The 57,671-nt window shown below is 67.1% G+C and carries 43 protein-coding genes and 1 riboswitch (1 of these 44 running past the window's edge); of the genes, 15 read left to right on the top strand and 28 right to left on the bottom strand.

The features are described 5' to 3' along the window. The 4 genes from QRM60_RS11005 to QRM60_RS10990 form a co-directional block, all read left to right on the top strand. Window positions 1-959 carry the 3' portion of a TonB-dependent receptor gene (locus QRM60_RS11005; RefSeq protein WP_285446215.1) on the top strand. It extends 1,423 nt beyond the left edge of the window, so only the last 959 of its 2,382 coding nucleotides appear in the window; its start codon lies off the left edge, out of view; the stop codon is at window positions 957-959. A gap of 186 nt (window positions 960-1,145) precedes the next feature. Next, window positions 1,146-1,571 carry a VOC family protein gene (locus QRM60_RS11000; RefSeq protein WP_192886128.1) on the top strand — a complete coding sequence of 142 codons (426 nt, stop codon included), beginning with the start codon at window positions 1,146-1,148 and terminating at the stop codon, window positions 1,569-1,571. A 275-nt stretch (window positions 1,572-1,846) separates the two neighbouring features. Then, window positions 1,847-4,234 (top strand): TonB-dependent receptor, encoded by a 2,388-nt coding sequence (locus QRM60_RS10995; RefSeq protein ID WP_115577496.1) that lies wholly within the window; start codon window positions 1,847-1,849, stop codon window positions 4,232-4,234. A gap of 332 nt (window positions 4,235-4,566) precedes the next feature. Further along, on the top strand, window positions 4,567-6,966 hold the full coding sequence (locus QRM60_RS10990; protein ID WP_285446214.1) for a TonB-dependent receptor: 2,400 nt from the start codon (window positions 4,567-4,569) through the stop codon (window positions 6,964-6,966). A gap of 228 nt (window positions 6,967-7,194) precedes the next feature. Here the strand turns inward: QRM60_RS10990 and QRM60_RS10985 are convergent, their stop codons facing one another. After that, complete coding sequence (locus tag QRM60_RS10985; RefSeq protein WP_285446213.1) at window positions 7,195-8,388, bottom strand: cytochrome P450; 1,194 nt, start codon at window positions 8,386-8,388, stop codon at window positions 7,195-7,197. A 1,035-nt stretch (window positions 8,389-9,423) separates the two neighbouring features. Between QRM60_RS10985 and ybaL the strand changes: the two genes are divergently transcribed. The 8 genes from ybaL to QRM60_RS10945 all read left to right on the top strand — a co-directional run bounded on the left by ybaL (window position 9,424) and on the right by QRM60_RS10945 (window position 21,617). After that, complete coding sequence (ybaL, locus tag QRM60_RS10980; protein ID WP_014508649.1) at window positions 9,424-11,121, top strand: YbaL family putative K(+) efflux transporter; 1,698 nt, start codon at window positions 9,424-9,426, stop codon at window positions 11,119-11,121. A gap of 192 nt (window positions 11,122-11,313) precedes the next feature. Beyond that, a complete protein-coding gene (locus QRM60_RS10975) occupies window positions 11,314-12,075 on the top strand; it encodes an aldolase/citrate lyase family protein (RefSeq protein ID WP_228443323.1) in 762 nt (253 codons plus the stop codon). Next, window positions 12,076-14,205 (top strand): TonB-dependent siderophore receptor, encoded by a 2,130-nt coding sequence (locus QRM60_RS10970; protein ID WP_285446212.1) that lies wholly within the window; start codon window positions 12,076-12,078, stop codon window positions 14,203-14,205. It begins immediately after the preceding gene. 184 nt (window positions 14,206-14,389) lie between these two features. Next, a complete protein-coding gene (locus QRM60_RS10965; RefSeq protein ID WP_285446211.1) occupies window positions 14,390-15,616 on the top strand; it encodes a siderophore biosynthesis protein PvsA in 1,227 nt (408 codons plus the stop codon). Continuing rightward, window positions 15,613-17,415 (top strand): IucA/IucC family protein, encoded by a 1,803-nt coding sequence (locus QRM60_RS10960; RefSeq protein ID WP_285446210.1) that lies wholly within the window; start codon window positions 15,613-15,615, stop codon window positions 17,413-17,415. The genes QRM60_RS10965 and QRM60_RS10960 overlap by 4 nt, the downstream gene beginning before the upstream one ends. Beyond that, window positions 17,412-18,590, top strand: a complete 1,179-nt coding sequence (locus QRM60_RS10955; protein WP_285446209.1) for an MFS transporter — start codon at window positions 17,412-17,414, stop codon at window positions 18,588-18,590. Before QRM60_RS10960 ends, QRM60_RS10955 begins: the two co-directional genes overlap by 4 nt. Continuing rightward, window positions 18,568-20,337, top strand: a complete 1,770-nt coding sequence (locus tag QRM60_RS10950) for an IucA/IucC family protein (RefSeq protein ID WP_285446208.1) — start codon at window positions 18,568-18,570, stop codon at window positions 20,335-20,337. Before QRM60_RS10955 ends, QRM60_RS10950 begins: the two co-directional genes overlap by 23 nt. Next, window positions 20,334-21,617 (top strand): type III PLP-dependent enzyme, encoded by a 1,284-nt coding sequence (locus QRM60_RS10945; RefSeq protein ID WP_285446207.1) that lies wholly within the window; start codon window positions 20,334-20,336, stop codon window positions 21,615-21,617. The genes QRM60_RS10950 and QRM60_RS10945 overlap by 4 nt, the downstream gene beginning before the upstream one ends. Here QRM60_RS10945 and QRM60_RS10940 read toward each other — a convergent pair. The 22 genes from QRM60_RS10940 to QRM60_RS10835 all read right to left on the bottom strand — a co-directional run bounded on the left by QRM60_RS10940 (window position 21,539) and on the right by QRM60_RS10835 (window position 47,589). Beyond that, the gene (locus QRM60_RS10940; RefSeq protein ID WP_285446206.1) at window positions 21,539-22,426 is read right to left on the bottom strand and encodes an AraC family transcriptional regulator; all 888 of its coding nucleotides are present in this window, start codon (window positions 22,424-22,426) and stop codon (window positions 21,539-21,541) included. The two genes, QRM60_RS10945 and QRM60_RS10940, sit on opposite strands and share 79 nt — an antisense overlap. A 112-nt stretch (window positions 22,427-22,538) precedes the next feature. Beyond that, entirely contained in the window at window positions 22,539-23,273 is a 735-nt protein-coding gene (locus QRM60_RS10935) for an adenosylcobinamide-GDP ribazoletransferase (protein WP_285446205.1), read from the bottom strand. Continuing rightward, entirely contained in the window at window positions 23,270-23,839 is a 570-nt protein-coding gene (locus QRM60_RS10930) for a histidine phosphatase family protein (protein WP_228418300.1), read from the bottom strand. Before QRM60_RS10930 ends, QRM60_RS10935 begins: the two co-directional genes overlap by 4 nt. Then, window positions 23,836-24,882: a nicotinate-nucleotide--dimethylbenzimidazole phosphoribosyltransferase gene (gene cobT / locus QRM60_RS10925; RefSeq protein ID WP_014508664.1), complete on the bottom strand. Its 1,047-nt coding sequence runs from the start codon at window positions 24,880-24,882 to the stop codon at window positions 23,836-23,838. Before cobT ends, QRM60_RS10930 begins: the two co-directional genes overlap by 4 nt. Further along, complete coding sequence (gene cobU, locus QRM60_RS10920; RefSeq protein WP_014508665.1) at window positions 24,879-25,400, bottom strand: bifunctional adenosylcobinamide kinase/adenosylcobinamide-phosphate guanylyltransferase; 522 nt, start codon at window positions 25,398-25,400, stop codon at window positions 24,879-24,881. The genes cobT and cobU overlap by 4 nt, the downstream gene beginning before the upstream one ends. Continuing rightward, complete coding sequence (locus QRM60_RS10915) at window positions 25,388-26,863, bottom strand: cobyric acid synthase (RefSeq protein WP_285446204.1); 1,476 nt, start codon at window positions 26,861-26,863, stop codon at window positions 25,388-25,390. Before QRM60_RS10915 ends, cobU begins: the two co-directional genes overlap by 13 nt. After that, the gene (cobD, locus tag QRM60_RS10910) at window positions 26,860-27,843 is read right to left on the bottom strand and encodes a threonine-phosphate decarboxylase CobD (RefSeq protein ID WP_285446203.1); all 984 of its coding nucleotides are present in this window, start codon (window positions 27,841-27,843) and stop codon (window positions 26,860-26,862) included. Before cobD ends, QRM60_RS10915 begins: the two co-directional genes overlap by 4 nt. A gap of 138 nt (window positions 27,844-27,981) precedes the next feature. Then, window positions 27,982-28,893 carry an adenosylcobinamide-phosphate synthase CbiB gene (gene cbiB, locus QRM60_RS10905; RefSeq protein WP_285446202.1) on the bottom strand — a complete coding sequence of 304 codons (912 nt, stop codon included), beginning with the start codon at window positions 28,891-28,893 and terminating at the stop codon, window positions 27,982-27,984. A 22-nt stretch (window positions 28,894-28,915) separates the two neighbouring features. Further along, complete coding sequence (locus tag QRM60_RS10900) at window positions 28,916-30,214, bottom strand: cobyrinate a,c-diamide synthase (protein ID WP_285446201.1); 1,299 nt, start codon at window positions 30,212-30,214, stop codon at window positions 28,916-28,918. A gap of 2 nt (window positions 30,215-30,216) precedes the next feature. Next, window positions 30,217-30,828, bottom strand: coding sequence for a cob(I)yrinic acid a,c-diamide adenosyltransferase (cobO, locus tag QRM60_RS10895; RefSeq protein WP_012437634.1), 612 nt, complete (start codon window positions 30,826-30,828; stop codon window positions 30,217-30,219). Continuing rightward, the gene (locus tag QRM60_RS10890) at window positions 30,825-31,346 is read right to left on the bottom strand and encodes a hypothetical protein (RefSeq protein WP_285446266.1); all 522 of its coding nucleotides are present in this window, start codon (window positions 31,344-31,346) and stop codon (window positions 30,825-30,827) included. The genes cobO and QRM60_RS10890 overlap by 4 nt, the downstream gene beginning before the upstream one ends. A gap of 89 nt (window positions 31,347-31,435) precedes the next feature. Beyond that, entirely contained in the window at window positions 31,436-32,029 is a 594-nt protein-coding gene (locus QRM60_RS10885) for a hypothetical protein (RefSeq protein WP_119959201.1), read from the bottom strand. Window positions 32,030-32,151: 122 nt separating this feature from the next. After that, complete coding sequence (gene btuB / locus QRM60_RS10880) at window positions 32,152-34,029, bottom strand: TonB-dependent vitamin B12 receptor (protein WP_285446200.1); 1,878 nt, start codon at window positions 34,027-34,029, stop codon at window positions 32,152-32,154. Window positions 34,030-34,144: 115 nt separating this feature from the next. Further along, a riboswitch (cobalamin riboswitch) is annotated at window positions 34,145-34,368 on the bottom strand. Between the two features lie 629 nt (window positions 34,369-34,997). After that, entirely contained in the window at window positions 34,998-36,284 is a 1,287-nt protein-coding gene (locus QRM60_RS10875) for an aminotransferase class I/II-fold pyridoxal phosphate-dependent enzyme (protein ID WP_285446199.1), read from the bottom strand. A gap of 166 nt (window positions 36,285-36,450) precedes the next feature. After that, complete coding sequence (locus QRM60_RS10870; RefSeq protein WP_343237650.1) at window positions 36,451-37,362, bottom strand: DUF6624 domain-containing protein; 912 nt, start codon at window positions 37,360-37,362, stop codon at window positions 36,451-36,453. A 136-nt stretch (window positions 37,363-37,498) separates the two neighbouring features. Next, window positions 37,499-40,084: an ATP-dependent chaperone ClpB gene (clpB, locus tag QRM60_RS10865; RefSeq protein ID WP_285446197.1), complete on the bottom strand. Its 2,586-nt coding sequence runs from the start codon at window positions 40,082-40,084 to the stop codon at window positions 37,499-37,501. A gap of 154 nt (window positions 40,085-40,238) precedes the next feature. Then, entirely contained in the window at window positions 40,239-41,051 is an 813-nt protein-coding gene (locus QRM60_RS10860; RefSeq protein WP_285446196.1) for an ATP-binding cassette domain-containing protein, read from the bottom strand. After that, a complete protein-coding gene (gene ssuC / locus QRM60_RS10855; protein WP_285446195.1) occupies window positions 41,048-41,842 on the bottom strand; it encodes an aliphatic sulfonate ABC transporter permease SsuC in 795 nt (264 codons plus the stop codon). Before ssuC ends, QRM60_RS10860 begins: the two co-directional genes overlap by 4 nt. 43 nt (window positions 41,843-41,885) lie before the next feature. Beyond that, window positions 41,886-42,851, bottom strand: coding sequence for an aliphatic sulfonate ABC transporter substrate-binding protein (locus tag QRM60_RS10850; protein ID WP_285446194.1), 966 nt, complete (start codon window positions 42,849-42,851; stop codon window positions 41,886-41,888). 11 nt (window positions 42,852-42,862) lie between these two features. Next, window positions 42,863-43,903, bottom strand: coding sequence for an L-glyceraldehyde 3-phosphate reductase (gene mgrA / locus QRM60_RS10845; protein WP_285446193.1), 1,041 nt, complete (start codon window positions 43,901-43,903; stop codon window positions 42,863-42,865). 16 nt (window positions 43,904-43,919) lie between these two features. Beyond that, window positions 43,920-45,248, bottom strand: a complete 1,329-nt coding sequence (locus QRM60_RS10840; protein WP_225041441.1) for an LLM class flavin-dependent oxidoreductase — start codon at window positions 45,246-45,248, stop codon at window positions 43,920-43,922. Window positions 45,249-45,330: 82 nt separating this feature from the next. Further along, window positions 45,331-47,589 carry a TonB-dependent receptor gene (locus tag QRM60_RS10835; protein ID WP_285446192.1) on the bottom strand — a complete coding sequence of 753 codons (2,259 nt, stop codon included), beginning with the start codon at window positions 47,587-47,589 and terminating at the stop codon, window positions 45,331-45,333. A gap of 225 nt (window positions 47,590-47,814) precedes the next feature. Between QRM60_RS10835 and QRM60_RS10830 the strand changes: the two genes are divergently transcribed. Together QRM60_RS10830 and QRM60_RS10825 are read left to right on the top strand one after the other, a co-directional pair. Further along, a complete protein-coding gene (locus QRM60_RS10830) occupies window positions 47,815-48,123 on the top strand; it encodes a GIY-YIG nuclease family protein (RefSeq protein WP_043922197.1) in 309 nt (102 codons plus the stop codon). Window positions 48,124-48,166: 43 nt separating this feature from the next. After that, entirely contained in the window at window positions 48,167-48,874 is a 708-nt protein-coding gene (locus QRM60_RS10825; RefSeq protein ID WP_161960565.1) for a glutathione S-transferase, read from the top strand. A gap of 193 nt (window positions 48,875-49,067) precedes the next feature. On the opposite strand, the gene QRM60_RS10820 is transcribed toward QRM60_RS10825, so the two are convergent. From QRM60_RS10820 to QRM60_RS10800, 5 genes are all read right to left on the bottom strand, one after another. Then, complete coding sequence (locus tag QRM60_RS10820) at window positions 49,068-49,880, bottom strand: DUF3014 domain-containing protein (RefSeq protein ID WP_285446191.1); 813 nt, start codon at window positions 49,878-49,880, stop codon at window positions 49,068-49,070. Between the two features lie 389 nt (window positions 49,881-50,269). Continuing rightward, window positions 50,270-51,436: a lysozyme inhibitor LprI family protein gene (locus tag QRM60_RS10815; protein ID WP_285446190.1), complete on the bottom strand. Its 1,167-nt coding sequence runs from the start codon at window positions 51,434-51,436 to the stop codon at window positions 50,270-50,272. Then, entirely contained in the window at window positions 51,433-53,034 is a 1,602-nt protein-coding gene (locus QRM60_RS10810) for a hypothetical protein (protein WP_285446189.1), read from the bottom strand. The genes QRM60_RS10815 and QRM60_RS10810 overlap by 4 nt, the downstream gene beginning before the upstream one ends. A gap of 137 nt (window positions 53,035-53,171) precedes the next feature. Then, window positions 53,172-54,044: a hypothetical protein gene (locus tag QRM60_RS10805; protein WP_285446188.1), complete on the bottom strand. Its 873-nt coding sequence runs from the start codon at window positions 54,042-54,044 to the stop codon at window positions 53,172-53,174. A gap of 23 nt (window positions 54,045-54,067) precedes the next feature. Continuing rightward, a complete protein-coding gene (locus QRM60_RS10800; RefSeq protein ID WP_012437623.1) occupies window positions 54,068-54,541 on the bottom strand; it encodes a DUF3574 domain-containing protein in 474 nt (157 codons plus the stop codon). Between the two features lie 205 nt (window positions 54,542-54,746). Here QRM60_RS10800 and QRM60_RS10795 point away from each other — a divergent pair, with 205 nt between their 5' ends. After that, window positions 54,747-57,182: a TonB-dependent receptor gene (locus tag QRM60_RS10795; protein ID WP_285446187.1), complete on the top strand. Its 2,436-nt coding sequence runs from the start codon at window positions 54,747-54,749 to the stop codon at window positions 57,180-57,182. Window positions 57,183-57,671 lie beyond the last annotated feature (489 nt).

Genomic DNA, 57,671 nt, shown 5'->3' with positions numbered 1-57,671 from the left:
GCGATTTCGGCAGCCAGGCATCGGGCAAGTTGTCGGCGCGCTATGCGTTCACCGACAAGGTCGCCTTGCGCGGCACGGTGTCTTCGGGCTTCCGCGCACCGTCGCTGGCGCAGCAGTATTTCCAGTCCACCAGCACCACCTTCCTGGCCGGCAATCCGAACCCGTTCGAGATCCGCACCTTCCCGGCCGACAGCACGGTGGCACGCGCGCTCGGCGCCGAGCCGCTGGATGCGGAGACCTCGCTCTCGTACAGCCTGGGCCTGGTGTTGCAGCCGACCGACGCGCTGTACGTCACCGTGGATGCGTACCAGATCGATGTGGACGACCGCATCGTGCTGTCCTCCAACCTCACCGGTACCGGCGTGCGTTCGCTGCTGGAATCGCAAGGCATCTTCGGCATCAACGGCGGCCGTTACTTCACCAATGCGGTGGACACGCGCACCCGCGGCGTCGACGTGGTGGGCAGCTACCGCTGGCAGCTCGCCGCCAGCAGCATCGACCTGACCGCCGGCTACAACTATTCGGAAACCGAAGTGCGCAGCGTGGCCGCCAACCCGGCTGCACTGTCAGCCAACGGGTTGAGCCTGGAGCGTATCGACCGCACCGAACGTGGCCGCATCGAAGAAGGCTTCCCGCGCGACAAGTTCCTGATCAACGGCAGCTGGAATCTGGAGCACTGGACACTGGCGTTGGGTGCCACGCGTTACGGCGAATACACCACGCGCCCGGCCGCGGCGATCAACGATCAGACCTTCGGCGCCAAGTGGGTGGTGGATGCCTCGGCCAGCTACAAGATCGACCGCTGGACGCTCACCCTGGGTGCGGACAACCTGCTGGACGAGTACCCGGACGAGAACAACTTCGCCAACTCCACCAGCGGGCAATTCCCGTACAGCAATCTGTCGCCGTTCGGTTTCAACGGTGCCTACGTGTACGGCCGCATCAACTACCGCTGGTAAGCACTGTCACACTGCAAGTCCACACGCCCCGGCCTGCCCGGGGCGTGTGCGTTTTGGGCCGCTGGCGGCTACTCCCTGCGGCTTTGTTTGCGGCATGGCGTTGCTGCCGGAGGCCTCAACGCCGGGTGAAGGGTTTCCCGCCTCGGCAGTGCTATCACGTGCGCTCCTGTCATGTGGAGCGCTCCGATGGAAACAGCACAGTTGTCGCGTGGACGCTTGATCGATCACCTGCACCTGGTGGTGCAGGACCTGCAGGCAAGCCGGCGCTTTTACGGTGCGGTGCTCGATGTCCTGGGCGTGCCTTTGGGCGGCGAAGGCGAGGGATTCTTCTGGGCCGACGAGCTGTTCGTGTCCGATCGCCACACCGTTGCCCAGGGCGAACTCACCGGCCGCCATCACCTGGCCTTCCAGGCACACGATGTGGCGATGGTGCACGCCTTCCATGCCGCCGCACTCGCACACGGTGGCCGTGACAACGGCGCGCCGGGCGTGCGCCCGTATCACCCAAGTTATTACGCCGCGTTTGTGCTCGACCCGGATGGCAACAACATCGAAGCGGTCTTCCATGGTCCTGCGCGACGCAGTGCGGAGGCGGTGCAAATCACTTACTGATGCCGAAGTTTCATAACTGGTATTCATTTTCCAACATGGTGCAAACCAGGCCGCACCACTGCAGGCGTGGTGCAAGCAACGCATCACTTTGGTGCACGATGACAACGATGGCAGTAGCACGTCATTGATGACAGTTACTTGCGCAACGTAACCAAAATTTGACATGTGGTTACGCGTGGTTAATGGTTGGGAACGCACCGCAGCTGCCGCAACGGACGCGGCCCGGGAAGGGGGCCCCTGCGATGCATCCGTTCCCCACTCGGAGTTGTCACCGCATGAATTGCAAGACCAGTCCACTCGCTGTTGCCGTTGTTCTTGCACTCTCGTTTTCCGCTTCACCTGCCGTCGCACAGTCGCAGGCGCCTACCCAGAAGACCCTCGACACGCTGATCGTGACCGGTACGCGCGTGGCCGATCGCACCGTGGCCGAATCGGCCTCGCCGATCGACATCATTTCGCCGCAGGCACTGGAATCCACCGGCACCACCGAGCTGGCCACCGCGCTGTCGCGCGCGATCCCCTCGCTGAATTTCCCCCGCCCGGCCATCTCCGATGGTTCGGATGCAGTGCGCCCTGCGCAGCTGCGCGGCCTGTCGCCCGATCAGGTGCTGGTGCTGGTCAACGGCAAGCGCTATCACAGCACCGCGCTGATCAACCTCAATGACACCCAGGGGCGCGGCTCCTCGCCCGCCGACCTCAACACCATTCCGATCGCCGCCGTGGAGCGCATCGAAGTGCTGCGCGATGGCGCATCGGCGCAGTACGGCTCGGATGCGATTGCCGGCGTGATCAACATCGTGCTCAAGGGCAGCGGCGAAGGCGGCAGCGTCAATGGCCGCTACGGCAAGTACAGCGCCGGCGACGGCGAGCAGTATCAGTTGTCCGGCGATGCCGGCTTCAGCTTTGCCGGTACCGGCAAGGTGCACCTGGCCGCGCAGGCCGGGCATTCGGATCAGACCAACCGCGCGCTGCCGTTCCAGGGCCGCGTGGAGCAGCGCTACGGCGATCCCGAGATCGACCAGGGCGCGGTGTCGTTCAACGGCGAATACAGCCCCACCGATTACCTGACCTTCTACTCGTTCGGCATGGTCAGCCGGCGCGAAGTGCTCTCCAACGGCTACTTCCGCTTTGCCGGCGACAACCGCAACCGCCCGGAAATTTACCCGGACGGCTTCCTGCCGCAGATCTACAACGTCAGCAAGGACGTCTCGTGGGTGGGCGGTTTGAAGACCTCCACCGAAGGCGGCTTGAACATCGATCTGAGCTACAACTACGGCCAGAACAACCTCACCTTCGATGTGCGCAACAGCTTGAACAACAGCTTAGGGCTGACAAGCCCCACCGACTTCCATGCCGGTACGCTGGAAGTCACCCAGAACGTGCTCAACGCCGACTTCACCAAGACGCTCGACTGGGGTCTGGCCTACCCGGTCACGCTGGCCTTCGGTGCGGAATGGCGCGGCGAGAAGTTCAACCAGTCGCCCGGTGATGCGGCGTCTTCGGCCAATGGCGGCATTCCCTCGGCCAACGGCGCGCTGATTCCCGGTGCGCAGGTATTCCCCGGCTTCAAACTCTCCGATGCCGGCTACTACAACCGCAACAGCCACTCGGCCTATGTGGACCTAGAAGCGGATCTCACCGAGAAGCTGTCGGCCGGCCTGGCCGGGCGCTATGAGAAGTACAGCGACTTCGGCGACACCGCCACCGGCAAGCTGTCGCTGCGCTACGCGTTCACCGACAAGGTGGCGCTGCGTGCCACCGCCTCCACCGGCTTCCGCGCACCGTCGCTGCAGCAGCAGAATTTCCAGTCGATTGCCACGCAGTTCCTCAACGTGGCGCAGCCCAATGGCGGCGTGTCGGCGATTCCGTTCGAGATCGGCACCTTCCGTACCGACAACCCGGCCGCCATCGCGCTCGGTGCCGAACCGCTCAAGGCCGAAGAGTCCAAGAACTACGGCCTGGGCGTGGTGTTGCAGCCGGTGGAGAATCTCTACATCACCGTCGATGCGTACCGCATCGACATCGATGACCGCATCGTGCTGTCGGAGAACCTCACCTCCATCGCAGCGCGCAACTACCTGCAGGCCAATGGCTTCCCGGGGATCGGCGGCGGGCGCTACTTCACCAATGCGGTGGACACCAAGACACAGGGCGTGGACGCGGTCGGCACCTATCGCTGGAACCTGGACAGCGGCAGCTTGGAGCTGACCACCGGCTACAACTACAACAAGACCGAGGTCGAACAGATCGCGGCCAATCCGCCCGCGCTGGAAGCCATCGATCCGGGCGCGGTGCGCATCGGCCGTGCAGAGCTCGGCCGCATCACCGAAGGCACGCCGCGCGACAAGTTCTTCCTGGGCGGCACCTGGTCGCCGGGCAACTGGTCGTTCACCGGCACCGCCACGCGTTGGGGCGAATTCACCACCTTCGGCACCAACGCCGGCAGCGACCAGACCTATGCCGCGAAGTGGACGCTGGACCTGGCCGCCTCCTACAAGCTCGGCAGCTGGAACTTCACCGTCGGTGGCGACAACGTGCTCAACGAATATCCGGACCGTCAGGAAGCCGGCCTGGGCACGCGGACCTACCTGCCCTACAGCAGCGCCTCGCCGTTCGGTTTCAACGGCGCCTTGGTGTACGCCAACGTGAACTACAAGTGGTAAGTCACTAGGACAACCGGCAACGCCTCCTCGCGGTGGCGTTGCCGGTGCTCCATTGCGGTATCCGCCCCGGCGCCTCGGGCAACGACGCGCCGGGGTTATCCCTCATTCGGTGCATTGATCGGCCTGCAGCCGCGCCCTTTCCCGGCGCGGCCACTGCGGCAACCAGTACACCTGCATTGACTGCACCTGCCCCACGCAAGGACGAACGGCGCCATCGCTGCGGTTGCAGTGCAACTGCCCGCCGCTGTCGCGCTCCTGCATGCCGCATGGCCGTGCGTTTGCTGCTCCATCCATTTCCCCCTGCTTCCCTTTCCTCCTGAGCGCCTCATCCCATGCACACGTCCACGTCTCTTTCGATTGCGGTTTCCATCGCGCTGGCCGCCAGCGCGTTCGCCGGTACCGCGCAGGCACAGCAGCCGCCCCCACAGAAAACCCTCGACACCTTGATCGTCACCGGCACGCGCGTGAGCGACCGCACCGTGGCCGAATCCGAATCGCCGATCGACATCATCACCGAGCAGTCGTTGCAGGCCACCGGTGCGACCGATATCGCCACCGCGCTCGGCAAGCTGCTGCCGTCCTTGAACTTCCCGCGCCCGGCCATTTCCGACGGTAACGATGCCGCGCGCCCGGCCACGCTGCGCGGCCTGTCGCCGGATGCGGTGCTGGTGCTGGTGGATGGCAAGCGCTATCACACCTCTGCGCTGATCAACTACAACCCGTATGTCGGGCGCGGCTCGGCGCCGGCCGACCTCAACTCGCTGCCGATGTCGGCGGTGGCGCGCATCGAAGTGCTGCGTGATGGCGCCTCGGCGCAATACGGCTCCGATGCGATCGCCGGCGTGGTCAACATCGTGCTCAAGCACGGTGCCAGGACCGGCGACAACAGCGTGTCGGTCAACGGTGGTTTCATGGACAAGGGCGACGGCGAGCAGAACGGCATCGACGGCTCGGTCGGCATGGGCTTCGGCGGCACCGGCGGCGATACCACGCCGGGCTGGGTGCGGCTGTCGTGGAACTACCAGAACACCATGAGCACCAACCGCGGCGAAAACACCAACCGCGCCACCACCGTGCCCGGCACGCCCAACCCCGGTGGCGTGCCGTACCAGCGCCACGGCGACCCGAAGTCCACGTTCTACCAGGGCCTGGCCGCGTTCGGCTACGAGTTCTCGCCAAACCTGGAACTGTACGGCCACTTCAGTGCCAGCCGCCGCGAGGTGACCTCCAACGGCTATTACCGCGCCGCCGACAACCCCGCGCGCAATGTTCCTTCGATCTACCCGAACGGCTTCCTGCCGCAGATCTACAACCCGGTCAACGACCGCTCGGCAGTGCTCGGCATCAAGGGCAGCACCGAGAGCGAGTGGAACTGGGATCTGTCGGCGTCATACGGCAAGAACGACATGAGCTTCAACATCCTCAACAGCATCAACACCAACCTGTTCTATACCACCGGTGCATCGCCGACCAACTTCAACTCCGGCGGCTTTGAAACCCAGCAGGGCACGGTGAATCTGGACATCAGCCGCGCCTTCGACTGGGGCCTGGCGTACCCGGTCAATGTCGCTTTCGGCGCCGAGCATCGCCAGGACCGCTACCGCATCACCGCCGGCTCGCCGGACTCGTATTTCTTCGATCCAAACACCATCAATCCGGCCGATGGCGCGCCCTACCCCGGCGGCGCGCAGGTGTTCTCCGGGCTGGAGCCGTCGGTGGCGGGCAAGTTCGGCAGGCATAGCAACGCGGTCTACGCCAACCTGGAAGCCAACCTCACCGAGAAGCTCTCCGGCGGTATCGCCGGGCGCTATGAAAACTATAGCGATGCCGGCGCCACGCGTTCGGGCAAGCTGTCGGCGCGTTATGCCTTCACCGACACGTTCTCGCTGCGCGGCACGATCTCGAATGGCTTCCGCGCGCCGTCGCTGGCCCAGCAGAACTACGCCTCGGTGGTGACGCTGATCCAGAACGGCGAGCTGGTGCAGGTGGGCACCTACCGCACCTCCGACCCGGTGGCACTGGCGCTGGGCGCACGCCCGCTGAGCCCGGAAAAATCCAGCAACTACGGCCTGGGCGGTGTCTGGCAGCCAACTTCCAACTTCACCTCCAGCCTGGACGTGTACCAGATCCGCATCTGGGACCAGATTCTGTATTCGGACCAGTTGCAATTGGCGCAGCCGATCGGCCAGGTGGCCGCGGTGCAGTTCTTCGTCAACGGTGCCACCAGCCGCACGCGCGGCGTGGACTGGGTCAACAGCTACATCGCCGATCTGGGCGAGCTGGGCCAGCTGACCCTGGGTGCCAGCGCCAACTACAACAAGACCACCATCCTGGAGTTGTCCAACCCCAACTTCGGCCGCGCCAGCCAGGGCCTGCTCACCGATGCCACGCCGCGCACCAAGTACATGGCCTCGGCGGATTGGGCGATCGGTGGATTCACGCTCAACGGCAACGCGACGCGTTACGGCTCCATCAAACGCATCAGCGACCCGGTCGACGGCAGCCAGGACCAGACCTATGACGCACGCTGGATCCTGAACCTGTCCGCCAGCCAGACCTGGAACGCCTTCACCTTCACCGTGGGCGCGGACAACCTCACCAACCAGTACCCGACCAAGGCGCAGCTGACCACCGCCTACGACGACCGTGCCGGCGGCCTGCAGTATTCCTCGCTGTCCCCGTTCGGCTTCAACGGCCGTTACTGGTATGGCCGGGTGACTTACCGGTTCTGATCGAGCTCGCAGACCGAAAAGGGCCTGCGCGCGGTGTGCATGCGCAACGCGCGCTAGGTCTTAGCGACTCAAGACGCCTGCGTTGATCGCGATGGCGACCAACGCATGCATGCATGCAACAGGCATCACTGCTAACGCTGTGGTGCCTGTTTTATTTTCGAGCCTGCATGCACATGCATGCGCAGCAGGTGCTGCACGCCGCAGCGCAGGCCCTGCAGCAATGCTGCGTCACCAGGACGCCAGTAGCGCATCCACTCCGCGCAGGTTGGCGCGATCGTTCCAGTGCAGCGCATCGAGCTGCTCCAGGCGCAAGGCCGGCAGCTGCGTGAGCAACGCGGTAAGCGCAGCTTCCATCTCGATCAAGGCGAGCCGGTTGCCCAGGCAATGGTGGATGCCGCCACCGAATGACAGCGCACGCCCCTGCTGGCGCATCAGGTCCAGCGACTGCGGCGCACTGAACTGCCGCGTATCGTGGTTGGCCGCACCCAGCATCAGATACAGCATGGTGCCGGCGTGCAGCTGCACGCCATCGAGTTCAAAGTCCTGCAGCACCGTGCGCACCGCCATCTGCACCGAGCTGTCGTAGCGCATACATTCGAGCACCGCATTGGGCATCAATGCCGGAGTGTTGCGCAGCAACGCCAACTGCTCGGGATGTTGGTGCAAGGCAATCAGCGCATTGCAGATCATGTTGGAGGTGGTTTCGTGGCCGGCGAAGAACAGCAGGATCACGTTGAAGACGATCTCATCGGTACTCAGGCGGCGGCCGTTGTCTTCGGCATGGATGAAGCGCGAGATCAGGTCCTCGCCCTGGCTGCCGCGGCGATCCTCGATGACCGCACGAAAATAGACGTCCAGCTGGTTGTAAGCCGCAGCGGTGGTTTCCAGTTCTTCGGCGGTCATGATCGCGTCGAAGACCTTGCCCAGCGCGCTGGTCGCCTGGCCCACACCGGTGGCATCGGCAGGATCGATACCCAGCATGCGGCAGATGATCGCAACCGGGAGCGGAAAGGCGAAATCCTTGAGCAGATCACCGCGACCATTTGCACGAAATTGCGCGATCAACTCCGCTGCACTGTCGGTGGCCACCTCGCGCATGCGCTCCATCTGCCGCGCGGTGAAGGCCTGGGTCATCAGCCCACGCAACTGTGTATGTGCCGGTGGATTGAGCAGCAGGAACATGCGGCTCATGCCCTGGAACAACGGCAGCTCCACCGCCGCCTCGCCATAGCGCAGGCGGATGCTTTCCAGATAATCACGGCCCATGTGGCGGTCGCTGAGCAGGCGGTCGACCACCGCGTAGTGACCGGTCATCAGCCGGTGCGGAGCGACCTCCACCAGTGGCCCCGCAGCGCGCAAACGTGCGTAAGTGGGGTACGGGTCCTGCCGAAAAGCCGGTGTTGCAAAGTCGCTGAGCTGCATAGGGGTTCCGTGCAATGCCTGCCTTTCGCGGTTGCGAGGGCGGTATGGCGCGTGTGCGGCCAGGCGCCGCACACATCGACCGCGCCCAGTGTTGCGTGCTCATCGGCGCGTGCCCTGCCGCAGCGCGAAGCGGTGTCCGGAAAGTCGAGGAGATTGGAGCGTTGAGGTGCGCCACGTGCAGGAGGTGGCTACTCGGCGGTCACCTGCTATTGGGAGAGGTCGCCGGCGCAGCGGCTACTGCGTGGCGCGACGATGGGCGCTATGTCTGCTCCGCTGGCAACCAGCCCACGCGGTGTCGATCGCGGTCTTCGCCGGTGTTGCGGCGTGCAGGCAAGCAGGCTCTTGCGTTGCGCGATGTGCTGCCGCCGTGCGTGGCGCAGCTGTTGTTCGTGGAGCGGACAAGCCGGGAAGGCTACGTGGGCTCGCTAGCATCGCGGTGTGTGTGTTGACGCTGCGCCGCGGCAACGGTGCTCCACGTGCACTAAAGCGGAGCTGCGGGGCTCGCTGATGCGGAATCTCCCCCACAGGTAACGCGCCAACTGCAACTGTCCCGGACTGCGACTGCGCTGAACTACGAATGCAGCTACAACCGCAGAGCGAGGCCCAACGCGCCGAGCAAGCGATGCCCACGATTACTACTACCGGCCTACGCGATTCCCGCTTCGCCGCTGCCTCATCGCATCACGGTGGGTGAACAGCCCAGGCTGCGCCACACGCACGCAAGCAGTGCCGAGTGCCCGCGCCGGCATCTGCATCTGCGCGCATCAGCACGCCACGATGACCACGCGATGCGTGCACTAGCTGCTTGCCGCCGCACACGCCGCCAGCAGCCACGCAAAGACCTCCACGCGTGTCGCATCGCGTTAATCGAGCGCTGTGTACTATTGGCGTCCGGCCAACCGGACCGCCCCGCGGTCCTGTTCCCCTCGCGCCGGACTCCAGCAAACAGGTTGCATGCCCGCAGGCGATGCCCGGCGCAGTGCCGTTGGCTGGCTGCAACTCGCCGTCTCCCGGACACTCTCACAACGGATTGGAATGCATCACGACACCAGCCTCATCGACATCATTGCCGTCGGCCTCGCGGTCGCCTTCGTGCTGGGCACGCTCGCACAAAAGGTCAAGCTCTCGCCGCTGGTTGGCTATTTATTGGCCGGCGTGTGCGTCGGGCCATTTACGCCGGGCTTCGTGGCCGACCAGACCATGGCCAACCAGCTCTCCGAGCTGGGCGTGATGCTGCTGATGTTCGGTGTGGGCCTGCACTTCTCGCTCGACGACCTGATGGAAGTGAAGTGGATCGCGGTGCCCGGTGCGCTGGCGCAGATCGTGGTGGCCACACTGCTGGGTTGGGCGTTGGCATGGAGCATGGGCTGGCCGCTGATGCAGGGGCTGGTGTTCGGCCTGGCCTTGTCGGTGGCGAGCACCGTGGTCCTGCTGCGTGCGCTGGAAGAACGCCGCCTGCTGGAAACCCAGCGCGGCCGGATCGCAGTGGGCTGGTTGATTGTCGAAGACCTGGTGATGGTGATCGCGTTGGTGCTGCTGCCGGCGCTCGCCAATGTGCTCGGCGGCAGCGCCGGCGCTGCCGAACATGCCGGCGAGTCCACATCGCTACTGGCCGCACTGGGCTGGACGCTGCTGAAGATGGTGGCCTTCGTCGCGGTGATGCTGGTGGTTGGGCGCCGGGTGATCCCATGGTCGCTGGAAAAAGTTGCCGCCACCGGCTCGCGCGAATTATTCACCCTGGCCGTGCTCGGCATTGCGCTGGGCGTGGCGTTCGGGTCGGCGAAGTTGTTCGGCGTGTCGTTCGCGCTGGGGGCGTTCTTCGCCGGCATGTTGCTCAAGGAGTCCGAGCTCAGCCATAAGGCGGCCAGCGATTCGCTGCCGCTGCGCGATGCATTCGCGGTGCTGTTCTTCGTATCGGTGGGCATGTTGTTCGACCCGATGATCCTGATCGCCCATCCCTGGCAGGTGCTGGCCACCTTCCTGACCGTGACCGTTGGCAAGTCGCTGGCGGCGTTCGTGATCGTGCGCGCTTTCGGCCACCCCACCGGCACCGCGCTCACCATTTCCACCAGCCTGGCGCAGATCGGCGAATTTTCTTTCATCCTGGCCGGGCTCGGCGTGCAGTTGGCGATCCTGCCTGAAACCGGGCGCGACCTGATCCTGGCTGGCGCCTTGCTGTCGATCGTGGCCAACCCGTTCCTGTTCTCGTGGTTGGACCGTTGGCAGGCCAAGCAGGCCCAAGACGCCCCGGCGACGGTGGAGCCGGAACTGCCGCCCGGCCCGCCGCTGCAACTGGACGGCCACGCCATCGTGATCGGCTATGGCCGCGTAGGCAGCGCGCTGGCGCAACTGCTGCGCAGCCGCGGCGTGCCGGTACTGGTGATCGACGACAACGGCGACCACGTGGCCAAGGCGCACGCGGCCGGCATCCCGGGCATCCGTGGCAGCGCCGCGGCCGACCGCGTGCTGGCCGAAGCACGCCCGGAGCAGGCCAAGATTGCGATCCTGGCCATCCCGCAGCCGTTGGAAGCCGGCGAAGCGCTGGCCAAACTGCGCGCACTCAACCCGTCACTGACCTTGCTGGCCCGCGCGCACAGCGATGCAGAAGTGAAGCACCTGCTCGAACACGGCGCCGACGGCGCAGTATTGGCCGAACGCGAGCTGGCGTACTCGCTGGCCGAGATGGTGATGTCCACCCCGCCGTATCGCGCATTGCGTGTGCCCGCGTCGTAATTGGCGACAACACGTCGCCTTTCAAAAAGACGCCCGCCAACACGCACTGTAGGCGGGCGTTTTGCCGTGCGAGTTCCAATGCGCCGCCATGCGGAAATGCGACTCGCGACCCAGAAAAACGCCCTTCAACACACTTGATAATCATTCCCATCAAGCGCAGGATGAGCGCCCGTTCTCTTGGCGGACTCATCCATGTCACTGCATGTGGGCGTTCTGAATGCACTGCCGAGCGTGCAGCTATGCGAACTGCTGGGCCGCATCGGCTACGGGTTTGTGGTGCTGGACCTGGAACACGTGCTGCGCGCGCCAGACGAACTGGAACACGCCATCCGCGCCTGCGAGTTGTCCGGTTGTGAGGCCTGGGTGCGGGTGCCGGAGGTGGACGAGAAACTGATCGGCCGCGTGCTGGATGCAGGTGCACGTGGCATCGTGATTCCGCGCGCCGAATCGGCTGCGCAGATCGCTGAGGCGATTGCCGCGGCACGCTTTCCGCCGCTGGGCCGGCGCGGCATCACCGGCGGCCGCGTCACCGGCTTCGGCAACGTCGATCTGCCCACCTATATCGCGCAGGCCAACCGCGACATCCGCATCGTGCCGATGATCGAAAGCGCGGCCGGCATTGCGGCGTTGCCGCAGATTCTGGCCGTGCCCGGCGTGGCGCTGGTGATGGAAGGCGCGCTCGATCTTGCGCTGGATCTGGGCCTTGGGCCGCAGCCCACGCATCCACAGGTGTGGGCCTTGCTGCTGCAAATGGACGCGCAATGCCGCAGCGCTGCGGTGCCGTTCTGCCCCAACCCACGTACCGACGCGCAACGCACGCACTGGCTGCAGCAACCGGATCTGCGCTGGCTGCTTGCCGGCGAAGACCGTGCCCTGATCCAACGCGCATTTCGCGCCCAGTTGACCACCTTTGCCGCACCCCTTTCATCACCCGCCTGCAGGAGCACGCCGTAGATGCCGACGTTCCGTTTCCACGCCCTGGCCATTGCCATCGCCGCCACCACCTTGAGCGCTGCACCGCTGGCGCAGGCCGGCGAGACCGACGGCACTGCGGTTGAGACCGACACTTCGATTCGCGCGCTCGATGCGGTGCAGGTGCAAGGCAGCCTGCTGGGCCGCTCCAAGCCCGAAGACGTGCAGCGCTACGCCGGCAGCCGCCAGGTGATCGACCGCGAACAACTGCGCAACGGCGGCAATCGCTCATTGGACGATGCCCTGCAGCGCGTGCCCGGCATCAAGATCTTCGACGAAACCGGCACCGGCGCCCTGCCGCAAATCATGCTGCGCGGCCTGTACGAAAGCCGCAGCGGGCGCGTGCAGGTGCTGGAAGACGGCATTCCGCTCGCACTGGCGCCGTACGGGCAAACCAGCCTGTCGCTGTTCCCGGTGGGCTTGAACCAGATCGACCGCATCGACATCGTGCGCGGCGGCGCGGCCGTGCAATACGGGCCCAACAATGTGGGCGGCGTGATCAACCTGGTCAGCAAGGAGATTCCCAGCGACTGGACCACCACCCTGGCGCACAAGATCACCGCCGGTGGCCAGGGCCAGTTCCTGCAGGACAGCGCGCTGAGCAGCGGTGGCTACGTCACCGACAACGTTGGCCTGCAGGTGGATGCCAACCGCACCTACGGCGAGTACTGGCGCACGCACAGCGACACCGACATCAGCAACCTGCGCGTGCGTGCGGAGTGGTGGATCGACGACACCAAGCTACTCAAGGCCAGCGTGCAGCGGTATCTGGTGGACATGGATCTGGCCGGCGCGCTGAGCCCGGACGATTACCGCCGCGATCCACGCCAATCCACTCGGCCGCTGGACAGTTTCAACGGCCGCACTACGCGCGCGTCGTTGAGCTACGAGCAGGTGTTTGGCGACTGGGGCCCGCTGCAGGACGTGCGGCTGTCATGGACCAACTTCAGCGCGCGCAGCAGCCGCAACTTCATTGTCGGCATGCGCCAGGCTGCCACCGAAACCTGGCGTTCGGATCTGCCACCGCAACTGCGCCAGACGGCGCCGCGTGATTTTCGTGTGGTCGGCAGTGAGCCGCGCCTGACCTGGCGCATGGGCGATGCCGGCGGCGTGCAGCAACAATGGACCGCCGGCGTGCGCGCGGTGCATGAAGACATCGATTTTCTGGTCGGCAATCTGCGCCTGCGCGATGGCCTGTTCACCAGCGTGCGCGATTGGCAGTTCGAAGACCGTGCGTTGGCGGCCTATGTCAGCAACGCGATCACGCTGCCGGATGCACGCCTGACCATCACCCCGGGCCTGCGCTACGAGCGACTGGATTCGCGCTATTTCAACCGCACCACCGGCGTGAGTACGCTCAACCAGACCCGCGATGTGCTGCCGGGCCTGACGGTTGGCTTCCAGGCCAACGACCAGTGGTTCGTGTATGCGGACGGGCAACGCTCGATGCGTGCGCCGCAGGTGACCCAGATCATCTTCGGCAACAATCTGGACGCGGAGCTGGCCTGGAATTACGAGCTCGGTACACGCTATCAACCCAATGAGCGCACCCGCATCCAGGTGGGCGCCTACCTCATTGATTTCGATCAGCAGATCCAGTTGGACAACACCACGCGGGTGTTCCGCAACCTCGGCAAGACACGCCATCAAGGTGGCGAGCTGGAACTGCAATGGAGCCCGGAGCAACTGCGTGCGCTGACCCTCAACGCCGGCTACGCGTATCTGGATGCACGGCAGGAATCGGGTGCGTTCGATGGCCTGCGTGTGCCTTACACCTCGCGTAACCAGATCACGCTGGGCGGCACCTACGCGCTCGGTCATACCACTGTCGCGCTGTCGAGTTACTACTTCAGCAAGGCCTATAGCGATGCCGCCAACACGGTGCAGGAAAATGCCATTGCCTCGGTTGGCGAACTGCCGTCGTACTGGGTGTGGAATACGCAAGTGAGCCACACCTTGCTGGAACGCGGCGGGCAGAAGCTGAGTGCGTCGTTGGCGATCAACAACGTGTTCGACCGGCAGTACTGGTTCCGCGGCGTGGATACCAGCCCCTGGGGCCGCCAGGCTGCGCCCGGGCGCACCGTGACTGCAGGACTCGAATACACGTTCTGAGTTGCGCCACGCGGCAGCCGCATCACGCTGCCGCACTACCGAAGACAGTGCGCATGAAGCGCACTCCGCGCCGCGCTGCGGCGATGCGACCTGCTGCGTCGTAGGCCACCCCGTGTCGCGTGTGCGACGCCAGGCAGCCCGCTCTACACCGGTTGACCCACCGTCCTGTCGAACGAGAGCTGCCATGAACGCAACACCCGATGCACCGCTGGTGATCCTGACCCACGTTTGCCACCCGGCAATCACCGATGGCTTCCTGCCTGCAGCACACGCGCAGGGTCTGCCGGTGTGGCTGCTGACCGACCATCGCCTGGAGCATCTTGCGCACTTCAACGCGCACCCAGCGCACGCGCCGCAGCGGGTGATCGCCTGCGATGTGTTCAATCCGCTGGGCGTGCTGGACGTGCTGCACGACGCCGGCGTGCGCCCACGTGCGGTGTTCAGCAACAGCGATCACCTGCAGACCAGCACCGCGCTGGTGGCTGCCGGCCTGGGGCTGCCCGGCAAGGACTGGCAGGTGTGCTACGCCGCCAAGAACAAGGCGGCGATGCGCCAGCGCCTGCAGGCGCGTGGGCTGCCATCGCCCTGGTTTTGCACGCTGGCGCCGGGCGCGGCCTTGCCTGCGCAGATCCCGTGGCCGGTGGTGGCCAAACCGCGCGAGGGCGTGGCCAGCCTGGATGTGCGCCAGTGCGCCGATGCCGCGCAATTGCAGGCGTATCTGGACGATGTGTGGCAACGCCACCCGCAACGCACGGTGTTGCTGGAAGGCTTGCTGGAAGGTGACCTTTTCACGCTGGAAACGCTGGGCGACGGGCAGCACCTGCAGGCCATTGGCGGGTTCAAGGTGCGGCTGTCGCCGCCGCCGCATTTTGTCGAATGCGAGGCGCAGTGGGACGCGCAGGTGGACACGCCGGTGATCGCGCAGGCGTTGGCGCAATTGCGTGCATTCGGCGTGGGCTTCGGGCTATGCCATAGCGAATTCATCCTGACCCGCGACGGGCCAGTGCTGGTGGAGATCAACTACCGCAGCATCGGCGACCGGCGCGAATTCCTGCTCGATGCAATGTTCGGCCAGCAGTGGTTTGCCGCCGCGCTGGCACCGCATCTGGGCCAGCCGCTGCCACCGCTGCACAGCAAGCGCACGCACGCCTTGTTGCGCTATTACGTGGCCGAACATGCCGGCGAGCTGGTCAGTGCCAGCGACGACCGCCACCACCGCAGCGTACACAGCGATGTGCAGTACCGCCGCATGCGCGTGCCCGGCGAGCAGATCCGGCTCAGCCATTCCAACAAGGATTACCTCGGTGTGCTGAGCGCACTGGCGCGCGATGCCGATGCACTGCAGCAGGCCGTGCAACAGGCCGAAGCCGGCCTGCAGTGGCGGATCGACCCACCGGAGTTGCGCGCATGAGCAACGCGACTGATCAGCACTACATCACCACGCGCATCATCGATGCCTGCCTGCGCGAAGATCTGTGCGGCATCGCCAGCCGCGGCAACGCGGCCACGCCCGATGCCGCGCTGCTGGCGCACTGGGCCGCGCCGCAGCCGCCCACCCAGTGGTGGCGCATCACACACCTGCCCGATGGCACCGTATGGCTACCGATTCACCACGGGGGTTATCTGCAGCGGATCAGCGCGTGCACCGATCGCTGGCTGGTGCAGCGCGGCACGGCGGTGCAGCTGGAACACGGCGCGGCCGCCTGGCTGCAACGCCTCAGCCAGGGGCTGGATCCGGACACGCAACAGTTGCACCGTGCCTACGCCGATGAAGCCGCGTGCGCCGCCGCACATCGCGGCCTGGCACGCGACGCGTATGCCGCCCAGGCACCGGACCTGGCGCAGGCCCTGCACGCAGCGGATGCAGCCGAGCGCGCGTACCGCTGCGACCAGCTGGCCAGCTACCGCGACCACCCGTTCTATCCCACCGCACGCGCCAAGGCCGGCTTGGCGCCCGCCGAACTGCGCGCCTATGCACCGGAATTCGCACCAACCTTCGCGCTGCATTGGCTGGCCATTCCGCAGGCGGAGGTGAGTTGCACCAGCACGCAGCCTGCGGACCTATGGCCGGACCTTGCACGCGTGGGGTTGCCGGCCGAACTCGCGCAGACACACCAGCTCTGGCCAGTGCATCCGCTGGTGTGGGCGCGGCTGGAACAGGACGGGTTTGCACTTCCTGCCGGTAGCGTGCGTGCACCGCTGACGTACCTGCCGGTGCGCCCGACGCTGTCGGTGCGCACGCTGGTGCCGCTGCAGCATCCGCACCTGCATCTCAAACTGCCGATCCCGATGCGCACGCTCGGCGCATTGAACCTGCGCCTGATCAAGCCCTCCACGTTGTACGACGGCCATTGGCTGGAGCAGGCGCTGCGTCGCATCGATGCGCACGACGCCGCCCTGCGCGGGCGCTGCGTGTTCGTTGACGAATCCCACGGTGGGCACGTCGGGCAGACCCGGCATCTGGCCTACCTGTTGCGGCGCTACCCACCGCTGGACACCGCCACCCTGGTGCCCGTGGCTGCGCTGTGCGCCCTGATGCCCGATGGCCGGCCGATGGCGATCCATCTGGCTGAGACGTTCAGCGGTGGCGACCTGCTGGCCTGGTGGCGCGACTACACCGAACTGCTGCTTGCCGTGCATCTGCGGCTATGGCTGCGCTATGGCATCGCGCTGGAAGCCAACCAGCAAAACAGCGTGCTGGTGTATGCGCCCGGCCAGCCCACACGCCTGCTGATGAAGGACAACGATGCCGCACGCATCGCGCTGCCGCAGCTGCGCGCGCAGCTGCCCGAGATCGACACGCTCGGCCCGCTGCACGATGCACGCATTGCAGTGGACGATGCGCAGGCACTGGCGCAGATGTTCTGCACGATCGTGTTGCAGCTGGATCTGCAGGCCGTGCTCGAGGGCCTGGCCGAATGGCAACCCGCGTTGCGGGCACCGCTGTATGCGCAGCTGCAGGCGCAACTGGCGCAGACGCTGGCGCAGCTGGACGCCGAGCGCATCGACACCGCACCGGCGCGGCGCTTGCTCGCCGCACCGCAGCTACCGGTGAAGTACCTGCTCAGCGCCGGCAGCCTGCTGAGCAAACAGCACACCGGAGCACGCGATATCAACAAGTTCTACGGCGACAGCGCACCCAACCCGTTCGGCGCGGCCTTTGCCGATACCGAGGACGCGGCACTGCGCCAGCGGGTGGCGCAGCGATGACGCGCATCCTCGGCCCGGTGCTGGCTGCGCATTACCTGGCCGCCTTCACCGCACTGGGCATGCCGCTGTTTCTGCCGCAGGTGCTGGCCGAACTGGCACCGTCGGCGGCAATCGGTTGGAGCGGCGTGCTGTATGTGCTGCCAACCCTGTGCACCGCACTCACCGCGAGCACCTGGGGGCGGCTGGCCGATCGGTATGGACGCAAGCGTTCGCTGCTGCGTGCCCAACTCGGGCTGGCGCTGGGCTTTGCAATCGCCGGCTTCGCACCCACCCTGCCCTGGCTGGTGGTCGGGCTGATCGTGCAGGGCACCTGCGGCGGCTCATTGGCGGCGGCCAACGCGTACCTGGCCAGCCAGCCGCAGGCTGGGCCATTGGCGCGTGCACTGGACTGGACCCAGTACTCGGCACGGTTGGCGATGGTCAGTGCGCCGGCCTTGCTCGGGCTTGCGGTGGCGCTGGGGCCGGCGCAAGCCTTGTACCGCGCGTTGGCGCTACTGCCGCTGGTGGCCTTCGCGCTGACCTGGCGCTTGCCGGCCGACCAACCGGCTCCACCCGCCCACAGCCCGCGCACCGCATCGCCACGCGCCACCCAGGCACTGCCCTCCATGGCCAGCGCGAATTGGCCGGCATTGATGGTGGCGCAGTTCCTGTTCTGCTTCGCGATGGTTGTGACGTTTCCGTATTTCATTCCGTATGCGCTGGCGCGCGGTGCCGGGGACGACGCGTTGGCTGGCCTGCTCTACAGCCTGCCGCATCTGGTCTATCTGGTGGTGCTGCCGTGGTGGCGGCGCGGCGATGGCGCGGCCTGGCTGGTGCCTGGCTTGCTGCTGTTTGCACTGGCCTGCGCATGGCAGGCATTTCTCGACGGCACCGTGGCCATGGCGGGTGCGCGCCTGCTGTTCGGGCTGGGCATGTTGTTCGGCCTGCGTGGGCTCAACCGCAGCCTGGCTGCCGTGGCCACTGGCCAGGGCGCCGGGCGTCTGTTCGGCCGCTTCGATGCCTGCGGCAAATGGGCCGGCGTGCTGGCCGGCGTCGCCGCCGGTGCGCTGACCCAGCGCTGGGGCCCGACCACACCGTTCCTGGCCGCCGCCCTGGCGGCCGCCGCTGCTGCGCTCACCGTCCTGGTGCGCTTTCCGTCGAGGAGAACTGCCGATGTCGCCGCACACGATGCCTGACCCCTGGTTCGACAGCATGGCCGATGCACAGGCCTGCGCCTGCTGGTTGAATTGCTACCTGCGCGAGTTCGCCATCCCGCGTGGCACTGCCGACTTCGACTACACCGGCCCGGATCGTCCCGGCGCACGCAGCGCAGACGATCGCTGGCTGCGGATCGCATTGGGGGACGCGGGCGTGCTGTGCGTGCGCATTGCCCATGCCGACCGGCTGGGCCGCTGCCGGTTCGTGTCCACCCCGTTCCTCAAGGCCGCCGGGCAGCCCTGGCAAAGCCTGGACGCGCATGCATTGGCGCGCAGTCTGCTACAGGCGCTGGGCAGCACGCATGCGGTCAACCCGGAACTGTTGTCGCAAAGCGACAACAGCGTGGCAATCACCGCCGCGTTACTGCGCCAGGCACAGGCCGCCACGCCCAGCGGCGATGCGTTGATCGATGCCGAGCAGGCCTTGCTGTGGGGCCACGCACTGCACCCCACGCCCAAAAGCCGCGAAGGTGTGGCGCTGGCGCAGGTCCTGGCCTGCGCACCGGAAGCACGTGTGGCGTTTGCGTTGTACTGGTTCCGCATCGACCCGCGGCTGCTGCGCGTGCAAGGCCGCGATGTGCGTGCCACCTTGCAACAGCTCAGCGGCCACGCCGATCTATACCCCTGCCACCCGTGGGAAGTGCAACGCCTGCGCGATGATCCACTGCTGCAGGAATTGCAGGCACGCGGCGCGATCACACCTGTCGGCGTGTTGGGCGAGCCACTGCGGCCCACCTCGTCGGTGCGCACGCTGTACCACCCGGCGCTGGCGTATTTCCTCAAGTGTTCGGTGCATGTGCGCTTGACCAACTGCGTGCGCAAGAACGCCTGGTATGAGCTGGAAAGCGCGGTGGCGCTGACGCATCTGCTGGCACCGAGCTGGCAGGCCCTGGCCGCGCAGGTGCCCGGCTTCGACGTGATGCTGGAGCCGGCCGCCACTTCGCTGGATGTCACCCAGTTCGACCCGGCATTGGCCGCAGCAGATCCGCTGGCCACGCGTGCGTTGGCCGAGAGCTTCGGCATCCTGTATCGGCAGGCGCCCACCGCCGCACAACGTGCGCGCTGGCGCCCGCAAGTAGCCGCCGCGCTGTTCACCAGCGATGCGCAGGGCCACAGCGTGGCCGCCGCTGCGCTGCGTACGCACAGCGTCCACCGCCTGGACCGGCACACCGCCACCGTGCTGTGGTTTCGCGCATATGCCGGGCTGCTGCTGGATGGCGTGTGGAGTGCGCTGTTCCAGCACGGCATTGCATTGGAGCCGCATCTGCAGAACACCGTGATCGGCTTCAGCGATGGCTGGCCCACGCGCGTGTGGATCCGCGATCTGGAAGGCACCAAGCTGCTCGCGCAACGCTGGCCGGCGGCCCGCCTGCATGGCGTGGGCGAGCGCGCACGGCAGTCGCTGTACTACACACCCGAGCAGGCCTGGAACCGCGTGGCCTACTGCGCGCTGGTCAACAATCTGGCCGAAGCGATCTTCCACCTGAGCGATGGCGACGCGGTCCTGGAAGCACGCCTGTGGCAGTGCGTGGCCGAGATTGCCGCACGCTGGCAGCAGCGCAATGGCGCGCAGCCGGCGCTGCAAGGCCTGATCGACGGCGCAGCGCTGCCCGGCAAGAACAACCTGGGCACGCGGCTGCTGCAACGTGCAGATCGTCAATCGGACTACACCGCACTGCCCAACCCCATCGCGCCAATGCATGCAGTGCAACAGGTGGCCGCATGAGTCTGCAGATCGATGCCACGGCGGTGCGCGCAGCGGTGGCGCATTTACGTGCGCACAGCGACGCCCCGCTATGTGCGTACGTCTACGACCTGGCCGCACTGGATGCGCATGCAGCGTGGATGCGTGCGCAGCTACCGCCCGGCTGCACGCTGTTCTACGCCGCCAAGGCCAATGCCGAATCGCAGATCCTGCAGACGCTGGCGCCGTACGTGGATGGTTTCGAAGCCGCATCCGGTGGCGAGCTCGCCTGGCTGCACCAGCAGCAACCGGATGCGGCGTTGCTGTTCGGTGGGCCGGGGAAACTGGAGAGCGAACTGGCGCAGGCCGTGCGCCTGCCCGACTGCACCGTGCATGTGGAAAGCCTTGGCGAATTGCAGCGGCTGGCGGCCATTGCGCGACAGATCGCCCAGCCCGACCGCCGGCGCATTCCGGTGTTCCTGCGCATGAACATCGCCGTGCCCGGTGCACAGACCACGCGTTTGATGATGGGCGGCCAGCCATCGCCATTCGGGCTGGACCCGGACGACCTGGATGCTGCGCTGCTGCAGCTACGCGCCAGCCCGGCACTGGAGTTGCGCGGCTTCCATTTCCACCTGATGTCGCACCAACGCGATGCCGCCGCGCAGCTGCACCTGATCGCGGCGTATCTGCGCACCGTGCAGCACTGGCGGCAGCGCCATGGCCTGGGCCCGCTGCTGGTCAATGCCGGCGGCGGCTTCGGCGTGGACTATCTGACGCCAGAGGCCTCGTTCGACTGGGCAGGCTTCTGCGCCGGCCTGCCCGCCGTACTGCACGCGCACGGCGACGGCCTGCAACTGCGCCTGGAACCCGGCCGCTATGTCAGCGCCAGCTGCGGCTGGTACCTGATGGAAGTGCTGGACATCAAGCGCAGCCACGGCGCGTGGTTTGCGATTGCCCGTGGCGGCACCCATCACTTCCGCACGCCGGCCGCGCAAGGCCACGACCATCCGTTCGTGGTGGTGCGCGGCGCACACGCACCGGTGCTGCGCGATACCCCGGTCACCCTGGTCGGCCAGCTCTGCACGCCCAAGGATGTGCTGGCCCGCAATCAGCGCGTTGCAGCGCTCGCCCACGGCGACTGCCTGGCCTTCCCGCTGGCGGGTGCGTATGCGTGGAATATTTCGCATCAGCAGTTCCTGATGCACCCGCCACCGCAGAGGGTGTTTTTGCCGGTGCACGCTCAGGCAACCGCCACCACCGGCACGCGGATGTCGGCGCGCAAGTCGGCTTCGGCCACGGTTTCGGGGTCGTCGAGGTAGAGGTAGTGCAGCGGTGCGTCGCGCAGTGCGTGGCCGCTGCCGGGTAGCCATTGGGCGAGCAGATGGTCGAGCGCGTCTTCCAGACCGGCATAGCTGCCGGTGTGGCGCAGCACGGCATGTGCGCCCTCGCCGAGCACACGCACGTGCAGCGGCGCCGGCGGCGCAACAGCGGTGGCGAAGGCGATGCCGCACTCGAACAGATGCTGCTGCGCTGGCACGTCGCGGTGGTCGCTGAGTGGCACGCCGATCAGTGCATGCAGGTGCTCGATCACGCCTGCACGCTCGGCCCAGGCGGCGATGCGGCCAAAGCCACGGTCCAGGTCATCGAAGGCGCCGCGCTGGCGTAGCACCACCACTTCCAGCGGCTCCAGCCATTGCACGGTGACCTGCAGCGGCGCGGGCGCAGCGTGCGGTGCCAGCGCGGGCGTGGCGAGCTGCTGCAGGGTCTGGGCGCGTATCGCCGGCGCCTGCCGCAGGCTGCTCGGGCTCACCTGCAGCAGCGCGCGGAACGCACGCGCCAGCGCCTGCGGGGTCTGGTAGCCCACTGCCAGCGCTACGTCGGTAATGCTGCGGCCTGGCTCGCCGAGCAGATGCACGGCCTGGCTCAGGCGCAGGCGGGCGGTGGTTTGGCCCAGCGTTTCCCCCGCCAGCGCACGGTAGACCCGGTGGAAGTGATGCGGCGACTGGTGCGCCACCGCGGCCAGCGCGGCCAGATCCGGCAGCGGGCTGCCTGAGCGGATGCTGTCCTGCAAATGGGCCACGACACGTTCGACGTTGCGGTGGCGGTGCGCGGTGGCTGCGTCATGCATGGGCGGGTCCTCGTCTGTGCGCCCAGCATCGCCGAACACGCGGGCGTGTGCGGTCCCGATCTTGCGCAGCATGCCAACGGGCAGCGTGCTCAACCACGCCACATGGCACCGCCTAGCCGGCGTACACCGCCAGGCCTACCAGCACGGCGGTCTCGCTGAGTTCGATCAGTGCGCCACAGGTGTCGCCGGTCATGCCACCGAGCCGTTGCAGGCAGGCGCGCCGCCACAACGCAAACACCAGCGCAGCGATTCCGCAGGCCAGCGCCGCACGTGCAGGGCCCGCCACGCAGGCAACCCCCACTGCAGCGGCCACGGCCAGCACGCAGACCGTGCGGCTGGCGCCGGCCAGCGCGCTTCCCAGGCCGCCGGCGCGCACATACGGCGTGCTCGCAAATGCCGCCACCACCGCGGCGCGCGCCAACAGCGGCGCCAGCCACAGCGCCGCTGGCGCAACCGGCAACAACGTCGTCAGCGCGGCGCACTTGAGCAACAGCATCACCACCACCGCCGTCACCGCCATCGGGCCGCTGGTGGGGTCCTTCATGATGGCCAGCGTGCGTGCGCGGTCGCCCATGCCACCAACCCAGGCATCGGTGCTGTCGGCCAGCCCATCCACGTGCAGCGCGCCGGTCAGCCAGACCCAGCTGCTCAGCACGATGGCGGCGGCCAGCAGCGGAGCGGCGCCGCGCAGGCACCACGCCAACGCCAGCAGCAAGACGCCCAGCAGCAGCCCGACCAGCGGGTACCACGGCAACGAACGCGCCTGCGCGCCGGGGCGGGTAAATGCCCAGGCCGGCACCGGAATGCGGGTCAGGAAGCCCACCGCCGCAAGCAGCCCATCGATCATGCCTGCGCGGTGGCCGCAGTCATCGGCGGCCAGCGCAGCGGATGCAGCGAGGCATGCGGCACTGCCAGCTCGGTCATGTGGCCGAAGCCATCGCCCGCGACCAGGCAGCGCAACGCGCGGATCGCACCGCCATGGGTCACCACCAGCACGCGCTGCGCAGGGTAAGTGGCAACGATCGCATCCAGCGCCGCAGCCAGCCGCGCGCAGAACGCCTCGAAGGGCTCGGCCTCCGGTGGCGGATACTGCAACGGGTCCGACCAGAAGCGCCCCAGTGCCGCGCCTTCATCGCGATCGATCTCGGCCACCGGTACGCCCTGCCAGCGACCAAAATGGTATTCGCGCAGGCGGGGATCCAGCTGCAGCGGCAGGCCGCGCGCCGTTGCGAATTCAGCAGCAAACAAGGCGCAGCGCTGCAGCGTGGAGGCCACCACCACATCCCATTCGCCCGCGGCGGTGGCATCGCGCAGCTGCTGCCAGCCGGTGGCGGTGAGCGGGTCGTCGAGCTGTCCGCGATAGCTGCGCTGGCCAGTGTCGCCATGCCGCAGCAAGGTGATCTGCGCGCTCATGCGTCCGAGACCCCCGCCTCGGCAAAGGTCGCCATGCCGTTGTGCAGGGCGCAGGCGGTGCGCAGCAGCGGGATGGCCACCGCCGCGCCGCTGGCTTCGCCCAGGCGCAGGTCCAGTTGCAGCAGCGGCTCGGCCTCCAGTGCGCGGAGCAAGGCGGCGTGGCCGCGCTCCTGCGAGCGATGGCCGAACAACAGCCATTCGCGCACGCCGGGATTCAAATGCACCGCCACCAGCGCCGCGGCCGTGCTGATAAAGCCATCCACCAGCACCGGGATGCCGGCCTGAGCAGCCGCGATATACGCCCCAACCAGCGCGGCGATTTCAAAACCACCAAGCCGGCGCAGCCGCTCCAGCGGTGTGGCGGCGTCGGCATGCACGGCCAGCGCGCGGGTGATCACGGTGGCCTTGTGCGCAATGCCTTCGGCGTCCAGGCCGGTGCCGGCGCCGGCCATGGCCTGCGGAAATTGCGAGAGCAGCGCGCAGCTCAGCGCGGCAGCGGCGGTGCTGTTGCCGATGCCCATTTCGCCGCCAACAAACAGCTGCGTGCCGCAGGTGCGCGCCTGCGCGATGCTCTCTGCGCCGGCCGCCAATGCGTCGCGCAATTGCGCCGGCGTCATCGCCGCCTGCTCGCAGATATTGGCGCACGCCGGTGCGATCCAGGCGCGGCGGACGCGTGGCAACTCGCCGGGGTCGTTGACCACGCCCAGGTTCACCACTTCCAGCCGGGCGCCGAGTTCGCGCGCCAGCACCGCAATGGCCGCACCGCCGCGCGCGAAGTTGCGCACCATCTCGCCGGTCACCGCCTGCGGAAACATCGACACGCCTTCAGCGGCCACGCCGTGGTCGGCGGCATACACCGCAATCCAGATGCGTTGCACGGTGGGTTGTTCATTGCGTTGCCAGGCGGCAAATTGCACCGCCAGTTGCTCCAGCCGACCCAGCGCACCGGGCGGCTTGGTCAATTGCTCCTGCCGCGCCAGCGCCGCTGCCTGCACCCGCGCATCCGGCACCGCGCAGGCACCCTGGATCCACTCGATACTCACACCGCCTCTCCTTTCAACACCATGGGCAGGCCGGCCACCACGAACACGACCCGCTCGCACTGTAGCGCCAATGCCTGGTGCAGCCGGCCGGCTTCGTCGACAAACCGGCGCGTCAGTTCGCCCAGCGGCACGATGCCCTGCCCCACCTCGTTGCTGACCAGCACAAGTTGCCCGGGCAACTGGCCCAGCGTGGCCAGCAGCGCCTCGCGCTCACGTGCGAACACCGCGCTGTCCGGGTGGCCCAACAGGTTGCTCAGCCACAGCGTGAGGCAATCCACCAGCACGCAGCGGCCCGGTGCGGCTACCGCCTGCAGGGTGGCGGCCAACGCGATGGGTTCTTCCACGCACTGCCAGTGCGCCGGGCGGCTGCCACGGTGATGGGCGATGCGCACGGCCATTTCGCCATCGAAGGCCTGCGCGGTGGCCAGATACACCACCTCCAGCCCGGAGGCGGCGGCAATGCGCTCGGCAAACGCGCTCTTGCCCGAGCGCGCGCCGCCCAGGATCAACTGGCGCATGCCGGCTCCCCCAGGGTGAGCCGCGTCAGTGCGGCGATGTCCAGATGGGCGTGCACGGTGTCGGCCAGGCGGTCGAGCGTGGCTTCGCGCAGGCTGGCCAGGTCCAGCGGTGCGGCGTCGGCAAGCCCGGCCCAGGCGAGCAGTGCGGCCAGCGCCGCGGGGTGGTCGAAGATGCCGTGCAGATAGGTGCCCATGACCTGACCATCCTCGGACACTGCACCGTCACTACGGCCATCGTCCAGCTGCAGCAGCGGCCGCGCCAGCGCCGTACCGGTGCTGAGGCCGCAATGGATTTCGTAGCCGCTGACCGCTGCGCCACTGGGCAGCAGCCGGCCACCGACGCGGTGCAATTGCTTGTGCGGCTGCAATGCGGTTTGCAGTGCCAGCCAGCCCAGCCCGGCGCTGCTGCCGGGCGCGCCTTCGATGCCGTGCGGGTCGTGCACCTGTTCGCCCAGCATCTGCAGGCCGCCGCAGATGCCGAGCAGCTTGCCGCCGTAGCGCAGATGCCGCGCGATCGCCGCTTCCCAGCCCTGCGCGCGCAGCCAGGCCAGATCCTGGCGGGTGGACTTGCTGCCTGGCAGCACGATCAGGTCGCACGGCGGTGCTGACTGGCCTGGCCCGATCAGCTGCACGTCCACCTGCGGGTGCGCCAGCAAGGCGTCCAGATCGGTGTGGTTGCTGATCCGCGGCAACACCGGCACCGCCACGCGCAGGCGCGCCTGCGGCTTGTGCACCGGGCCACGCGGCAACGCATCCTCGGCATCGAGCTGCAGGCCATGCAGATACGGCAGCACGCCGAGCACCGGCTTGCCGGTTTCGCGCTCCAGCCAGTCCAGGCCGGGCTGCAGCAGCGCAAGGTCGCCACGGAAGCGATTGATCACGAAACCGGCCACCCGTGCGCGCTCGCTCGGCGACAGCAACGCCAGCGTGCCGACCAGATGGGCGAACACGCCGCCGCGGTCGATGTCGGCGATCAGGATCACTGCGCAATCCACCGCCTCGGCGTAACCCATATTGGCGATGTCGTGTTCACGCAGATTGATTTCCGCCGGGCTGCCGGCGCCTTCCACCAGCAGCACGTCGAAGCGTTCCACCAGCCGCGCGTGCGAGGCCAGCACCGCCGTGCGCGCAGTGCGTTTGTAGGCGTGGTACCCCAACGCATCCAGCGTGGCCACCGGATGCCCGTGCACGATGACCTGCGCGCCGGTGTCGCTGTTGGGCTTGAGCAGCACCGGGTTGAAATCGGTGTGTGGCGGCAACCCGCAGGCCTGCGCCTGCACTGCTTGGGCCCGGCCGATTTCGCCGCCATCCACGGTGACCGCGGAATTGAGCGCCATGTTCTGCGGCTTGAAAGGGGCCACCGCAACGCCTTGACGATGCAGCCAGCGGCACAGCGCGGCCACCAACGTGCTCTTGCCCGCATCGGAGGTGCAGCCCTGCACCATCAGCACGCGCGCACTCATGCCTGCAGTTCCTGCAGGGCAGCGGCCAGGCGCGCTTCGCCGGCGACATCCGGCGGCAGCCCGAAGCGCAGGCTGGCGGGCGTTTCGAACAGGCGGGTGAGAATGCCGCGCTGCGCCAGCGCGGTGTGCAGTGCAGGCGCATCGTCGCGGCGGCACCACTGGAAGAACGCCGTGCCCGCGGCTGGCACCAGCCCGTGCGTGGTCAACAGCGCGGCCAGGCGTTGCGAGGCACTATGCAAGCGTGCGCGCGCCTGCGTCTGCCAGTGCGTATCCATCAACGCCTGCTGCACGGCCCAGCGCGTGGGGCCGGCCAGCGTCCATGGCCCGAGCTGCTCGCGCAGCGCCTCCAGCAACGTGGCCTGCGCACACACGAATCCGGCACGCGCCCCGGCCATGCCGAAGAACTTGCCCACCGAACGCAACACCACCAGCCCGGGCAAATGCGTGTGTGCGCACAGGCTGTGCTGCGGCGTGGCGTCCATGAAGGCTTCGTCTACCACCAGCCAGCCACCACGTGCAGCCAGCCGCGCATGCAGCTGCAGCAGCGTGGCGCTGTCGAAGGTGTCGGCGCAGGGATTGTTCGGATGGATCAAGACGATGACGTCGCAGTGCGCGTCCGCCTGCAACAGCGGCTGTGCCGGCATCGGCAGCACGGTGTGACCGGCGCGCTGCCAGGCCTGTGCGTGCTCCGCGTAGCCCGGTGCCAGCACGCCCACGCGGCTGGGTGCGCGCAGCGTCGGCAGTGCCTGGATCGCGGCCTGCGAGCCGGCCACCGGAAGCACCTGCGGCGCGCCGTAATAGGCGGCGGCAGATGCGGCCAGGCCATCGTCGTCCTCGGGCAGGCGCTGCCAGTGCTGCGCCGGAATGGCCGGCACCGGCCAGGCGAACGGGCTGACGCCGGTGGACAGATCCAGCCAGTGTTCCAGCGCAATGCCGTAGCTCTGCGCAGCGCGGCGCAGGCGTCCACCGTGTTCAAGCATGCTTGGCTCCAGTCATCCAATGGGAATCGCAACACGGCTTGCCGGGCGCACAACCGGCTGTGTGCACCGGCCAGCGCAACGGCGACGTGCAGGACGCATGGCGAAGATGCAATCGCACACCGCGTTGGAAATACGCGGTCATCGCAGCACCGCCGCTGCCAGGCCCGCCAGCAACAGCCACAGCGCCACACCAGCGCGGACCAGCCAGAGTGCACGCAACACGCTGCCTGCATCGGCGGCAGCGCCCTCGCCCAGGGACGGGCGGTGTTGCCACTGCCCGTGGTACGGCGCCGGGCCACCCAGTTGCACCTGCAGCGCACCGGCGCCCGCCGCCATCACCGGGCCGGCGTTGGGGCTCTTCCAGCCGCGCCCTTGCCGCCACGCGCAACGCACACCGGCACGGGTCTGCCCGAGCACGGCGTAGGTGAGCGCGGTCATGCGCGCCGGCAGCCAGTTGAGCGCATCATCCATGCGCGCGGCCGCCCAGCCGAAGCGCTGATAGCGCGGCGTGCGATAGCCCCACATCGCATCCAGGGTGTTGGACAGGCGATACAGCACCGCACCCGGCGCGCCCAGCAGCACGCCCCAGAACAACGCGGCAAACACCGCGTCGCTGCCATTTTCCAGCACCGATTCGGTGGCGGCTGCGGCCACTTGCGCCTCATCGAGGGTAGCAGTGTCGCGGCTGACGATGCGCCCCACTGCCGCGCGCGCCGCAGGCAGGTCGCCCGCGCGCAACGCCTGTGCCACCGGCACCGCATGTTCGCCCAGGCTGCGCAGGCCGAGTGCCAGATACAGCGCCGCCGCCGCGAATGCCGCGCCGGCCCAGGCCGACCACCACCACAGCGCGAACTGCACAAGCGCGGCCCCGGCCGCCCACGGCAGCACCGCCACGCACCAGGCCAACACACCGGCGGCGCGCGTGTCGCGGTGCAGCCGCGCTTCGATGCGCTGCGCCCAGCCGCCGAACAGCACCAGCGGATGCGCGCGCCGGGGTTCGCCCAGCAGCAGATCCAGCAACACTGCGGCGGTGGCGATCAGCAGCAGCATGGGGCGATGGCGTGACAGCGCGTCATGGCAGAAACAACGCCATGGCTGCGGCAGGATTGGACGGGAAATAGAAATGCACGAAGCTCGCCGTCATCCGCCATTGCCGGTACACCGGCTCGGCACTGGGCCCGGTGTTGGGATTGCGCGCATGCACCAAGGGGCTGAGCGCGATGCTGGCGCGTGCGTAGTGGAAGGTATGCCCGCGCAGCGTGCCTTCCGGCAATGCGACCTCCTGCAAGCCCAGCGCCACCGAGCGTGCCTGCAGCGCGGCCGTGCCGGGCAGCAGGCCGGCCATCGGTGCGCTGACGCCGTCCTTGCCGGTCAATGCTTCCAGCAGGAACAGCATGCCGCCGCATTCGGCCAGCAGCGGCTTGCCTTGTGCGCAGTGCGCACGCAATGCCACAGCCAGATCACGACGCTGCGACAAGGCCTGCAGATGCAGTTCCGGGTATCCGCCCGGCAGCCACACCGCATCGCAGTTCGGCAGCGCATCACCGGCGATCGGCGAAAAGAACTGCAGGTGCGCGCCGGCTGCCGCCAGCAGTTCCAGATTGGCCGGATACACGAAGCAGAACGCCGCATCGCGGGCGATGGCAATGCGCACGCCCTGCAGCACGGGTGCAATCGCTGCGTGAGCGTCCGGCGGCGCGAACTGCAGTGGCGGCGGCAACGCGGTGGACGCATGCGCGGCCCAGGCATCGGCCAACGCGTCCAGGCGCTGCTCCAGGTCGGCCACTTCGCCAGCGGCCACCAGGCCCAGGTGCCGCTCCGGCAACTGCACTGCCGGCGCACGCGGCAATGCGCCCAGCCACTGCAGCGGGGGCGGCACGCTGTCGCGCAGCAGGCGGGCGTGATGCGCGCTGCCGATGCGATTGGCAGCCACGCCATACAGCGGCAGATCGTCGCGATAGCGGGCCAGCCCAAGCGCCAATGCGCCGAAGGTCTGCGCCATGGCGGCGCCATCGATCACTGCCAGCACCGGAATGCCGAAGTGCACGGCCAGATCGGCGCTGGAGGGGGCGCCGTCGAACAGCCCCATCACGCCTTCGATCAACAGCAGATCGGCGTCGCACGCGGCGGCATGCAGGCGCTGACGGATGTCCGCCTCGCCGGTCATCCACAGATCCAGCTGAAACACCGGTGCGCCGCTGGCGCGTTCGAGCAGCAGTGGGTCGAGAAAATCCGGCCCGGTCTTGAACACCCGCACGCGCCGCCCCTGCCGCGTATGCCAGCGCGCCAATGCAGCAGTGACGCTGGTCTTGCCCTGCCCGGAGGCAGGCGCGGACACCAGCAACGCGGGGCAGTGTGCGGGCAGTGTCACGGCTATAGCTCAACGCCGAGCTGTGCCTTGATGCCGGCGTTGAAGGCGTGCTTGACCAGCCGCATCTCGGTGACCGTATCGGCCGCCTCGATCAGGCCGGCTGGCGCGCCGCGCCCAGTGATCACCACGTGCTGGCGTGGCGGCCGTGCAGCGACTGCCGCCAGCACCTCCTCCAGCGCAACGTACTCCTTGACCAGCGCAATGTTGAGCTCGTCCAGCAGCACGAAATCGTAGCGCGGGTCGGCCAGCATGCCGCGCGCCAGCTGCCAGGCCGCCTGTGCAGCGGCGATGTCGCGTTCGCGGTCCTGGGTTTCCCAGGTAAACCCTTCGCCCATCACGTGATAGTCGAGCAGATCCGGAAAGCGGCGGAAAAACGCTTCTTCGCCGGTAGAAAACGTGCCCTTGATGAACTGCACCACGCCGCAGTACAGCCCGTGGCCCAGCGAGCGCGCCAGCATGCCGAAGCCGGACGAACTCTTGCCCTTGCCGTTACCGGTATTGACCAGCAGCACGCCGCGATCGATCACCGCACGTGCGATGCGCCGGTCCACCAGTTCCTTCTTGCGTTGCGCGCGTTCGCGGTAATGCGCGTCGTCGTGCTCGGGTGTACTCATGTGCCAACTCCAAGGGTGGAACGTGGGATCACAGCATGCACGCTTGCACGTACGGCCAGCACGGCGCCCACATAAGCGGCCAGGCCACCGAGCGCCGGCGGGTAATACTGCGGCATCCGCGCAATGAACCCTGCCAGCGAGGCCTGCGGGTAGCGCCCGGAAAAGACATAGAACCCGCCCTTCGATAACAGATAGGCCACGCTGCCACTGAGCAGCAGCGCCAGCAACAGGCGCGGCAGATCGCGCCACCCGCCGCGGTGCAGCCGCATCGCATACACGCGGCCGCCGCACCACAACGCCGCGTAGGCAAGCGCCAAGGCCCAATACGCCGGCGACACGCACCAATCGGAAAGGCTGCCGGCGGCCATGTCGGCCAGGTCCAGCGCCGAGGCCAGCGCGAACAACAGCGGCAGCATCCACACCGGCCGCAACAAGGCGCCGGCCAGGAAGAACACCGCCCAGGATGCGCTCGGTAAGCCATCCAGACTGGCCACATGCTGGCCGCGCGTGCACACCATCAACGCGGCCAACAGCAGGCCGCCGGCCCAGGCCGCGGCACCGTGCACAGTGAGTCCGTCACGGCCGCGCCAGGGCAAGCGCACCGCGCTCACGGCAGCTCCAGCGCAGATGCACTGGCCGCGTCGCGTCGCGTGGTACGCCAGCGCAGCACGCACCACCCTGCCAGCAGCGCCACCGCCAGATACAGCGCGGTGGTGCGCACGAACAGCGGCCCCCATTGCCAGGCACGCGCCAGGTACTGGCCCCAGTGCGGATCGGCGTAACGCCCGCCCCACCAGTAGAACGCCGCATTGGAGATCAGAAACGACACCGCGGCAGCCAGCACGCCCACGCACCACACACCGCCCAGGGCCACTGCACTGCGGCCCACGCGCGCGTGCAACGCGCTACCGGCGTACCACAGCACGCCATAGGCGAACGGCAACGCGGCGTAGGCTGCGGTGATGCAGAAGTCGCTGACACCGGCCAGCGTCACCGCCGCCCAATCGATCAGCACCGACATCAGCAGCAGTCCGATGAAATACCGATGCCGGCGCAGCGCAAGGCCACCGAGAAAGAACAGCGCCATGGACGCATCCGGCAGATGCAGCCAATCGCTGGTGTGGTGAAAGCGCGTGGCGGTCATCGCCAGCAGTGCGGCAATGAACACCGCGCGTTCGGCAGGACGGGATAGCGGCAGCATCGGCAATCTCCTTCAGGGCGTGACATCAACTGCAGGTAGCGGTGACGCGAGTACGGGAATCGCCGCGTGCGTGGCGATTCCAGTTACCGCCGTGGCCCGCCTGCACGCTGTACGGCGCAGGGTTACTGCGCCGGGTGATAACGCAACGTCAGCAGGTAGGCGCGCCCCGGCTGGTTGTACCAGCGCGCGGTTTCGTACTGGCGGTCGAACACGTTGTTGGCGCTCAGCGACACCTTCCAGTCTGCGTTCACCGCATAGCTCACGCGCAGATCGAGCAGGCCGTAACCCGCCAGGCGGTCGCTGTTGGCCAAGTCGTCGTAGCGCTTGCCGGCGCCGAACAGGCTGGCGCCCACGCCGAACGCGCCGAAGCTGCGGTCCGCATCGATGCGCCCGCTCTGGCGTGCACGCCGCGGCAGCCAGTTGCCATGGTTGACGTCGCCATCGGCACGCGGGTCCAGCCAGGTCAGCGCGCTGCGCACGGTCCAGCCGGCCAGTTCGGTGTCGTAGCCGGCTTCCACGCCGCGGATGCGCGCCTGGTCGATATTGTTCGGCTGGCCGAACGGATGCGTGGCATCCACCAGCCCGGCGTCGTAGGCAATCAAATCATCGATGCGGGTCTGGAACGCGCTCAGCGTCCAGGTGCCCCAGTCGTAGTTGCCACGCAGGCCCAGCTCGGCGCTCCTGGAGGTTTCCGGCCCCAACAACGGATTGCCGTAGTCCGGGTAATACAACTCGTTGAACGTGGGCGCCTTGAACGCGGTGCCATAGCTGGCGGTCACACGCAGATGCTCGGCAATATCCCAGCCCCACAGCAGGCTGCCGGTGGTCTTGCCACCGAACTGGCTGTTGTCGTTGCGACGCAGGCTGGCCTGCAGCGACTGCGTGCCGAAGCTCTGCTGCCACTGCGCGAATGCGGCGCGGTCGATGCGGCTGTCGGCATCGTAGGTGTCGCTGCTGGCAATCGCATCGCGCTGCCAGTCAAACCCCACCGTCAGCAAGCCCGGGCCGGCATCCACATCGGCCTGCAACGAACCCTGCTTGCGCCGCGTGTCGTAGGTGGACACGTAGGTGCCGTCGAAATACGCATCGCTGAAATCCACGCTGCTCCCGAGGCTGGTCGTGAGTTTGAATGCGTCGGTCGGCGCATACCGCACGCGGCCGCCCACGGCTTGCTGCACACCCTTGGACAGGTTGCCACCGAAGGCCGAGCCGTCGTATTCGTTGCGGCTCTGCGCGCGCAAGGCGTGCACGTCGGCATCCCACTGGCGGTTGAAGCGCCAGCCGCCCTGCACATTCAACGAATCGTTGCGGTAGCCGTCGCGGTCCGGGTCGTAGCTGCTGGAGCGGGTGTCCAGGTAGGCGTTGATGCCGTCGGTCTCGTCGTGCACCGCGTTGACCGAATACCAACCGCCGCGCTCGCCCAGATCGCCATCGCTGCGCCCGGCCACGCCGGCGCTGTAGCGGCGCGCATTGTCGCTGCCAGCTGCAGCGCTGAAGGTCGGCACGAAGCGGCCTTCCGGGCGCCGGGTAAACAGCTGGATGACGCCGCCAAGTGCCTCGGAGCCGTACAGGCTGGAGAACGGGCCACGCACGATCTCGATCCGTTCGATCTGCTCGAACGGGATGTCCTGCAACGCCGCGCCGCCGGCAGTGGCCGAGCTGACGCGCACGCCATCCACCAGCACCACTAGGTGGTCGGCCTCGGTGCCGCGCAGGAACAACGAGGTCTGCTTGCCGGGGCCGCCGTTGTTGGCCAGCGACACGCCGGCTTCGCCGCGCAACAGGTCCTGCAGCGAATTGATCTGGCGGCGCTCGATCTGCGCACGGTCGATCACCGTCACCGGCGCCAGGGTCTGGTCCTGGGTCTGCGCGGTGCGCGTGGCGGTGACCACCACCTGGTCGAGATCGACAGCGGCCTCGGCCTGGGCCAGCGCGGCCACGCACATCGACAGGCACACGGCCAGCACGGCACGGCACGGCGAAACGGAAGAAAGGGACATCAACTGCTGCTCCAGGAACCGCGCCAACCCGCGCGGGGGCAATGGGGGCGGCAGGCAGCAACGGGCCAGGCGTCCGGCGCGCAAGCACCAGACGCACAAGGCCACGCCCACCGCGTGCCGGGTCAATCCCTCAGGCCGGTCTCCGGGCTCGCGAGTGGAAGCCTGCGCTTCCGGTACCGCGCCTTCCCATGCGTGTGCACAGTGGCGTGTTGCGGCACCTGACCTCGCCCACCGTTGCGGGGGCAGCTCCGGACTTGCGTCTCGCCAAGGCGATGCGCGCACCGGATTCCCGTTTAAACCACCGGAACTCCGGCAGTCACCTCAGGGGCGCGCATGGTAGCAGGATTGGCTGGGGGCGCCTCGGCAGTCTCCGGCAACCGGCCAAGCGCAGCGCGACGCCTCGCCTCGCTTCCAAATGGCGAATCTCCACTCCCTTTTCCCACCGGGAGCCGGCCAAGCGAGCGCGTCGCCTCGCGCCGGGGCGGTGAATTGCCGATTCCTTCTCCCGCCGGGAGAAGGTGCCCGAAGGGGCGGATGAGGGTACGGGGCGAAGCCGCATGCCATGTCTGGAGCAGCCTGCCGGGGTTGCCAGCATGTCCGCCACCGAGCTTCATCTCGCACATAGGAGTGGGCTTTGCCCCCGTACCCTCACCCCAACCCCTCTCCCAGCGGGAGAGGGGCTAGCCGTTCCCGAGGAGAGAGGGGCTCAAGCACGCATCTTGGCTTGCTCAAAATTTCTGGGTCATGGAAGTAACGTGCCGAGGCGGCAGCGTGGCCGGGGATTGGCGGAGAGCGGCACACGGATGTGTCGCGCGGCGAGTCAGACAGGATGTCTGACCGAGCCGAGGAGCCGATCCCCGGCCGCGCTGGCGCCCCTTACCGAAGCCAGTCCCGGCAGGCATTGTGCTTCGCTAGGACTCACCGCCAACCCCGCTCCGCGCCCCGACAGGAGATGGGCTAAAAAAGCATCACGCGCCCTGCAGCGCCTGCTCCAGATCCGCCAGCAAATCATCGATGTGCTCGATCCCGATCGACAACCGCACGGTGTCCTCGCTGACGCCGGCATGCTCCAGTTCGGCGGGGCCGAGCTGACGGTGCGTGGTGGAGGCCGGATGGGTGGCCAGCGATTTCGCGTCGCCAATGTTGACCAACCGTGTGAACAGCTGCAGCGCATCCAGAAACCGCGCACCCGCCGCGCGTCCACCCGGCAGGCCGAAGGTCAAAACGCCCGAGCCGTGCCCGCCCAGATACTTCTGCGCCAACGCATGCTCGTGGTGATCCGGCAATGCGGCGTAATTGACCCAGGCCACGCGCGCGTGTTCCTGCAGATACCGGGCAATCGCCAACGTGTTGGCATTGATGCGCTCCATGCGCAGCGGCAAGGTCTCGATGCCTTGCAAAATGAGGAATGCATTGAACGGCGACAACGCCGCACCGGTATTGCGCAGCGGCACCACGCGCGCACGGCCGATGTAGGCGGCCTCGCCCAGGGCTTCGGTATAGACCACGCCGTGGTAACTCACGTCCGGCTCGTTGAGACGCGCAAAGCGCGCCTTGTGCGCCGCCCATGGGAAGCGCCCGCTGTCCACGATCGCACCGCCGATGCTGTTGCCGTGCCCGCCCAGGTACTTGGTCAGCGAATGCACCACGATATCCGCGCCAAAGTCGATCGGCCGCAGCAGCGACGGCGTGGCCACGGTGTTGTCCACGATCAGCGGCACACCATGCGCATGCGCCACTGCGGCCACGGCTTCGATGTCGGTGATATTGCCGCGCGGATTGCCGATCGACTCGACGAACACCGCCTTGGTGCGCTCGTCGATCAAGCCGGCAAACGCCTGCGGATCGCGGTAATCGGCAAAGCGCGTGGTGATGCCGAACTGCGGCAGCGTGTGCGCGAACAGATTGTAGGTGCCGCCATACAACGCGCTGGAGGAGACGATGTTGTCGCCAGCCTCGGCGATGGTCTGGATCGCATAGGTCACTGCCGCCTGCCCCGACGCCAGTGCCAGCGCACCGATGCCGCCTTCCAGCGCGGCCACGCGCTGTTCCAGCACGTCGTTGGTGGGATTCATGATGCGGCTGTAGATGTTGCCCTGCACTTTCAGGTCGAACAGGTCCGCGCCATGCTGCGTATCGTCGAAGGCATACGCCACGGTCTGATAGATCGGCACCGCCACCGCGCGGGTGGTGGGATCAGGACGGTAGCCACCGTGCACGGCGATGGTTTCAGGCTTCCACTGCGGATCGGTCATGGCGCGGCTCGCTCAGGAGGAGGCCCGACGATACCCGTCCGGCGGCACCTGCCTCATGACGGCCGGCTATGAGCAGATTGCCAGCGGGCAGGTTCGCTCCTGCGAATGCAGCGTGACCAGAAGTCCACAGCCATGCGCCACGCTTCAGCGATCAACGCATCAGCGATCAACGCACCGGTGTGTGGTACGCCTCGCCCAGCATGCGCTTATAGACCGCCATCGACGGCAGGCCCACTGCGCGACGGCGCGCATCCAGGCCGGCCTCGTCTTCGGTCGGCTCCAGGGCCATGCTGCCATCCGCACCCGGCTTGAACTGCGTGCCATAACGCTGTGGCTTGCCTTGCGCACGCAACACGCGATCGGTCAGCAGCGCGACATCATCCGCCGCCACGTCCTGCCTGGTGAGCGCGGCCTCCAGCAGCGGCAACATCTGCTGCTGAAACGCGGGGTCCGCATCGGCGTGCTGCACAAGCAACAATGCAGCACTCGCGCCTTCCACCCCGACCAGACGATTGCCGGGCCACCCCTTGGTCGCCACGACCTCTTTCAACCACGCGGTGTTGTCGCGATCGACCGCAAGCAGCTTCTTCCAGTCGCCTGACACCTTGCCGTCGACAAACACCTCGCTGCGCACTTGCTGATCTTTCCTGAGGCGTTCCAGCAGCTGGTCCCGCAAGGGCTGATCCCAGGTGGCACGTTGCTGCGCGTTGACCTGTTCGGCTTTGGTGAGCAAGGCCGGCCATCCTGCGGTCTTGCGTAGTGCGTTCAACCCTGGAGCATCTTTCGCCCGCAGGTCATCCATGGCAATGCGCCCGCGTGGCAGCTCCTCGTCGAGATAGCGCAGCGCCGCATCGGCCTGCCCGGCCGCCGCGAGGCATTCTGCAGGCAGCAAGACAAACTTCTGCGGCGCCGACATACCCGCGCGCCATACACCCTCCAAAATATACGCGCAACGTGGATAGTCCTGCGCCTGGTAGGCGGTGAACCCTTCCATGAATTCCGGTTGTTTGGCGGCCTGGCTGACGTCCACCGTACCGGACAACGTGGCGATACCGACTACCACCAACAGCATGCGCATCTGCATTCCTTGCCTGAGTGCTTGCCACGATCATAGCGCCGTGCCGATGCGGCGCGCACCCACCGCTACCAATGATCCTCCGCCAAACACATCGCCCCGCATCAGCGGGGCGATCGTGACTGCGTGAACCTCAGACTCAGCCCTTGGTAAACGCCAGATGTCCACCTTCGGTGCGTACGCGCACGGTGTCGCCGCTGGTGTACTGGCCGGAGAGAATCTGCTGGGCCAGCGGGTTTTCCACCTGCGACTGAATCGCGCGCTTCAGCGGGCGCGCACCATACACCGGGTCGAAGCCGACATTGCCCAACAGTTCCAGCGCCGGGTCGTCCAGGTCCAGCTTGAGGCCGCGTTCGGCCAGGCGCTTTTCCAGGCCCTGCAACTGGATGCGCGCAATCGACTTGATCTGCGCCTTGTCCAGCGGATGGAACACCACGATGTCATCGAGCCGGTTGATGAATTCCGGGCGGAAGTGCGCCTGCACCACGCCCATCACTGCCGCCTTCATCTGCGTGTAGGCCTCGGCGCTGCCGTCGCCGGACAACTCCTGGATCTGGTGCGAGCCCAGGTTGGAGGTCATCACGATGACGGTATTGCGGAAGTCCACGGTGCGGCCCTGGCCGTCGGTGAGGCGGCCATCATCGAGCACCTGCAACAGGATGTTGAAGACATCGGCGTGCGCCTTCTCCACTTCGTCGAGCAGGATCAGCGAATACGGGCGACGGCGAACAGCCTCGGTGAGGTAACCGCCTTCCTCGTAGCCCACATAGCCCGGGGGCGCACCGATCAGGCGCGAGACCGAATGCTTCTCCATGAACTCGCTCATGTCGATGCGGATCATCGCCTCGGTGCTGTCGAACAGGAAGTCCGCCAACGCCTTGCATAGCTCGGTCTTGCCCACGCCGGTCGGGCCCAGGAACAGGAACGAACCGCTCGGACGATTGGGGTCGGACAGGCCGGCGCGCGAACGCCGTACCGCATCGGAGACCACCTTGATCGCCTCGTTCTGGCCGACCACGCGATGGTGCAGTTCGTCTTCCATGCGCAACAATTTGTCGCGCTCGCCTTCGAGCATCTTGTTGACCGGAATACCGGTCCAACGCGACACCACCTCGGCGATTTCCTCGGCGGTCACGCGGTCCTGCACCAGCTTGAAGTCGTGATGTTCGACCTCGTTAGCCAGCAGCATCTGCTTTTCCAGCTGCGGCAATACGCCGTACTGGATCTCGCTCATCTTGGCGTAGTCCTGGCGCCGCTGCGCCGCCTCCAGCTCCAGCTTGGCGTGCTCGATCTGCTCCTTGATCTTGGTGGTGCCCTGCAGCGCGGCCTTCTCCGACTTCCACACTTCGTTGAGGTCGGAGAATTCGCGTTCGAGCTTGTCGATATCGCTTTCCAGATCAGCCAGGCGTTGCCGCGAGGCCTCGTCCTTTTCCTTCTTGAGCATCTCGCGCTGGATCTTGAGCTGGATCAGGCGACGCTCCAGGCGGTCGAGCTCTTCAGGCTTGGAATCGATCTCCATGCGGATGCGCGATGCGGCTTCGTCCATCAGGTCGATGGCCTTGTCCGGCAACTGACGGTCGGTGATGTAGCGGTTGGACAAGGTGGCCGCGGCCACGATCGCCGGGTCGGTGATCTCCACGCCGTGATGCACCGCGTAGCGCTCCTTCAAGCCGCGCAGGATGGCGATGGTGTCTTCCACCGTCGGCTCGCCCACGAAGACTTTCTGGAAACGCCGCTCCAGCGCCGCGTCTTTTTCGATGTACTTGCGGTATTCGTCCAGCGTGGTGGCGCCGATGCAATGCAGCTCGCCACGCGCCAGCGCCGGCTTGAGCATGTTGCCCGCGTCCATCGCGCCATCGGCCTTGCCGGCGCCGACCATGGTGTGCAGCTCATCGATGAACAGGATGATCTGGCCTTCGTTCTTGGACAGGTCGCTGAGCACCGCCTTCAGGCGTTCTTCGAATTCGCCGCGGAATTTGGCACCGGCAATCAGCGCGCCCATGTCCAGCGACAGCACGCGCTTGCCGCGCAGGCCTTCGGGCACCTCGCCGTTGATGATGCGTTGCGCCAGGCCTTCGACAATGGCGGTCTTGCCCACGCCCGGTTCGCCGATCAGCACCGGGTTGTTCTTGGTACGCCGCTGCAACACCTGGATGGTGCGGCGGATTTCTTCATCGCGGCCGATCACCGGATCGAGCTTGCCGCTCTCCGCGCGCGCGGTCAGGTCGATGGTGTACTTCTCCAGCGCCTGGCGCTGTTCCTCGGCATTTTCCGATTGCACGGTTTCGCCACCGCGCAATTTGTCGATGGCCGCTTCGATCTTCTTCTTGTCGCCACCGGCCGCGCGCAGCGCCACGCCCAGCGGGCTGGCATCGTCGGCAGCGGCCAGCACGAACCACTCGCTGGCGATGAAGGCATCGCCGTGCTGCTGGGCGAGCTTGTCGGTCTGGTTGAGCAGGCGATTGAGATCGTTGCCGATCGACAGGTTGCCTTCCTGCCCGGACACCTTGGGCAGGGTGTCCAGCGCTTCGCCCAGGCGCTCGCGCAGTGCCGGCACGTTGACGCCGGACTGCGACAGCAGCGGGCGCGTGCTGCCACCGCTCTGGTCGAGCAAGGCGGCCAGCACGTGCACGGGTTCGATGATGTTGTGGTCGCGGCCCACGGCCAGCGATTGCGCGTCGGCCAGCGCCTGCTGGAACCGCGAGGTGAGCTTGTCCATCCGCATGAGAAATCCTCTGAACTGGTGGCCGGCGTTTCCGGCGATACCGTGCAGATGCGGCTGGCGGGCGGCGTTTCAAGGCTGGGCGCTGTGTCCACGCCCCTGGCAGCGGGCCGTGACGCCGCCGCAGTTGGCCTGGCGTGGGTCCGCAGACGGGACGCTAGGCGAACCGCCGCAACGGTTTCTCTGCCTGCGCGGCAGTGCCAGGTTGCGCCTCTGCCGCCGCGGCGGCACCGGGCGACGGCGGCCCCAGCAGACGCGACAACACCTGCGCCTGGATCGCTGCCACCGCTGGCGCACCGGGCAGGCGCGGATGCGGCACGGGCACCGCGACCTCCAGACCGACCTGGCCGTGCTCGATCACCACGATGCGGTCGGCCAGTGAGCTGGCCTCGGCCACGTCGTGGGTCACCAGCACCAGCGTGAAGCCATGCTGCCGCCAGAGCTGCACGATCAGCTGCTGCATCTCGATGCGCGTCAACGCATCCAGCGCGCCCAGCGGTTCGTCCAGCAGCAACAGCCGCGGCCGGTGCACCAGCGCACGCGCCAGGGCCACGCGCTGGCGTTGCCCGCCCGAGAGCGTGCCCGGCCAGTCGCCAGCGCGCGGGCCCAGGCCCACCGCGTCCAGCGCGGCCTGTGCCTGTGCGCGCCCGGCGCGACCCAGGCCGAGCGCCACGTTGTCGATCACTCGCTTCCAGGGCAGCAGGCGTGCATCCTGAAACATCAGCCGCACCGCATCGCGCTGCGTTGCCAGCGGTGCGTGGCCGCTGGCAACCGTACCGGTATCGGCCGCTTCGAGCCCGGCGATCACGCGCAGCAAGGTGCTCTTGCCGCAACCGCTCCGCCCGACCACAGCCACGCACTGCCCGGGTGCGATGTCCAGATCGATGCCGCGTAGCACCGCGCTGTCGCCATAGCGCTTGCCGATGCCGCGCAGCGTCAGTGGCAAGCCGATGGGGGTGGTCGCACTCATCGGCGCAGCGCCGCCCGTTGTTGCGTTGGGTGCCAGCCCAGCCACCAGGCTTCCAGCCCTCGTGCGGCCAGATCGGCCAGCTTGCCGAGCAGTGCATACAGCACGATCGCCACCACCACCACATCGGTCTGCAGAAATTCCCGCGCGTTCGTCGCCAGATAGCCGATGCCGGAACTGGCAGAAATCGTCTCGGCCACGATCAGCGTCAGCCACATCAGGCCCAACGCGAAGCGCAGCCCGACCAGAATCGACGGCAACGCACCCGGCAGCAACACATCGATAAACAGCTGCGGGCCACGCACGCCGTAGTTGCGCGCCATTTCGACCAGGGCCGGGTCCACGCTGCGGATGCCGTGATAGGTGTTGAGATAGATCGGGAAGAACGTTCCCAGTGCCACCAGGAACAGCTTGGCGCCCTCGTCGATGCCGAACCACAGGATCACCAGCGGAATCAGCGCCAGGTGCGGCACGTTGCGCAGCATCTGCAGGCTGCTGTCGAGCAGGCGTTCGGCCACGCGCGACACGCCGGTCAACAGGCCCAGCGCCAATCCAATACTGCCGCCGATCGCCAGGCCCACCGCCGCGCGCCAGCCACTGATGGTCAGGTGTTGCCACAGCTCGCCACTGCGCACCAGCGCGACCGCTGCTCGCAGCACCGCATCGGGCGCTGGCAGGATGCGCTGCGGCAGCCAGCCCCAGGTGGCGGCCAGTTGCCAGGCCACCACCACTGTCACCGGCAGCAGCCAGGGCACGACGGCATCGCGCCAGCGGCGGCGGTGCGTCATCGCCATCCCTCGCAGTCGTTGGCACGCTGCGGCACAGGCAAATCGCGCATCACTTGCCCGCCGCCGTCGCCGCAGCAGCAGGCGCGCGCCACACCGCCGGTGCCACCAGCACGCGCTTGGGCAATAACCGCTGCGCGTAGAACAGATCTGCGGTTGCCTGCTGCGCCTTGATCACCTGCGCGCTCAGCGGCTGCACGCTCGCCGGTGGGCGATGGGCCAGGCTGCGCTCGATCACCGCCGGCGGCAGCCCGCTCACCTGCGCCAGGATGCGGATGCTGCCTGCACGGTCGCGCTCCAGCAGACCGTCGGCCTGGTTGAGCTGCCCCATCACCTGCTGCAGAAACGGGCCCCATGCGGTGGCATAACGCCGCGATGCCAGGAAAAACCCGCCGGTGAGCCCCACGCCCTCGCCGTTGGCAAGCAGGCGTGCACTGCCATCCAGCGTCAACGCCGAATACCACGGGTCCCAGATCGCCCACGCATCCACCTGACCCGCCGCAAACGCAGCGCGCGCATTGGCCGGCGACAGATACAGCGGCGTGATGTCACGCAGGCTCAAGCCGGACTTGGCCAACAGCCGCAGCAGCAGGTTGTGCGCGCTGGAGCCCTTCTGAAACGCCACGCGCTTGCCCTTGAGGTCGGCCACCGTGCGCAGCGTGCTCTTGCTCGGCACCAGGATGGTTTCGGCCTTCGGCGTGGGCGGCACCCAGCCCACGTACAGCAGATCGGCGCCGGCGGCCTGCGCGAACAACGGCGGAATATCGCCCGCACCGCCCAGATCGATGCTGCCTACGTTCAAGGCTTCCAGCAATTGCGGGCCGGCCGGGAACTCCACCCACTGAATCTTGGTGCGTGGGAAGCGTTGCTCCAGCAACCGGTGCTGCTTGGCCAGCACCAGGCTGGAGACGGCTTTCTGGTAGCCAATGCGCAACTGCGCCGGTTCTGCCGCCGCCGCACACAGCGACCACGCCATGCCGAGCAGCAACACCACACCTAGCAGCACACGCTTGCGCATCGAAGACCTCGTCATTGCCAATCGGTGGAAGGTTTTTCCCAGAGATTGATGCCGCCTTCGACCGCATGGCGATCGATCTCGGCCAATTCCTCTGCACTGAAGTCTGGCGTCTGCAGCGCTGCCACGTTTTCCAGCAGTTGCTCCGGGCGGCTGGCGCCGAGCAAGGCCGAGCTCACCCGTGGATCGCGCAGCACCCACGCCAACGCCAGCTGGGCAAGACTCTGCCCGCGCCGCTTGGCAATCGCATCCAGCCCGCGCGCGCGTTGCAGGTTGTCCTCGGACAGGTGCTCGGGCCGCAGCGATTGCCCGCCGGGACGATTCACCCGCGCATCGTCCGGCACACCGTTGAGGTACTTGCCGGTCAGCAGGCCCTGCGCCAATGGGGTGAATGCAATCACGCCCGCACCCAGCTCGGCAGTGGTGTCCAACAGGTCGTGTTCGGGCCAGCGGTTGAACAGGTTGTAGGCCGGTTGGTGGATCAGCAGCGGTACCTTCCACTCGCGCAGCAATGCGGCGATCTCGCGCGTGCGCGCCGACGAGTACGAGGAAATCCCCACGTACAAGGCCTTACCCTGCTGCACCGCACTGGCCAGTGCGCCGGCGGTTTCCTCCAGCGGCGTATGCGCATCGAACCGGTGCGAATAGAAGATGTCCACGTAGTCCACGCCCAGCCGTTGCAGGCTTTGATCCAGGCTGGACAACAGATATTTGCGCGAGCTGCCGCCCTGCCCATACGGGCCCGGCCACATGTCCCAGCCGGCCTTGGTGGAAATGATGAGCTCGTCGCGATACGGCTTGAAATCTTCGCGCAGCAGACGGCCGAAGTTGATCTCCGCACTGCCGTACGGCGGGCCGTAGTTGTTGGCCAGATCGAAGTGGGTAATGCCCAGGTCGAACGCAGTGCGCAACAAGGCACGCTGGGTATCGATCGGGGTGCTATCGCCGAAGTTGTGCCACAGGCCCAGCGATAGCGCGGGCAGCACCAGGCCACTGCGGCCAACGCGGCGGTAAGCCATACGGTCGTAACGATCGGGATGTGCGAGATAGGTCATGGCGGAGTCCGGTGGCTCAGCGTGCGCTGAAGCGATTGATGGGGCGTTGCAGCCCCAGATGATCGCGCAACGTGCGCCCCTGGTATTCACGCCGAAACAACCCGCGCCGCTGCAGCTCCGGCACCACGTGCGCGGCCACATCGGCCAGCCCGCCAGGCAGGTGCGGCACCAGCACGTTGAAGCCATCGGCCGCGTCCTGTTCGAACCACGCCTGCAGTTCGTCGGCAATCTGCGTGGGCGTGCCGATCAGGCTGTAATGGCCGCGCCCGCCCGCGATGCGCCGCCCGAGTTGGGCGATGCTCAGCTGCTCCTGCCCCGCCAGTTCGGTGAACAACTGCTGGCGGCTGCGCTGGCCGGTTTCGGTCAACGGCAGGTCCGGTAACGGGCCATCAGGCGGATACCCGGACAGGTCGAAATTCCCCAGCATGCGCGACAGCAGAGCGATACCGACCTCCGGCTCCACCAGCTGCTGGAACTGCTCGAATTTTTCCTGCGCTTCGGCCTGGCTCTGGCCCACCACGATGAACACACCTGGCAGCACCTTCAACGCATCGCGGCTGCGCCCGAAGTGCTCCAGCCGGCCCTTGATATCGGCATAGAACGCCTGCGCCTTGGCCAGCGACGATTGCGCGGTGAACACCACCTCGGCGGTTTCGGCCGCCAACGCACGCCCAGGCTCGGACGAACCCGCCTGCACCAGCACCGGATGGCCCTGCGGCGCGCGTGCGATGTTGAGCGGGCCGCGTACCTGGAAATGCGTGCCGCGATGATCCAGCACATGCGCACGCGTTGGATCGTGGTGCAGGCCGGAGGCCTTGTCGGCGACAAAGGCATCGTCTTCCCAGCTATCCCATAGCCCCGCCACCACCTGCTGGAATTCGCGTGCACGCGCATAGCGTTCGGCATGCACGTAGTGCGCATCGCGGTTGAAGTTGAGCGCTTCGTCGGCCGCATCGGAGGTGACCAGGTTCCAGCCGGCACGCCCGCCGGAGAGATGGTCCAGCGAGGCGAACTTGCGCGCTACGTGATACGGCTCGTTGTAGCTGGTGGTCATGGTGGCGATCAGGCCGATGCGCTCGCTCACCGCAGCCAATGCACTGAGCAGGGTGATCGGCTCGAACAGGCTGGAGCGCGCCATGCGCGGAGCAACGGGCCCACCGGCGGCGGCGAGGCTGTCGGCGATAAATACGGCATCGAACTTGGCGGCCTCGGCGATCTGCACCATCGCGCGGTAGTCGTCGAACACCAGCGGATCGGCAGTGACCTGTGGATGCCGCCACGCCGCCACGTGATGCCCGGTGGCCATCAGGAACGCACCCAGTGAGAGCTGGCGTGGCGCGCTCATGCCAGCCACCCGCGCACGCTGCAGGCCAAGTCAACAGACGACGTGTGCTTCCGTACAACGCGTTGCAACAGCAGAGGCATGTTCAAAAATCCTTGTGCACTTGCAGCCCCACGTAGCGACGATCGTCGCGTGGAACCAGGCGGTAGACATTGCCGGTGGCATTGGCCAACAGCGGCGCATAGGCGCGATCGCCCAGGTTGCGGCCGAGCACGGCGACACGCCAGCCGTGCAGGTCATCGGCCAACGCCACGCTGGCATTCCAGATGGCATACGGCCCCTGGATGGTCTGCGGGGTCTGGCTCAGGTCGTACTGCACGCTGTCCTGCCAGGCCACATCGCCGTTGAATTCCAGCGCCAGCGTGCCGGACAACGGCACCCGGTAGCCGGCGCGCAGGTTGCCCTTCCAGTCCGGCGAAAACGGCAAGGGTTTGCCGTCGACATTGCAGTTGGCGGCGGCCGCAGCCGGGCAGGCGAAGCGCTGGATGCGTGCCTGCGTGTAGGCCAGCGATGCGGCCAGGGTCAGGCGTTCGGTGGGGCGATAGTCCAGGTCCAGTTCCAGGCCTTGCGTGCGTGCCTGCCCGGCATTGATCAGGCGTGTCACCACCTGCCCGGCCACGTTGTCGAAAAAGTTGGCCTGGTAGTTGGCGTAGTCGGTATGGAACAGCGCCAGGTTGGCACTGAGCCGGTCATCCAGCGCGCGCGTCTTCAGGCCCAGCTCCCACGCGTTGGAGGTTTCCGGCTGCAACGCCGGCGTGTCGCGCGGCTGCATGTTGAAGAACACGTTGTAGGCCGGTCCCTTGTAACCACGCGAATAGGTCAGGTAGCCGGTGGTCTGCGGCGCGATGTCGTACTGCAGGCCGGCACGCCCGGACACGCCGGTCTCTTCGGTGCTGCCGCGGCTGGCGGTGGAGGGCTGGATCCCGGTCGCCGCAGCGGCCGCAGTGGAGACGCGCTGATGGCGGTAGTCGAGCGTATCGCGGGTGATGCGCGCGCCCAGCAGCGCGCGCAAGTCCTCGCGCCAGTGCCAGGTGGCCTCGCCGAACGCGGCGACAGTCTGCGCACGCGTGGCGTAGTTGGCGCTGCCCAACGTGCGCGCACCTGGCGAAACCACGCTGCGTTGGTAGGTTTCGTCGTTACGCGCATGCAGGTAGTACAGCCCGGCCACCGCCTCCACGGCACGGTCACGCGGGGTCTGCAGCCGCAGTTCCTGCGAATACTGTGTGTAGCCCAGGTCGCCGCGATCGTGTGAGGACGGAAACGCCGCGCTGCTTTGCGCGGTGCGGTCGCCATCCTGGAACTGGGTGTTGTCCCACTGCCGCCAGGCGCTGATCGAGGTCAGCAAGGCATCGCCCAATTGCTGGTCCAGCTGCAGCGAGGCGCCCTTGCTGGTGTCGTCCAGGTGCGTGCGGTAATCGCTGTTGATCTGGCGGTTGTCGGCCGTGGCCTGGACCGGCGCCAGCGCCGCGGCAAAATCCGCACGCGTGCTCGCCACCACCACGCCACTGGGTGCATCGCTGCGCGACTGCAAAAAGTCCGCCAGCAACGTGGCATTCAAATCCGGGTTAGGCGTGAGCTCCAGCCGCAGCCGCGCACCGGACCGCTCGTAGCCGTTGACCTGCGTGCCATCGGCCACATTACGCACGTTGCCACCGTAGTCTGCCCACAACGCCGACACGCTGGCCTTCAGCACACCCGGCACCAGTGCACCGCCAACGCTAGCGCGCACGCGGTTCTCGTCGCCGCCACCGAAGTGCGCGTAATCGACCGACCCACCAAACACCTCCGGCGCCGGCTTGCTGATGATGTTGAGCACACCGGCCGAGGCGTTCTTGCCGAACAAGGTGCCTTGCGGCCCACGCAGCACCTCGATGCGTTCGATATCGAGCAGCTCCAGCGTGGCCTGCCCGGGCCGCCCCAGCACCACGCCGTCGACCACGGTGGCCACGCTGGGCTCGACGCCGGGCGAGGTGGAGATGGTGCCCACGCCACGCAGGAACAGCGAGGTGTCCTTGTTGGAGGCGCCAGCACGAAAGGTCAGGCTGGGCACCAGCGTGGGCAGGTCCGCCACCGTGTTGCGGTTCTCGCGCTCCAGCGTCTGGCCCTGCACCACCGAGACCGCCACCGGCACCTGCTGCAAGGTGCTTTCGCGCCGCGTCGCAGTGACCGTCACCGCGCCCAGGGTCTGCGCGGCCGGCGTGGGCACTGGTGCATCGTTGGCACGCGTGTCGGCGAACGCCGGTGCGCACGCCAACGACAGGCTCCAGGCCAGCAGGCGCGGGGTTGCCGAGAACACGGTGGAAGCAGCAGTGGAGTCGGCCGGGGACCGGTAGCGCACGGACATGCAGTTCCTTATGGATGCGCCATGCCAGGCATGGCGGCAGCGATGGCGCGCAAGCCGACTCGGCCGCGCAGCGCGATGTCTGCATGCTGTTTGCCACCACCACAGGCGTCAAATAACCAATGGCTTGGTGGTTATTCGCTCACGCACGCAACCGTCTGTGTTGCAGCCGGCGCACGCAATGCGCGCGCGGCTGTGCGGCGCGCACGAAGCGGCGATAATGCGCCAATGGATGCACCCAAGCCCTGGCACCTCTATCTGCTGCTCTGTCGCAATGGCAGCTATTACGCCGGGATCACCAACGATCTGGAGCGGCGCTTCCAGGCGCATCTGCGTGGCACCGGCGCCCGCTACACACGTGCGAATCCGCCGCTGCAGGTGCTGGCCAGCCATCCCTATCCGGACCGGGCCACCGCTTCACGCGCGGAGTGGTTGCTCAAGCAGCAGCCGCGCGCACGCAAACTGGCCTGGTTGCAGGCACAGGGGGTGCTGCCTGCCGAGTCACGGCCCGACGACACACCGCTCACGCCCGCCTAGCCGTTGATTGCCTAGCCTGCCCTGCCTTCTCCTGGAGCAGCGCATGCACTACCAGCTCTATTACTGGACCGGCCTGCAGGGCCGGGGCGAATTCGTCCGCCTGGCCCTGGAAGACGCCGGTGCCGACTACACCGATGTGGCCCGCGTCGAAGGCGACGAGGTCATGAACACATTCCTGGACGGCAGCGCAGACGGCGCGCGCCCATTTGCACCGCCCTTCCTCAAGGCCGGCCGCACGGTGGTGGCACAAGTGGCGGCGATCTTGCATTTCCTCGGCCCGCAGCTGCAACTGGTGCCGGAATCAGAAGCCCGCCGCCTGCAGGCGCTGCAATTGCAGATGACCATCGCCGACCTGGTGGCCGAGGTGCACGACACGCACCACCCGATCGCCAGCATGCAGTATTACGAAGACCAGAAAGACGCCGCCAAGCAACGCGCCAAGGACCTGCGCGAAAACCGGCTGCCGAAGTTCCTGGGCTATTTCGAGCAGGTGCTGCAACACGCCGGCGGCAACCACATCCTGCGCGAACACTCGTATGTGGATCTGTCGTTGTTCCAGCTGGTCAGCGGCCTGGAATACATGTTCCCCAAGCGGATGGCGACACTCGCCACCGATATTCCGGGCTTGAAGGCGCTGCAGCAGCGCGTTGCGCAACGGCCGCGCATTGCCGCGTATCTGGAATCGGAACGCCGTGTCGCCTTCAACACCAACGGCATCTTCCGACATTACCCGGAGTTGGATGCGGCGTGATGCTGGCGCCGCGATCGCGCCGCGTTGCGCGTGTGCGTCGCTGTGTGCACATCACAGGCCCGCACTGAAGCAGGCCAGCACGCCACCGGTCGCCGCGCGCCAGCGCGTGCTGCGACCGATGTGGCCGATGGCGGTCGTGTTTAAGCACAGGTCTTCGGCAGCGTGATCGACGCGCTGCCTGACTAGATACCGCTCACCGCCCGCGCAGCACCGCCGCACGGATTCGCTGCAACTGCGCCTTTACCGCTGCCGCCTGGGTCGGGCCAAGCCGCAGCAGGGCCTTCTGGCCCACCGAAAGCGACTCCAGCGCCGGATCCGCGTAGCGGTAACGCCCGCGCTCGTCTTTCACCACCACGATCGGCTGCGCCGCTTCCGGGGTCAGCAGCAGATGATCGATCACCGCGATCAGACGATCGTTGAAATAACGGTCCGGCGCGCCCAGCTCCGCATACGCCTGTTGGATCAGCGGATAGAAGCGCACATACGTGGCGACCAGCGCCTGTGCATCCAGCGCAGTGAACGCGGCCACGTAGGGCGCGTAACGTATGGCGTTGGTGGTGTCGATCACGCTGCGCCCGTCGGCCTCGGCCACCTGCAACTCACCGGGCACCGGCTGCAACACCGAGGCACGTCGGCTCATGCTGGGCTGGGTGAGGTTGTCGATCATCACCACCGCACGCTGGATCAAGTGATCGCGCAGCACGGTGGCCAGCGTAGCCTCATCGGGCACCAGCGCATGCAGTGCCTCCCACGCGGCGCTATCGCTTTTCGCCAGCGGTGGAATCGCCGCATCGGCGGCATCGGCCGGGTGCGCCGGCAACAGGTGCTGTGGCGCGCTGGGGGCAGCGGGCGCGGGCGGTGTGGGCGCCGCAGCCGCCACGGCTGTGGGCTTGGGCGTGGAAGCCGCATTGGGCGCTTCAACAGTGCCGCGGAACAGCCACCACCCGGCACCGATCACGACCGGAATCGCCAGCAGCCACGGCCAACGCGAAGGTCTGGATTGCATCAGGGAACTCCTAGAAATCGACAACACACCAAGGTGTGACCATGCGATCTCGCGGTGGTTCCATCGATTGCTGCAGGCGTCCGGGCTGCTGCACGCGCATCGGCGCAGCGCAGCAGCCGCGTTGTGCAGCCAAGCGCCGCTGCTCAATCGTGTGAATAGGTGCCGGAGACTGCGAACGCCGCAGGGAAGCTGCAGCACACGCAGGCTGCATGCAGCCTCCAAGCGCGCCAGCACGCCAGCGGTGGCCGGTTCTCGCAAAGAACAAACGAGCCCCGCGTTTACGCCTCGCCGCCATCACGTGCGTCACCGCAAGTAACGAAAGCGCGCGGCCAACCAGCGCATCCTCACCGCCATGCCGTCGCTGTTGATCAATGCCTAGCGCCGCTGCCTCAGCTGTCGAAGTCCAGGCGGGCGTCCACCCAGGCAGTGACAATCGCAGCAGCCACTTGCTGCGCCTGTGCGGCCGGCAAATGCTTCTCGCGTACCAGCCAGGCAGCGGTGTCGGCACGCACCTTCGGCAGCAGTGCACGTGCGGCCTTGCGGTCGTCCGCCGGCCATGCGCTGGCATCGCCGGTCCAGGCAGCCAACGCCTGGTCAGGATCGCCGCTATAGCGCTTGCGCAAGGCCGGCTGCAGATACAGCAATGGCGAGACCGACGCACGCAGCGCGATGACCTCCCACTCGGCATAGCTGGCGTAGCGAATGGTGCCGGCGTCCTTGCTGATCGATTCGATCAACGACGCAAACGCGGCATCGAGCTGGGTCCAGGACGGCAGCGCGAAAAGGCCGCCCGGCGGCTCGCACAACGGCGCGAAGCTGTCGCGGGTTGAACCGTACAGCGGGCCGAACGCGTCATACGCCGGCTCGCCAAGCGTGCTGAAGATGAAGCAATGCACATACGGGCGCGTGCTGTCGTTGCGCTCGATCCACATGCGCAACAGCGTCAGTGTCTTGTCCGGTTCCTGCACGTCAGGACCGGTGGCCTCATCGTTCAGCACCGAATCGGCAAAGCTGTCGACCTTGCGCAATGCCGCGCGCGCACTCTGAAAACGCGCCGCAGATAGCGCTGCGTCCACACCCGCGGCCGGCACGAATTGATGCAGGTACACCAACCACGCCGACGCCAGCGGCGTGTCGTAGGCCTGCAATTGGCGCGCCGCGGCCGCCGGTGCGCTCGGGATGCTGGCAATGATGCGGTCCAGGGCCTGTTGTTGCGCGGCCAGCGCCGTGTCCAGCGCATCGGCCCTGGCACTGAGGCTGCGCTGCAGGCAGTCGTCCGGTGTGGCGTTCTGCGCGCAGGCATTGCGCTGCCGCAGCCAGGCGCGTTGCTGCTCGCGCACAGCGGCCACCGCGCTGCGCGGCGTGGTCTGCAGCAGTTCCTGATAGGACGCATCCAGGCGTTCGTCGAGCAGGCCCAGCGCCTTCACCGCACACAGGCGTTGTTCCACCGCCGTGCTTGCGCGCGCACAGTCGAACGATGCAGACCACGCGCCACCGCTGGCCAGCAACGCCGCACCGGCCAGCACCACGCGCAGCGCGTGCGCGTGCCGGTTCATGCCACCGTCTCTTTACGTGCCGGCAGCAGCGACAACAACAGCAGCGTTGCCGCCAACGCCACATACGCACCCACGAATTGCCAGCTGATCACGCGCGCCAGGCCCTGCAGCGACCATGGCAGATAGATGCCGCCGCGCGGGTCCACCGAGTGGATCAACCCGAACAGGGTCAGCCCGGCCGCGACCAGCAGGAACACCGCGCCGCGCCGCAGCCTGCCGTCGATCATCGCCACCACCGCCGCAATCCACAACATCGCGGTGATGATGAAGCCATTGCCCAGCGCGAAGACCACGGCCAGTTCCGGCAGGCCATGGCTGTCGACCTTGGTGGTCAGCGCCACCAGTTGCTCCGGCGCGATCCAGATTGGTGCCTTGATTGCCAGCAGGTAGGCCACCGATGGCAAAAAGCCCAGCACCATCGCACCGGCGTGCTGCTTCGGCGTGGCCTGGAAGGCCTGCGTGGTGATGTCGATCGACACGTACACGATGATCGGCGCCAGCACCGCCAACGGCAGCCACTGCACCAACCCGCTGATGATGCCGAGCATGCCGCCGATGCCGACGAACAACCCGGTCAGCAGCGTATAGCCGGTGCGTGCGCCCATGTGCTTGTAAGCAGGTTGGCCGATGTACGGCGTGGTCTGCGCCACGCCGCCGCAGACGCCCGCCACCAGCGTGGCCAGTGCTTCCACCAGCAGGATGTCGCGGGTGCGGTAATCATCGCCGGCCGCACGCGCGCTTTCGCTCACGTTGATCCCGCCCACCACCATCAACAGGCCGAACGGCAGCAGCAACGGCAGATACGGCAAGGTGGACGGCAGGCCATCGATGAAGCCCAGATTCGGCAGCGGCAACACCACCTGGGGCGCCACCCAGGCCGGGACCGCGAATCCAGGCGCACCCAGGCCGGCCAGCCCCAGGCCGTAATACAGCGCCGTGCCGATCACGAAGGCCACCAGCACCCCGGGCAACTTGATCGGCAGGCGGCCCTTGGCCAGCAGCACATACAGCAACAAGCCCAGGGTGACGAAGCCGGCCACCGGCGAGCGCAGGGTTTCCAGCAGCGGCAACAGGCCCATCAGCACCAGCGCGATGCCGGCGATGGAGCCCAGCAATGCGGCGCGTGGCAGCGCGCGCGTAACCGCTTCGCCAACAAACGACAGCACCAGCTTGAGCAGCCCCATCACCACCAGCGCGGCCATGCCCAGTTTCCAGGTGGCGATCGCCGCGGCCTGCGGGTCCAGTCCCTGCGCCTTGAAGCCGGCAAACGCCGGGCCCAACACCAATAGCGCCATGCCGATGCTGGTGGGCGCATCCAGGCCCAGCGGCATGGCGGTGACGTCATCGCGACCAGTGCGCCGGGCCAGGCGACGCGCCATCAGGGTGTAGAGCAAATTGCCCACCAGCACACCGAATGCGGTGCCGGGGAACATGCGGCCGTACACCACGTCGGGCGGGAACTGGAACAGGCCGATCAACGCCATCGCGATGAAGCCGAGGATGGAGAGATTGTCGACCACCAGGCCGAAGAAGCCATTGAGGTCGCCGGAGACGAACCAGCGCGGCGGTGCCGCAGTACGCGAGGAAGGGGCCGACATGGGAGCCAGGATGCGTGGGGACAGGCGATGGTAGCCGCTGCCCCGCATGCGCGACAGCGGCGCGGTGGATCAGAGCGTGCTGCTGCAGCGCCGCCGCTGAGGACCGCCAGCGGCGGCATCCCGATGCACGCGAAGACTCAGGGCATGGCCTGGTCGGCACTGATCCAGCCAGTGCTCTCCGCATGGCCGGCACTGCGAAACCGCACCTGCAGGCGGGTCTGGTCCGCGCTCACGTCCAGCGCCTCGAGGCGATCGCCCTTGATCAGATAGCGCCGCGTGGTGGTCGCGGTGGGCGTGGCATACAGCGGTAAGCGCGGCACCTGCACCAGGAACGTAGCCGGCCGGGGCGCTTCCAGGCTCTGGCCGATCTCCGTGCCGATCACCGCACCCTGCGAATCGAAACGCGGCCACACCGAGAACGGCATGCCCTCTTCGGTGCCCGGGCCCAGCACGTCCAGAATCGCCTGCGCGGCAATCGGCTGCTGGGTGGTGGATACATACAGGCGCCCAGCGGCGTCATAGCGGTATACGTCCGCGTACCACATCGGCCCGCTACGGCAGGAGCTGCTCAGGCTGCGCTGTTGCGGGTCCGGGGTGAGATTCCAGAACCCTGCGCATTGCACCTGCGGGCGCGTGGGCGCGGTCAGCAGGCGAAACTGCCGCTGCGCCGGGTCATACAGGAACACCCGCGTGGCTTCGTTGACCTGCCCGAGCATCACGGTCACCGCCAGATCTGGGTGGCCATCGAAGTTGTAATCGTCGCTACGCACGCTGCCGGTGGCTTCGCCGTCGTCCAGGTCCGCGTCCAGCCACTGCTGCTGGCCGCCGGGCGCCAGCACCACATGCAGGCGCGTGCCGACCAGGCTGGCAGTGGCGCGGGTGTGCGCATCGAGCGTCAGTTGCACGTGGGTGTCGCGTGCCGACGCGGCGCACGTGAGCAGCGCGGCTGCGGCGAGCACACTGCTGCTCGCCACGGTGCGGAGGTGTGGCGCCTGCCAGCGGCGGCGCATGCGGCTGCCCGCAGGGATCCGGCTCAGAACGACACGTCCACCGGCTGCCGCGCCCACAGCACCGACTGGTGACCGGTGGCCTGCTTCCACGCCAGGCGGATCGCCTCGATGTCATTGCGCCGCTGCGGGCTGTCTTCGTGCAGGATCACCAGCACCTTGGTGCCGAGCCGGTTCGGTTCCTTGGCGCCGCGGAACAGCCACTGGCCGTAGGCGTCGAACACGGTGAGCCCGTCCGGAAAGCGCGGAGTCACTTCCTTGTCCAAGAACGCGCGCCACTGCGCGTCGCTGATGGTGCGGGTCTGCGGGCGGTCGGCCGGGCCGGTTTCCTCGCCCACTCCAAAATACAGCTCGCTCCGCACCCAGCCCCGCGCTGCCGCCGGGCGCGCGGCATCGCCCTGCAGGCTGGCGGTGGTGGAGGCCGGCGCGTGCCCCGGCGTGGTGGCGCAGGCAGACAACGCCAACACGGCGGCGAACAGGCAGGACGGCAACAACTTCATCGATCTCTCCAGGCGGGGGGCCGGCTCATGCAGGCGGGATATCAGCTCATGCCGGCGCGGGGGCACTGTGCCATCTCGCGCCGGCCTGAACAACACGATAATATCTCTCCATCCGGATGGAAGTGGAACACTCCCGGCCCCCACCTTGCACGCCAGCGCGGCCGGATGCCGACGCGCGGCGGCCTGCCGTATTTCAGGAGACAGCATGACCCGCCCCACCCTTTCGGTTATCGGCCTGGCCGTGGCCGCCGTCCTCAGCGCCAACGCCCAGGCCCAGCAAGCCGCGCCCGGCGCCACCACACTGGACACGGTGATCGTCACCGGCACCCGTGCCAGCGACCGCACCGTGCTCGAATCCACGGTGCCGGTGGACGTGCTCACCGCCGAGGACATCCGCAAGGCCGGCGTGGTCAACGGTGAACTGGGCAGCGCGCTGCAGGCGCTGCTGCCCTCGTTCAACTTCCCGCGCCAGTCCAACTCCGGTGGCGCCGACCATATCCGCGCCGCACAGCTGCGCGGGCTCTCGCCCGACCAGGTGCTGGTGCTGGTCAACAGCAAGCGCCGCCACACCTCGGCACTGGTTAACACCGACAGCAAGATCGGCAAGGGCACCACGCCGGTGGATTTCAATTCCATCCCGATCAACGCCATCAAGCGCATCGAAGTGCTGCGCGACGGTGCCGGCGCGCAATACGGCTCCGATGCCATCGCTGGGGTCATCAATGTCATCCTGGACGACAACCCCGAGCGCGGTGAACTGGAAGCCAGCTTCGGTGCGTACAACACCGATGTGGAGCCGATCAATCGGCGCGTCACCGATGGCCAGACCAGCTACGCCAGCGCCAAGGTCGGCACGCTGCTGGGCGATGACGGTGGCTTCTTCAAGGTGGGCCTGGAGCTGAAGAACCGCGAGGCGACCAACCGCGCCGGCTTCGATCAGATTCCGCCGTTCGAAGAACAGACCCCCGCCAACCTGGCCCTGGCGGGCCAGCGCAACTACGTGCTCGGCGATGGCGCCACCAAGGGCCTGAACGCCTGGCTCAACACCAAGATTCCGTTCAGTGCCACCGGCGAGTTCTATGCCTTCGGTACCTACAACCAGCGCGACACCGAAGGCGCCAATTACTTCCGTTACCCGGACAGCAGCGCCAACTGGCGCGAGATCTACCCCAACGGCTACCGCCCGATTTCCGAAGGCGAAAACCGCGACCTGCAGATCGTGGCCGGCGCCCGCGGGCAATGGGGCGACTGGGACTACGACGCCAGCCTGGATTACGGCCGCAATGACTTCACCTACCGGCTGCGCAACTCGCTCAACGCCTCGCTCGGCCCGGGCAGCACCACGCGCTTCAAGACCGGTGATTTCGCCTTTGCGCAGACCGTGGGCAATTTCGATTTGACCCGCGTGTTCGATGCGGCCGGTGCCACCCACACCTTCGGCACCGGCGCCGAATTCCGCCGTGAGCAGTACCGCACGCATGCCGGCGACCCGGCCAGCTACGCGGCCGGCCCGTTCACCGATCGCCCCACCGGCTCGCAAGCCGGCGGCGGGCTGACCCCGCAGGACGAAGCCGACCTGTCGCGCAATGTGGCCAGCGTCTACGCCAACGTGTCCAGCCAGTTCGGCGACAAATTCTCCACCGATCTGGCCGGCCGCTACGAGCACTACCAGGATTTCGGCAGCCAGTGGACCGGCAAGCTGGCTGCACGCTACGCCTTCGCGCCGGCATTCGCGCTGCGCGGCGCGGTCTCCAACAACGTGCGTGCGCCCTCGCTCAGCCAGATCGGGTACGAAGCCACCTCCACCGGTTACGACGCCGCTGGCCGCCTGACCCAGGGCCGCCTGCTGTCGGTCAACAACCCGATCGCCCGCGCGCTCGGTGCCACCGATCTGAAGCCGGAAAAGTCGATCAACGCCAGCCTGGGTTTCACCAGCAAGCTGGGCGATCACTTCGACCTGTCGCTGGACTTCTTCCAGATCGACATCGACGACCGCATCGCGCTGTCCGAAGACATCACCGGCAGCAGCCTCACCGGTTTCGTGCAGCAGAACTTCGGCGTCACCGGCGTGCAGAGCGCCAGCTACTTCCTCAACGCCGCCGACACCCGCACCCGCGGCGCCGAGCTGGTCGCCAACTGGCGCCAGTACGCCTTCGGCGGCGATCTGCTGCTGACCGGCACCTACAGCTACGCCAAGACCGAGTTGAAGAACGTCATTGCCACGCCGTCGCAACTGCTGGCGCTGGATCCAGAATACGTGCTGTTCGGCGTGGAAGAGAGCAACACGCTCACCGATGCAGCCCCGCGCACCCGCGCCTCGCTCGCCGCCAACTGGAGCAACGAGCACTGGAACCTGCAGAGCCGCGTTAACCGCTACGGCAGCGCCACCCGCGTGTTCGACTTCGGTGACGGCTTCGTGCCGCGCCAGACCTATGGCGCGGAATGGCAGCTGGACCTGGAAGCCGAATACCGCCTGGGCACGCAATGGACGCTGGCGATCGGCGGCCAGAACATCCTGGACAACTACTCGGACCGCTCCATCGACGACATCGCCTACTTCGGCAACCTGCCCTACGACGTGCTCTCGCCGATCGGCAGCAATGGCGCGTACTGGTATGGACGGGTGCGGTATAGCTTCTGAGCGAAAGCGAAGAGCTTGAGACCTCTCTCCCTGAGAGAGACTGCGTTAGCCCCTCTCCTGCGGGAGAGGGGTTGGGGTGAGGGTACGGGGCGAAGCCCTCATGACGTTCCAACTGCACGAGGTTTTGCTCGTACCCTCATCCGCCCCGATGGGGCACCTTCTCCCGAGGGGAGAAGGGAAGAACACCGAGGCTACCGCTTTAGCCCCTCTCCTGCGGAAGAGGGGTTGGGGTGAGGGTACGGAGCGAAGCCTTCATGTCGTCCAAACTGCATGAGGCTTCGCTCGTACCCTCATCCGCCCCTGCGGGGCACCTTCTCCCGAGGGGAGAAGGGGAGAAGGGAAGAACACCGAGGCTACCGCTTTAGCCCCTCTCCTGCGGGAGAGGGGTTGGGGTGAGGGTACGGAGCGAAGCCCTCGTAGCATTCCACCTGCACGAGGCTTCGCTCGTACCCTCATCCGCCCCTGCGGGGCACCTTCTCCCGAGGGGAG

It is taken from the genome of Xanthomonas sp. fls2-241-TYG-148, from assembly GCF_030208815.1.
Lineage (GTDB): Bacteria > Pseudomonadota > Gammaproteobacteria > Xanthomonadales > Xanthomonadaceae > Xanthomonas > Xanthomonas campestris.
The sequence above is the reverse complement of the archived record's forward strand: the minus strand, read 5'-3'. Positions and strand labels throughout refer to the sequence as shown.

What these genes read in the sequence shown, in the direction of transcription:
- QRM60_RS11000 (WP_192886128.1), top strand. Translation starts at nt 1,146, where the DNA reads ATGGAAACAGCACAGTTGTCGCGTGGACGCTTGATCGATCACCTGCAC.
- QRM60_RS10995 (WP_115577496.1), top strand. Translation starts at nt 1,847, where the DNA reads ATGAATTGCAAGACCAGTCCACTCGCTGTTGCCGTTGTTCTTGCACTC.
- QRM60_RS10990 (WP_285446214.1), top strand. Translation starts at nt 4,567, where the DNA reads ATGCACACGTCCACGTCTCTTTCGATTGCGGTTTCCATCGCGCTGGCC.
- QRM60_RS10985 (WP_285446213.1), bottom strand. Translation starts at nt 8,388, where the DNA reads ATGCAGCTCAGCGACTTTGCAACACCGGCTTTTCGGCAGGACCCGTAC.
- ybaL (WP_014508649.1), top strand. Translation starts at nt 9,424, where the DNA reads ATGCATCACGACACCAGCCTCATCGACATCATTGCCGTCGGCCTCGCG.
- QRM60_RS10975 (WP_228443323.1), top strand. Translation starts at nt 11,314, where the DNA reads ATGTCACTGCATGTGGGCGTTCTGAATGCACTGCCGAGCGTGCAGCTA.
- QRM60_RS10970 (WP_285446212.1), top strand. Translation starts at nt 12,076, where the DNA reads ATGCCGACGTTCCGTTTCCACGCCCTGGCCATTGCCATCGCCGCCACC.
- QRM60_RS10965 (WP_285446211.1), top strand. Translation starts at nt 14,390, where the DNA reads ATGAACGCAACACCCGATGCACCGCTGGTGATCCTGACCCACGTTTGC.
- QRM60_RS10960 (WP_285446210.1), top strand. Translation starts at nt 15,613, where the DNA reads ATGAGCAACGCGACTGATCAGCACTACATCACCACGCGCATCATCGAT.
- QRM60_RS10955 (WP_285446209.1), top strand. Translation starts at nt 17,412, where the DNA reads ATGACGCGCATCCTCGGCCCGGTGCTGGCTGCGCATTACCTGGCCGCC.
- QRM60_RS10950 (WP_285446208.1), top strand. Translation starts at nt 18,568, where the DNA reads ATGTCGCCGCACACGATGCCTGACCCCTGGTTCGACAGCATGGCCGAT.
- QRM60_RS10945 (WP_285446207.1), top strand. Translation starts at nt 20,334, where the DNA reads ATGAGTCTGCAGATCGATGCCACGGCGGTGCGCGCAGCGGTGGCGCAT.
- QRM60_RS10940 (WP_285446206.1), bottom strand. Translation starts at nt 22,426, where the DNA reads ATGCATGACGCAGCCACCGCGCACCGCCACCGCAACGTCGAACGTGTC.
- QRM60_RS10935 (WP_285446205.1), bottom strand. Translation starts at nt 23,273, where the DNA reads ATGATCGATGGGCTGCTTGCGGCGGTGGGCTTCCTGACCCGCATTCCG.
- QRM60_RS10930 (WP_228418300.1), bottom strand. Translation starts at nt 23,839, where the DNA reads ATGAGCGCGCAGATCACCTTGCTGCGGCATGGCGACACTGGCCAGCGC.
- cobU (WP_014508665.1), bottom strand. Translation starts at nt 25,400, where the DNA reads ATGCGCCAGTTGATCCTGGGCGGCGCGCGCTCGGGCAAGAGCGCGTTT.
- QRM60_RS10915 (WP_285446204.1), bottom strand. Translation starts at nt 26,863, where the DNA reads ATGAGTGCGCGCGTGCTGATGGTGCAGGGCTGCACCTCCGATGCGGGC.
- cobD (WP_285446203.1), bottom strand. Translation starts at nt 27,843, where the DNA reads ATGCTTGAACACGGTGGACGCCTGCGCCGCGCTGCGCAGAGCTACGGC.
- cbiB (WP_285446202.1), bottom strand. Translation starts at nt 28,893, where the DNA reads ATGCTGCTGCTGATCGCCACCGCCGCAGTGTTGCTGGATCTGCTGCTG.
- cobO (WP_012437634.1), bottom strand. Translation starts at nt 30,828, where the DNA reads ATGAGTACACCCGAGCACGACGACGCGCATTACCGCGAACGCGCGCAA.
- QRM60_RS10890 (WP_285446266.1), bottom strand. Translation starts at nt 31,346, where the DNA reads ATGGTGTGCACGCGCGGCCAGCATGTGGCCAGTCTGGATGGCTTACCG.
- QRM60_RS10885 (WP_119959201.1), bottom strand. Translation starts at nt 32,029, where the DNA reads ATGCTGCCGCTATCCCGTCCTGCCGAACGCGCGGTGTTCATTGCCGCA.
- btuB (WP_285446200.1), bottom strand. Translation starts at nt 34,029, where the DNA reads ATGTCCCTTTCTTCCGTTTCGCCGTGCCGTGCCGTGCTGGCCGTGTGC.
- QRM60_RS10875 (WP_285446199.1), bottom strand. Translation starts at nt 36,284, where the DNA reads ATGACCGATCCGCAGTGGAAGCCTGAAACCATCGCCGTGCACGGTGGC.
- QRM60_RS10870 (WP_343237650.1), bottom strand. Translation starts at nt 37,362, where the DNA reads ATGCGCATGCTGTTGGTGGTAGTCGGTATCGCCACGTTGTCCGGTACG.
- clpB (WP_285446197.1), bottom strand. Translation starts at nt 40,084, where the DNA reads ATGCGGATGGACAAGCTCACCTCGCGGTTCCAGCAGGCGCTGGCCGAC.
- QRM60_RS10860 (WP_285446196.1), bottom strand. Translation starts at nt 41,051, where the DNA reads ATGAGTGCGACCACCCCCATCGGCTTGCCACTGACGCTGCGCGGCATC.
- ssuC (WP_285446195.1), bottom strand. Translation starts at nt 41,842, where the DNA reads ATGGCGATGACGCACCGCCGCCGCTGGCGCGATGCCGTCGTGCCCTGG.
- QRM60_RS10850 (WP_285446194.1), bottom strand. Translation starts at nt 42,851, where the DNA reads ATGCGCAAGCGTGTGCTGCTAGGTGTGGTGTTGCTGCTCGGCATGGCG.
- mgrA (WP_285446193.1), bottom strand. Translation starts at nt 43,903, where the DNA reads ATGACCTATCTCGCACATCCCGATCGTTACGACCGTATGGCTTACCGC.
- QRM60_RS10840 (WP_225041441.1), bottom strand. Translation starts at nt 45,248, where the DNA reads ATGAGCGCGCCACGCCAGCTCTCACTGGGTGCGTTCCTGATGGCCACC.
- QRM60_RS10835 (WP_285446192.1), bottom strand. Translation starts at nt 47,589, where the DNA reads ATGTCCGTGCGCTACCGGTCCCCGGCCGACTCCACTGCTGCTTCCACC.
- QRM60_RS10830 (WP_043922197.1), top strand. Translation starts at nt 47,815, where the DNA reads ATGGATGCACCCAAGCCCTGGCACCTCTATCTGCTGCTCTGTCGCAAT.
- QRM60_RS10825 (WP_161960565.1), top strand. Translation starts at nt 48,167, where the DNA reads ATGCACTACCAGCTCTATTACTGGACCGGCCTGCAGGGCCGGGGCGAA.
- QRM60_RS10820 (WP_285446191.1), bottom strand. Translation starts at nt 49,880, where the DNA reads ATGCAATCCAGACCTTCGCGTTGGCCGTGGCTGCTGGCGATTCCGGTC.
- QRM60_RS10815 (WP_285446190.1), bottom strand. Translation starts at nt 51,436, where the DNA reads ATGAACCGGCACGCGCACGCGCTGCGCGTGGTGCTGGCCGGTGCGGCG.
- QRM60_RS10810 (WP_285446189.1), bottom strand. Translation starts at nt 53,034, where the DNA reads ATGTCGGCCCCTTCCTCGCGTACTGCGGCACCGCCGCGCTGGTTCGTC.
- QRM60_RS10805 (WP_285446188.1), bottom strand. Translation starts at nt 54,044, where the DNA reads ATGCGCCGCCGCTGGCAGGCGCCACACCTCCGCACCGTGGCGAGCAGC.
- QRM60_RS10800 (WP_012437623.1), bottom strand. Translation starts at nt 54,541, where the DNA reads ATGAAGTTGTTGCCGTCCTGCCTGTTCGCCGCCGTGTTGGCGTTGTCT.
- QRM60_RS10795 (WP_285446187.1), top strand. Translation starts at nt 54,747, where the DNA reads ATGACCCGCCCCACCCTTTCGGTTATCGGCCTGGCCGTGGCCGCCGTC.